Here is a 56,457-nt window from a genome sequence, read left to right as displayed (position 1 = left end):
GCTGACCTTGCCCGCCGACGTCCGCGACTACCCGGACGCGGTCGCCCAGGCCGTCACCGTGCTGCGCCTGGCGGGCGTGGACGGGGCCTACTCGCTGGTGCTGAGCGCGGACTCATACACCGCGGTGAGCGAGACCAGCGACCACGGCTACCCGCTGATCGAGCACCTGCGGCGCCTGCTGGAGGGCGACATCATTTGGGCGCCGGCGATCGACGGAGCGTTCCTGCTGGCCACCCGGGGCGGCGACTTCGAGCTGCGCATCGGGCAGGACCTCTCGATCGGCTACCTGAACCACGACGCCACGTCCGTGCAGCTCTACTTCCAGGAGACGCTGACGTTCCTGGTGCACACCTCGGAAGCCGCGGTCGCCCTCCGTCCCGGCGGCCAGTTGTAGGGATCGCGGACATCGACGCCGACTACGCGGGCGATGCTCCCTTCCCGTTTGTTGGCGGTGCGCGGTCAGCGGGTGGCGCGAAGGGGTCTGCCGGTAGTGAGTGCAGGGGGTCGTCCGGCGGCTGCCGGGCTGCTTGGCTCGATGAGCTGTGCCGCACGCCGTCGCGGCGTCGGACACGGGGCTTGGATCGCAAAGTCCCGTCGAGGGAGGTGCGGGTTGTCTGCCGCAGGTGAACACGCCGTCACTCGAACTTGAGTTGGTTCGGGGAGGGGGCGTTGCCGGATAGGGGGCTTCCGCGTCTGTTCATCGTGGTCGTGTGGCGTTCTAGCGTGTTCTGCGGATGGCGTCGGTGGCGGCTTTGGCGATGGCGGCGGTGGCGTTGGAGGGCTGGGGCAGGTGGAGTGGGGTGGTCCCGGGTAGGTGGCGGGAGTTCGGGGTGAGGGTGAGCTGGAGTACGGCGCAGCCGGCGGTGGTGAGGTGTTTGATGCGGGTGACGGCTCGTGCGGTTTCGTCGCGGGTGTACTGGGCGTCGGTGACGATGACGAGGAGGCGGCCGGTGCCGGGGCGGCTGAGGTCGAGGCCGTGGTCGAGTGCGTCGATGGCGTTGCCGAGGTTGTGGTTGCCGCCGTTGGCTTTGAACGTTGTCACGCGGTCTGGTGCGTGGTGGGTGGGTCGGGTCAGTGCGGTCAGGTTCATGTCGTAGGCGATGGTGGCGGTGCGGGAGTCGGGGTCGGTCAGGGTGGCTGCGCGGGCCACGATCCAGGCGGCGGATGCGACGGGTTTGCACGCGGCGCTCATGGAGCTGGAGACGTCGACGGCGATGCCTACGCGTAGTGGTGGGGTGGGGGAGTTGCGGCGGCGGGTGTGGGTGAAGGGCTGTGCTGTGGGGATCGAGCCGGCGGCGCGCTGGGCGTCGCGGGCGAGGGCTTGGCGCATGTTGAGGCGGCCGGGCGGGGTGGGGCTGGTGGTCCGTTCCTCGGTGCGTTCGCGGTAGGCGGCGGCGCGAAGGGCGCGGCTCAGGCGCGCGGCGGCGCTCTGCTCGGCGGTGGTGGGCTGGCGGTGGCCGGTGATCGGGTTGCTGGAGGGCGCCGGTGTGCCGTCGGGGCTGACGGTGGTGCCGTGTGGGTTGAAGACCGACGTGGCGGTGGCGGCGGCCTTGCGTCGCCGGTCGGCCTGTTGGGCGCGGTCTTGGGCCTTGGCCCGGGACCGCGCGGCCGCGGCGTCGCTGGCGGCGGTGTGTGCGGCGAGGTCGGCCGCGTCGTTGGCGGCCATGTTGTCCATGACGACCGCCACGGCGCCGGACAGCAGATCGGTGAGGTCTTGCGGCGCGGCGGGCAGTTTGGGGGCAGCCGCGTTGAGGGCGTCGCACCAGTCCTGTGCGTGCGCGAGCATGGTGGCGGCGTCGTGGTCGGCGCACCGGTGGGCCGCGGTCCAGATGCCGGTGAGGGTGGCCAACAGGTCGGTGCCCAGGATCCTTTCGCACAGATCGGCGACGGCTTTGGTCTCGCCGGCGTCCAGGATGCCGGCGTCCCGGCGTCCGAGTATCAGGGCCGCCACGCCGGCAGCGTGCTCGACGCCGTGGAAGGCGGGGTTCGCGATGTCGGGCATGATCAGGGTGCGGGCACTGGTGCGCAGGTAGGTGCGATCGGTGGGCCGTCTGGTCAGATGGGCGCTCTCGACACGGCTCTCCTCCAGCAGGAGCGCGGCCTCGACAACTTGGGGTTCCGCGCCTGCCGGTTGCTCCCACACGGAGTGGGCGGCATGTGCGGCCTCGTGGACGAGCACTCCCCAGGCGGCGGGATAGTGCTCCTCGTCGCCCACGATCCGGGGACGGACCTGCTGGGGTTGGAGAGGTGCGAACAGGCCGGCGTCGAACTCGATCTCCGCCGAGCCGGGGAGGTAGGCAGCTGGTGCGCGGCTGCGGGTGCCGGGGCGGCAGGTGACGAGCTGGTCCTGGCGGCCGGAGAGGGCGACGAGGCGGTCGCCGAGTTCGGCTCCTACGCGCAGCCATGCGGCCGGGGAGGAGCGGGACTGTGGGGGCGGGGCTCCGTCGTCGTCCCAGCGCGCGAGGTCGACGGCGTCCTCGCGCGCGGCGGCGGAGGACTGGACGTGGTGACGGGCGCTCATCGCGAGCTCCGGCGCCCAGCTCCGGCGCTGCCCGGGTGCTGCCGGGCGGCCGACGCGCTCGCAGCGGACAACTGCCGGCCCAGGGTCAGGGGCGCGACCTGGCCGACGCCGACAATCTTCCCGACCGCCTCGGCGACGGCGTCGCGGTCCTCCACAGGAGCGATGCCGATCAAGTTCGCGAGCGCGGCCCTGGTACCGAGGACGGCCTCGGTCTTCTGGTAACTGAGCAGCTCCCGCAGCTGCGGTGCCCAGCCCGTCTCGCCGAGTTCCACCTGCCTCGCGAGATGCCTGGCGACACGGACCACCCGGGCATCGATCCGCAGGGCCAAGGCGAGATCGTAGTCCGTGCCGACCTGGACCTGCACGCTGAACCGGCTCGCGAGCGCCTCGGTCAAAACGGCGCCGTGCACGCCCGGGTTGTGGCCTGCCACCACGTAGAAGCCCGGCTCGGCCTTGATGGTCTCGCCCTTGTGGGCCTTGACCTGGATCTGGCGGCGCCCGTCCATGGCCGGGTAGAGAGCGGCCAGCACCTTCGGCGAGATCAAGGTGGCGTCGTCGATCAGCAGGGCCCGGCCCTCGGTCATCGCGGCGACCAGCGGACCGTACTGGAACGTGTAGCCCCCGCTGTCTCCTTGCGTGTACTCGCCGATCAGGTCGCCGACCGTGGTGTCGCCGTCGCCGGCGACGGTGATCAGGTCGGGGAACGCGGCCTCCACCAGGGACGTCTGCCGGTTCCCGGGGGACCGTAGAGCAGCACAGGCACGTCGGCGTCGCGTAGACGGTTCAGCGCCTCGACGTCGGGCAGGTCGGCCAGTTCCCGGGGGTGGTAGAGCTGGCCGCCCGCGCGGCGGATCGGGCCGCCCTGCTGGGGCGTGTTCGCTGCGGTAGCGCGGGTGCGGGGCGTGGCCGTTTGGGCGCGGGGAGAGTGGGTTCCCGGTGGGCTGATCACTGCTGCTTGCGCGGCTGCGGCGGTCTTCGCGTTCGCGCGGAACTGCGGCTGTCCGGTGCCGTGCTGGTCGGCTTCGCCGCGTTTCGCCAGGGTCAGGGCGGCGTTGCGGACCGCACCGTGGGAGTGGCCCAGCTGCCTGGCCATGTCCCCGATGGTGAGTTTGTCCGCAGGCCGGTCGGCCAGTAGCCGGGCCACCTTGGCCCGAAGTTCGCCGCCTTTGGTGCGCGCTGGAGTGGCGGGCGGTACGGGTGTGGTCAGAACGAGCGTCCTTCAACGAGACGGCGTGCGGGCGGGATTGGCAATGCAGGCGCGGCGGGCGGCCTCGGCGGGGAGGTCTTGTCGCGGGTCTGTGGGGGCATGCCCAGAAGGGCCGTGCCGCCTGTGTTCACCGGCCGGCCGGGTGCCCGGCCCGCAGGCACGCGGTTGCCGGCAGCGAGCAGCTCGTCGGCTGCCGAGCAGGCCCGCGGCTGCGGTCCGTGCCGGTTTCCGTCGGCGGGCAGGCTCAGCCAGGAGTCTCCTCGAAGCCGGCCTGGAGCAGGATCCGCCGGGCGGCGGCGTTGTAGCCGGTAGTGGTGATCTCGCCGGTGCTGGCGTGCCGGATTGCCACGAATGGCTGGGCTGCGCGGTCTGCCGGCGACGCCGCCTCGTGGACAGCCGAGGGGACGACGAGGGTGCGGGTCGCCGACAGGGCTTCGAGCGCTTCCCTGCGGCAGTCGGTCAGGCCCTTCAGGTCCTCGTCGATCCTGGCCAGGGCGTGCATGAGCGTGTCCGCGGGGGCGGAGTCCTGGCCGGGGTCAGGCTCGTCGAGGCAGGGTCCGACCGCCGTGCGGGCACGGGCGACAAGCCGATGGGCGGCGTGGAGCAGGCCGCCGTCCTGCAGGAGGTGTTCCAGGAGTGGGGCGAGCTGATCGGTGCCGACTGTGGTGAGGTGGCCGGCGAGTTCGTGCACGGCCGCGGCGCTGGCCTTGACGTTGCTGACGGAGTCGAGGGGATGCGCGGTCAGGATTCCTCCGTGATGTTTCCTTCGGGACGTGGGGAGTTTGGGTGGCCGGTGCCGGCCGTGTCCTGGGGTGCGGGACTCGGCGGTGCGGGGCCCGGGAGTGCTCAGCGCGCGCGGCCGGGCGGACGTATGTCGGGGGCCTTCGGCACACCGGCCGGGCGGTTGACTGCCGCTGGGCGGACGGGCGGGAGGGGGCCGGCCCTGTCGGCGAGACGGTCGCGGCACCACTGGAGGGCTTCGTGCATCGTGTCGAAGCCGCCCTCGCGCAGGGTGTGCGTCCAGGTTTCGGCATCGATCTCGTGGACCAGAACGCGGAACGGCGACGGCGCCGGCTCGTCCAGGGCGCGCAGGGCCACAACGATCACCCGGTCGCCAGGGTTGTCGCTGGTGTAGGAGTAGCCCAGGGCGAAGTGGTCGCCGTCGCCGGCGAGGCGCTGCTCCAGCGACCGGGTGGCCTCGTCCGCCGGCGGCGGGCCCAGGCCGGGGTCGAGGCCGATGGCGTCGGGCGGGCAGCCCCGGTGGACGAGCCAGGATTGCGCCATCGCGGGCAGCGGCAGCCGCATGTACTCGAAGTCGAACGTCTTGTTGTCCCGGTCCCGGCGAAGATGCAGCGCGACGATCTCGGGCGTCCCTGGGCGATCGTAGGTGGCGGACTCGTCGCACAGAACGTAGTAGCTGTGCCCGTCCGCGGTGTGATGCTCGGCGAGGGCAACGAGGTAGTCCTGGTCGGCCGCAATGTGTTCGTCGAAGGCGTGGTTGACCTGGTCGTCTGGGCCGAAGTCGGCGAGGTGGAAATCGACTTCGGGAAACTGCGTGCTGGCCGGGCCCGGGCCGGGACGGTGGCCGCCGGCGGCTGCCGGAGCGGTGGGGGCCAGTAGGAGACCTTTCTGTGGAATTCGGCGCCGCCGCAGTGGGGTTACGGCGATACGCCGGGGCAGCGGGCCCCGGCGCGAGCGGGTGCACGTCACGACCTTCTCGGGCGCGGGGCTGCTTCTTCTCTCCCTCCGTCGGTCCGTCGGTCCGTTCGGCGGTGAGCGGTCATCGGGCGGTGCGGGAGGGCGTGCTGGTGGTCAGCGCTGGGGAACGCGGCACGGCAGCGGCGGCGGGCGGGGACGCGGTGGTGGGTGGGGGTGCGCGTCGGCGGGTGCGTATGCGGGTGAGGGGGGCGAGGGCGCGTCGGGCGGCGGGGATGAGGTGGTGGGGGGCGTGTGCGGGGTTGTGGGTGAGGGCGGTGATCTCGTGTGCGGCGGTGTGGGCGGTGGTGAGCAGGGCGCGGGTGTAGAGGTGTTCGGCCCAGTGCTCGGCGGAGCCTGCGGGGTGGCGGAGGAGGTTCAGGACGTGGGTGGGGTCGGTGCCGTTCAGGAGGGCGTGCTGCTGGGCTTTCCACAGCAGGGTGATGGGGTCGATGGGGTCGCCGTTTCGGACCATGGCGGTCAGGCACCGGTACAGGCCCTGGTGCAGGGGTACGCGGAAGTCCTCGGGGCGCAGCCAGTTCAGGTGGGCGAGGTCTTCGGGGTGGGCGGTTGCGGCGGCGAGTAGGAGGCGTTCGGCGTCGAGGTCCTCCTCGGCCGGCGCTTCGGTGGCTGCCGCCGGGACTGCTTTGGGGACGGGTCCGGGTTGTTCCACGAGGACAGCCGCCGCCTCCTCAACTACCCACCCGGACCCGGTCACTTGGGGCGCAGCGAGACCGCCGTCCTGCTGATGAGCAGCCTGATGCGCGCCGGCGGCCTCCACTGGTTCGAGCAGGGCGATGTGTGGGCCAAGGTCGCCGAGCTACGCCCCGGGACCGACCTCCTCGCGCCCGAGCGCTCCGCCGCGCTCGTTTCGGCGATGCGCACCTTGATGACCACCGAGGCCCGCAGCCTGTGCCGCGAGGGCGGTCCGCTCGACGGCCACGCCGAATGGATCGCCGCCTTCGAGCGCGCCGGAAGGACCCTCGCCTACCTCGCCGCCCATGGCGGCCTGACCCGCGGACTACGCGCCGTCATCGCGCACCACGTGATCTTCCACGCCAACCGTGCCGGTCTGCCATCCGAAGTCCAGCACGCCATGTCCCACATCGCACGAAAGGCAGTCATGGGATCGAGTGACATCACCGCGCCAGCAGCAGGACCGGGATCCGCGGCCGATAGCGTCAGCGCGGTGAACACCGACACACTCCAGGCCGACGCCGAACAGCTCCGCAACGCCCTGGTGGACCAGATCCGGGCCGGCGGCCACGCCCGCATCCCCGCCGTCGAAGCCGCCCTGCGCGCCGTCCCCCGCCACGCGTTCGTCCCCGACGCCTCACTGGCCGACGCCTACGCCAACAGCCCGGTCAACATCAAGTACGACACCGACGGCACGTCGATCTCCTGCGCCTCCCAACCCGGCGTCGTCGCCCTCATGCTGGACCAACTCGAAGCCCAGCCCGGCGAGCGCATCCTCGAACTCGGCGCCGGCACCGGCTACAACGCCGCCCTGATCGGCCACCTCGTCGGGCCGACCGGCCACGTCACCACCATCGACGTCGATGACGACCTGGTCGAAGGCACCCGCGCCCACCTCACCGCCGCCGGCGTCACCAACGTCACGGCCGTGACCCGCGACGGCGCCCTCGGCCACGCCGAAGGCGCCCCGTACGACAGGATCATCGCCACCGTCGGCGCGCACGGCATCCCCCACGCCTGGCTCGACCAACTCGCCGACGGCGGACGGCTCGTCACCCCGCAGCGCCTCACGGGCAGTGTCTCGCGCTCCATCGTCTACGAGAGGCGCGACGGCCGGTGGGTGTCCCTCGGCTCGGAGATGAACACGTTCATGCCGCTGCGCCGGGGCATCGCGGACGACGACCGCCGCGTCATCCCGCTCAGCGCGGACGGCGCCGTTCGACTCCAGGCCCCGGCCGGCCTGGCAATCGACGCCGACTCCCTGGCCGGCGTCCTGGACCAGCCGCGCGTCGAGGAGTGGACCGGGATGACGGTCCGCGCCATGGAGAGCCCCGAGTGGATGGAGCTGTTCGTCTCCTGCTCCCTGCCCAGCGGCCTGATCCGGATGCTCTTCCCCCAGACCGCCAAGGGCACGGTGCTCACCGACGACCCCTACCCCTCGGCCACGGCCGCCGTGGAGAAGGGCGCGGCCACCTACCTCGCCCGCCGCCTCTCCGACCGGACGACCCCCGAGGGAGGCAGGCTCTGGGAGTTCGGCGTCATCGGCCACGGCCCCGGCAGCGACGACCTGGCCGCCAAGGTCGCCAACGCCATCCGCACCTGGGACCGCGAGTACCGGGACCGCGAGGCGACGTTCGAGATCCTGCCGCTCGACGGCCCCGCGGTCGAGCGACGGCCCGGAACCTTCGTCCTCGACACACCGCTGAACCGCATCCTCGTCACCTGGCAGTAACCATCCGGCTGTGGGGTGCCCGCCGACCGGCCGGCACCCCACCCGGCCCCGCGCACTCCTCGCCTTCCTCACCTCCGAGGGGGACCTGATGGACCCGAACGGACCCATAGCCCGCTTCCCGCTCATCTCCCGGTTCCGGCCCGCATGCCTGCCCCTCCCACAGCGCGTGAACGCCCTGGCCGAACTCGCCGACGCCGCAGCCAGTAACGCTGACCAGGGCATGGCCTCCGCGGTCTACAACCAAGCCGCGCTCCTCGCCTCCGACCTCGCCATGCCCGACCTCGCGCGGAAGATGTGCCACCAGCACGCCGCCGCATACCTCCACGCCGCCCCCTTGCCCGCGATGACCGCGATCCGCGCCCTCGAACCCGTGGTGAACCTCGCCAGACTCCAGATCCGTGCGGGCCACCGGGACGACGGCCGCCACCGTCTGCTCAGGCTCTACGAGGCCGTCACCACCGGCACCAGCGCTCAGTTCGAGGGAGTCCACGTGCCGGCCGACCTCACCCTCAGCGACACCGACCGCCACGAGGTGCGTGCCTGGCTGTGGCGCGTCCTCCTCGCCGACGGGACCCGCACCCTGACCACCGCCGGCCGCTGGGCGGAGGCACTGGCCCACATCGAAGGGCACCGGGGCGTCGGGCAGCGGATGCTCGACGGCCGCCAAGTCGCCGTCCTCGCGACGCTCAACCGCAACCCTGCCGACGCCGCCGCGCTCGTCGCCGAGACGGCTCCCGGCGAGCCCTGGGAGAGCGCTGTCACCGGCTGCCTCGGCGTGATGTGCAACCGTGCCCTACTCCGCCCGGTCAGCCCGCTCCTCGACGCGCTGGTCGACGGCTACATCAAGCACCAACCCGAGCGCGGCACAACCGTGTTCGACACCCGGCTCGGCCTCACCATCCTCGACCTGCTCGACCCACACCAAGACGACGCGGCGCACCAGATGGCCGAAGAACTACACCGCAGGACCGTCACGGCGACCGACGGCTACGTCGCCCGCGAATGCCTGGCCGACCCCAGCTTCACCGCCCTCGTTACGCCCCATCAGGCCCAAGTGGCCCGCGAACTCGTCCGCGCGTGCGCACTGCGAAGCGGCACCCTCCCAGAGCCCCGCGCCACGCAGTTGACGAAGGCCCTGCGGATCGCCGACAAGGTGATCCGGGACAGCGTCGGACACCCCCACCCGCAGTCGGAAGGGACCGGCGCGCACGTGGAGGTGTAACGCCCGACCAGCTAGCGAGTCCTGACAGGGAGGGAGACCAGTCCGCGCACTAGGCGGGTGCGGCGCCACTCGAGTTGGTCGGTCGGCACGGCGAGTCTGAGCTGGGGGAAGCGGCTCAGGATCCCTCGCAGGGCGATGTCCGCTTCGGCTCTGGCGAGGGCGGCGCCGACGCAGCGGTGGATGCCGTGGCCGAAGGCGAGATGGCCGGCGGCGTCGCGCTCGAGGTCGAGCAGGTCCGGTGCCGGGAACCGCCGCGGGTCGCGGTTGGCGGCTCCGAGAGCGACCAGCACAGGGACATCCGCCGGGATCTCGGTGGCGCCGATCGTGAGGGCCTTGGTGGTGTACCGGAACGTGGCTGTGCTGACAGGTGAGTCGAAGCGCAGCAGCTCGTCGAGGGCGGCCGGGATGCGCTCCGGGTTGCTGCGCAGGCGTTCCAGCTCGGCGGGGTGCTGGAGGAGCGCCAGGGCGGCGTTGCCGAGGAAGTTGGTCGTGGTCTCGTGGCCGGCGACCAGCAACAGCACCGCCAGGGAGACCAACTCGTCCTCGCTGAGGTGGTCTTCGCCATCGCGTGCCGCGATGAGATGGTCGAGGAGCGAGTCGCCAGGCCGTGTGCGCTTGGCTGCGATGAGCCCGGTCATGTACTCGGCCAAGGAGTGCGAGGCCGCGTCGATGAGGTCGGGCTCTCCGGCGGCGAACAGCTCACCGGACCATTGCCGGATGTCGGGCCGATCGGACTCTGGGACGCCGAGCAGTTCGCAGATCACGATGACCGGCAGGGGGACGGCCAGGTCGGCGACGAGGTCGACTTGCTCGCCCACGGGCCACCGGTCCAGCAGGCCATCGGTCGTCTGGGCGATGAACGGGCGCAAGCGTGCGATGGCGCCGGTGGTGAACGCCTTGGTCACCAGCTTGCGGAGCCGGGTGTGCCGGGGCGGATCGGTGGCCAGCATGTTGTGTGCGACCGCCGGGTGGAGTCGCCGGCGTGAGCCTTTGTCGGCGAAGAAGGCGGCGGTGTCTTTCGACAGCTGCGGGTCTGCCAGGGCCTGACGGGCTTCCTCGTAGCCGAGAACCAGGTAGCTGGTGTGCCCGCCCGAGCCGGTGGGCACGGCCTGGACCGGGCACGCGGAGCGCATGGCCGCGTATGCGGCGTAGGGGTCGTGAGTGGGTTCGGGCATGTGCTCAGGCTCCAACGGGTGTCTGGTCGTCGTCGGCGACACGCGCAGAGTGGTGCGCGTAGGCGTCGGCTACCTGGAGGAGCCACTGGGTCTCCCCGCGCAGGTCCTTGCGGGAGGCGGCTTCCGCCGACGGCGGGGCGACGTTCTCGGCGAGGCGGCCGGCCATCCTCGCTGCCAGTGCTGCTTTCACCATGGCGGCCTCGACGATCGCGGCCTTCTCCTGCGGCCCAGCGCCGGTGGTTCGTTGGACGGTCTCAAGGACCTGCTGGGAGCGGTAGGGGCGAAGGGCGAGGATCCCGTCGCTGATCTCGACGACCCGCCGCTGGAGCAGGAAGTCCGCGTCGGCCGCCTTGTCCTGGAGGGGTGCGGCGGGCAGCACGATCTCCGGCATGGCGGCTGACAGGTCCTGCCAGAGCGGGCCGAGAGCGTCGAAGGAGCGCGTCTCCCAGCGGTGGCGGCGGGCCTGACTGATGGGGTAGACCACGGCGGGCAGCGTCAGGCCGATGCAGATCAACAGCACCGCCAGGGCGGGGGACGTCACGCTGAAGACGCAGGGCGTGGCGACCAGCGAGGAGCATTCGGTGTGGTCGTGGATGAGGTGGAAGCCGAGGCCCAGGGAGACCAGGACGGTCAGTTTGTACGCGGTGTACACCAGGGCGAAGGCGCAGCCGGCAGCTGCGAGGCGCAGGCCGATCCGGACGCTGCTGCGGCGGGCCGATTGCGACTGCCGCACAGCCTGCTGGGCGAAGTCGACGATGGCGAAGCCGAGGTAGGAGATGAACAGGAGCAGGTAGAGCGCGTACACCTGCGGTGAGCGGTGGGTCATCTGCTCGTAGGCGAACAGCACCGTCATCCCGAGAGCTGAGGCGGCGAAGAGGACCAGGCGCAGCCGGATGCGGCGCCGGGCCTCGGCGGGTTCGAGGTTGAGCTGGAAGGACACCGCCAGGACGGCGGTGGCCGCGGCCAGCGAGGCGCAGTTGCTCAGTAGCCGGGCCACGTGCGGCACGACCGTCTCGACGGCGTTCTCGACCAGCGGCGAGTAGGAGGCGAAGGCCAGGGCGAACGAGCCGAGGAGCGCGCCCGTGGCCCAGGTGCCTGTGGGCCGAGGCGTACCGCGGCCGAGGACCCAGTAGCCGGCAGCAGCCGCGAGCAGGCAGGCCATGCCAAGGAAAACGGCGTTCATCGTGAGCGGAACCGGCCTTTCTTGATGGGTTGGGAGAACAGTGCGTCCCAGCTGTCCGACCCTCTTCCGGGCTGGCGGGCAGGGGTTTCTCGTCCGCGGTAGATGCGCTGACGGATAATCGTCGCCATCGTTTCCGCTTCAAGTTCGTCGGCCGTCGAATAGCTCGTGCGTCCCGACATGCGCATCACCAGCGTGGGATTCACCCCGAGGGCACGCGCGGCTTCCGCGTCGACCTCCAGGCTGCCGGGATGGTCGCAGTACACGTGGCACAGCTCATGGGTGAGGATGTGCCGCTGGTGGTGGACAGACGTGCCCTCCTCGTAGAAGAGGAGGTCGACCGTCGGCGTCTCCAGCCGGATGCCGCATGGTGCGTCGACGGCGCCGAGCGTCTTCAAGGGTTTCAGCACGATGGGCTTGCCGCGAAGCGCTGTGATGGCATCACGCAATTCGCGCGTACTGAAGCGATGGGGAAGTCGCAGGCGGTCGACCTGTTCCTCACACCATTTGCGTATTCCACCCTCGTCGGATTCCGGCAAAGGCAAAGCAGTCCCCCCTCGGCCTGGGCTGTGCATCGACGTGCTCGTGGTGATGGCACGAGGATGCCAAGGGGTAGCTGGCACTCACGCTTCCTGGAACTCGCAGTTCCAGTTACGGAAGGTCATCAACCCACGAAGCGTGCCACCTGGGGTACTTGGGGCGTGTGGGGCGTTCATCGCGACGTCCCTTCGGCGATCTCTTGTGGGGACGGGGGGTTGCGGTGGCCGACACGTGCAGGTGGAGTGTCGACCCGCCGTCATGTCTGACTACGCCGAGCGATTGCTTCATGATCCTTTGACGGTTACTCAGGGCGCGTCGTGACCCAAATCACCTGGTCACGCGATCTAGTCTCACTTCATGGACTCCCGGGGCGGCCAGGGCGACAACGACGATCCCGGGGGTGAGTCCCTGCCTGAGCTGCTGCGTTCGTGGCGCAGGCGCGCCGACCCGCGGACTTTCCCCGGCCTTCCTCTGCACGGACGACGCGGCGAGGGCCTGACGCACAGTGACGTGGCGCGGCTGGCCGGAGTGAGTGCGCGTTGGTACGGCTCGCTGGAGCAGGGCAGGGAAGCCGGCTACTCTGCCGACTTCCTCGACCGTGTCGCGGCGGCGTTGCGGCTGAGCCGCGCGGAGCGACACGCGCTCTACGTGCGAGCTGTGGGGCGTCCGCCGGCGCTTGCCGCTGTGCCGGAGGCGGACGCGGCCGCGGAGATGGACGAGGTGCTCCAGCGGTTCATCGACAATCAGGCGCCCGACCCCGCTGTGGTGACTGACGTGGCCTGGAACATGGTCGGCCACAATGAGGCCGCACGACTGTGGTTCCCCGGGGCGGTGCGTGAGGCCAACCAGATGCGGTGGACGTTTCTCAGCCCCGAGGCCCACGAGCAACTCGTCGACTGGGAGCAGGACTGGGCGCGCCCCTACCTCGGGCAGCTCCGGTACGAGCGAGCCAACCACCCGGACAGCGAGGCTCTGCGGCGCCTGGAGCGGGACATCCTCGCGGGGTCCCCGGCCGCGCGGAGGATCTGGGACCGACGGGAAATGGTCGACCATGGTGACGGTGCCCTGCGTCGGCTCAAGCTGCCCTATCACCGAGGGCGCGAAGTCGCTGTCCGCACCGTCAGCCTGCGGCCCGCGCGAAGCGACCGGCTCCGCGTGATCGTGCTGATGGACGAGGGCCCAGGCTGGGCCGGCGCCTGATCGGCTAGTGCTCGACCAGCGGGTGAAGGGCTGGCCGATCTCAGCGTCGGCGGCCCTTGGGTGGCGGGTCCTCGCGGATGATGCGGCCGATGGCGTCCCAGTAGACGTCGGTCGGCTCGCCGCCGGGGTCCTTTACCGGGCGGATGCTGATGCGCGGGAGTCGACCAGGCAGGCTCCCAGACGCCCGCGCGGAGGACGAGCAGAAGAAGTCGTCGTTGTGGCGGCAGGGCCGGAGCCGATCAGGGGCGGCAGCCGGTTCTCAGTTCTCGTCGAGCAAGCCATGGTCGACGGAGTCCTCGGGGATTCCCTCCAGGCGTCGGGCTTGGTCGATCACGGTGGTCACCATCTGCAGGCTGCTGGTGCTCAGCCCATTTGCCCGTAGGGCGACCCTGCGCACGTCCGCGTCGCGCATCGCCGCGACGAGGCCGATCTCGGCCAGCGTCCGCTCGGCGGCCTCCTCCTCGAAGAAGTAGCTGGGGGTCACGCCGAAGAAGTCGGCCAGCGCGCGGACGGTGGCCATCTTCGGGTTCTCGTTCTTGCCCGTCCGGAGCTGCTGGATGGCGCTCGCGGTGATGGAGAAGCCCGTGGCCTCCCGGATCCCCTGGGACACCTCCGCGTAGGTGTAGGGCCCGCGTCCGGCCGGGTGCACCTCGCGGAAGAGGCGGTCGAGCAGGTCCGCCACGCTTCTCCGCTCCTGCTTCTCGGTCATCTTCGTCCCTCCGTCATGGCCCAGATTCTATCCACTCCGTTTGCGTGTGTGCGCCCGTCTGCCTCGAATGTCGACATCACAGTTGACGATGGGACGCAAATGCGGTGTACGTTTCCCTTGTTCGACGTCCAGAGCAGTGTTGCATGCCTGGTGAGAGCGGGTGCCAAGACGCTGGACTTGTGGCGAGGGCTCGCCCTATGGTTCTGGTCGCCGCGCAAGCGATCAAGGACCGACGAGGGAAGGGAGAGGAGGGGGAATGCGCGCAAAGGGGCTGTGACGGGCCGAAGACGAGACCGGCGCCCAGGAGGTACCAACTCCAAGGCGCCGGGCCGGCATCCAGAGGACACCGATTCACATCTCGCGGGCGGCGGGGCTTCTTGACACGAGACCGCCGCTCGCGCTCCTACGAACAACGGAGTATCGCATGCTCGCCACGCCGAGCGGAAGTCCGGCATGCCCGGACGCCGACCGTCCGCGCCGCCTCGCCGCCCAGCTCGCCGACATGATCCCCGGCGCGGCCGCCGTGCGCGTCAGCCTCACCAACCCGACGCAGACCTGGCCCGACCCGCACGCCGTCGCAAGGGATGCGGCGGGGAAGCCGGTGGAGCTGGGCCGGACGACCGCGAAGGTCGCGGCCCGCTGGATCCTGCGCGTCTGGCCGCAGGCCGACTGGACCAGGCCCCACACCTTCGACCTGGTCACCGCCACGCTCACCCGCAGCGACTTGGTCGCGGCAGGCCGGGGCCGCTGACGTGCCGCGAATCCGCTCCATCAAGCCCGAGACCTGGACGAGCGAGACGCTCGCCGAGGTCAGCATCCCCGCCATGGTCACCTTCCTGGCCATGACCAACATGGCCGACGATTGGGGTCGCCACCGCGACAACGCGGCCATCATCTTCGGCATCATCTGGCCTCTGCGCGCCGAGCACGGCGCGGTCCAGGTCGAGGACGACCTCACCCAACTCGAGAACGCCGGAGCGATCTGCCGGTACACCGGCTGCGACGGCAAGCGCTACTTCCACTACCCGACCTGGTTCAAGCACCAGAAGATCGACACCCCCTCCCAGTCCCGGCTTCCCGCGTGCCCGAAGTGCGAGCCGCAGCGGTGCGGGGTCTGCAAGGGCCCTTGCACTCAGCGAGCCGAGAACTCCCCGAAGGCTCCCGGAGACTTCCCGGAGGGTTCGGAGAACCTTCCCGGAACCCCCGAACCGCCCGAGCAGCCCACGCCGACCCGGCGGGCACCCGCCCGGACCGCCCCCGCGCCCGCCCAGGACACCGCCGGGACCGCCGACGGCACCCACCACAACGCAACCGAGAAAACCGCAGGTCAGACAGGATTCGCCGAAGCCTCCCGGAAGGCTCCCGGAAGGGTCGGGGAACCCTCGGGGTCTGGATCTAGGATCTCCGATCCTGGATCTTTCTTCCCTACGGGGCGCGATGCGCCCGACGAGGCCAGCGTCTCGGCGAAGGAGCTGATCGGCGAGTACGTCGCTTCGTGCCGGGAGCGCCCGCCCGGCGACGTGATCGGCCACCTCGGCGGCATCGCCAAGAAGCTCCTCGCCGAGGGCATCGCGGTGGAGCACGTACGGGCCGGGCTGCGGCGCTTCGCCGAGATCCAGGGCCACCCCTCGCGGCTGCCGAGCCTGGTCAACGACGCGATGAACGCTCCCGCCACCGGTTTGGCCCGTCTGGGATTCCGGCCTAACGTGCCCGCTCACACCGCGTGGACCAACCCCGTCGACGCCGCCACCGCCTACTCCGAGGAGCTGTGATGCGCACCCGAACCCGCGAACCGCAGACCCTCGCCGGGGCAGGCACCCTGGACCGCCTCGCCCGGATCCTGGCCGCCCGGAACATCGATCCGACCGCAGCCACAGCCGCCGCAGCCTCGGACGAGCCGGAGCCGTACGCGCCACTGGAGGCCCTGCGAGGCGCGATGGTGCCGCGCTACCGGGACGCGGTGGCCGACCACCCGCAGGTCCTGGCCTGGTGCCGGGAGGTCGCCGCACAGGCGGTCGCCCCGGGCCTGGGTGGGCGGCGGCAGGTGGCGACGGGGCCGTCGCTGCTGATGGCCGGAGTGGTCGGCGCGGGCAAGACGCACCAGGCATACGGGGCGGTGAAGACCCTGGTCGGGGCAGGAGTCGGGGTGCGGTGGCGGGCGACGACGGCGGCCGACTTGTACGCCGAACTGCGCCCCCGCACCGGGGTGGACACCGAGCGGGAGCTGGCGGCGGTGGCCCGGGTGCCGCTGCTGATCCTGGACGACCTCGGCGCGGCCAAAGCCAGCGAGTGGACCGAGGAGATCACCTACCGGCTGGTCAATCGCCGGTACAACCACATGCTGCCGACGTTGATCACCACCAACCTCGCGATCGGCGACCTGCGCGCGCACGTCGGCGACCGCGTCGCCAGCAGGCTCACCCAGATGACCACCCGGGTCGAGTTCGACCTGATCGACCGCAGACGCGCCCGCGCCGCCTGACCCCGCACCAGGCCGCTCCCGCCGGGCCCGCCCCCAGCGCGCCGCCCGCATGAAACCCGCCGACCAAGCACCTCCGCCGACGCCACCTGCGCGCGGAGGGCGATCGGAGCCCACGCACATGCCCAGCACGACGAACGGTCCCGCCCGCCACCGCTCGCGCGGCGACCAGACCTGGCGGTCCGAAGCCGTCTGCCAGCCCACCGACTACCACCGCGTCGACCCCGACCTCTTCTTCCCCGAGCCCGACGAGATGGACAAGATCCGCGCCGCCAAAGCCCTGTGCCACCAGTGCCCGGTCCGCCAGACCTGCCTGGACGCCGCCCTGGAGAACGCCGACACCCACGGCATCCGGGGCGGGCTCACCGAACAGGAGCGCGCCCCGATGCACACCCGGCTGCCACGCCGCCTGGACTACTCCCGCGTCAACGCCGCCGTCGCCGGCCGCGACATCCACCTCACCGCCGCCGAACGGCAGGCCGTCATCCACGCCGCCTACCGCCACGGCATACCCGCCCGCCGCCTGGCCTGGATCCTGAAGATCGACGAGGAGACCGCGCTGAAGCGCTACCGCGAAACCCGCCGAGCCCTCCGCCACCGCGACCTGGAACCCACCAACTCGGAGCCCGAGCCGGGCGAGAACGGCTTGGACCGCGACGACTTCGGGACGGCGGCGTGAACCCCGTCAACGCGCCGACGACGGCGCTCGTCACCGGCTGGGACCGCCTGGCCGTCATCGTCCTCGGCGGAGCCGGATGCGCCCTGTCCGCCAGCGCCCTGATGCAGATGGCTATCGCCATCCACATCCGACCCGCCCTGTGCTGGCTCTTCCCCCTGGTCGTCGACGGCTTCATCGCCTACGGCATCAGGGCCCTGCTGGTCCTGCGTAACGCCCCGCTGCGCGCCCGCCTCTACGTCTGGACGCTGGTCGGCACCGCCACCGGGGTCAGCGTGTGGGCCAACGCGCTGCATGCGGTCCGCCTCAACCAGGAGGGTGCCGCTGCCGGCGGGCTGCAGCTCGGCGACACGGTGGTCGCCTACCTGTCCACCGTCGCACCGCTGGCCCTGGCCGGAGCGGTACACCTCTACATCCTCATCGCCCGCGGCCCGGACAACCGCAGCGAACGCACCGACCGGGCTGACCGGCACGGTCACGATCAGGCCGGTCAGCGGTCACCACGCCCCCCTCGGGCTGGTGCCGGTCAGCCGGTCAGCGCGCTAACCGACCCGACCCGAGTGACCGGTGAGCCGCCTACCTCGCCGGTCCGGTCACTGACCGGGACGGATGACCCAGCGCACGACGGCCGCCCGGCGGCAGGCCATCGGGACACCGGCATCCGGGGAAAACAGGCCGCTGACCTGGGCGGTCAGCCGGACAGCGGCCCGGCGGTCAGTGACCGACCGGGCGCCACCGAGCCGGTCAGCACCCGCCCGGTCAGTCGCCCGACGGTCTCTGAACGGCAGGTCATTCCTGCTCCGGTCAGTGACCGCGAGCCCCGCAGAGCCGGTGACCGGCGCCCTGACCCGGACACCGAGGAGCTGCTGGCGATCGCCCGGTCAGCGGTCAAAGCGCAGGACAAGCTGACCCGGCAGGTCGTCGCGCAGGCCATCCGGGGCCAGCGGATCCCGCTGTCCAGCGACACGCTGACCGCGCTGATGGCCCAGCTCCGCGAGCAGCGCGACGAGCCGGTCACCACGTCCCGGGACTGACCCCGCACCACCGGATGGGGTGACCGGGCCGGACAACCCGGCCCGGTCACCCGCGCGGACAGCCACCTTCCGACTTCCCTCGACCGACTGGAGAGCACCATCATGCGCACCAACCCCGCCACCTCCGCCGAGGTGGAGACCTGGCTGGCCGTCCTGGTTCGGGAAGGCCACTTGTACCGCACCGAAGCAGTCGCGGACGCCATCTGGATCGTGCAGAAGGGCCGGCACAGCCGCCCGTGGACCCTGCACCACCCGGTCCTGGCGATGGACTTCATCGAGGACATCCTGCGCGAGGTCCACCAGCAGGAAGCGGAGCCGGGCCGGTGACCGCGAACGACCCGGCGGCCACCGCCCCGGGACAGGAGCGTGAGGTCAAAGCGGCCCGTGGGGCAGCAAGTTGTGGGGTAAGGAGTCCTTACCCCGCCTCCGCCCCGAAGGGGGCGGGGGCTTCTCGTTCGGCAGCAGGCCCGGGGGTGCCTGCTGCCGAACGGGAGGGCGGCCCAGGGGTGCCGGCGGGGGAGAAGCAACCGCCGTCACCATCGCCGTCGAGCGCTGCCGTCCGCGCAGCGCCGCGCCGCCGACTGCGCCAGAGCAGCCTGCGCCAGCACCGGATCTGCCCTCGCTTCAGCGACGACGAGTGGACGGCTGTCCAACAAGCCGCGCACGCCGCCGACCTCTCAGCCGGCGGCTACACCGCAGCCGCCGCCCTCGCCGCCGCATCCAGCGCCAATCCCACCGCCGCGGTTGCCGACTACCGGCGCGGCGTGCAGGAGCTGATGGAGTCCAACCGCCAGCTCGCCGCCGTCGGCAACAACCTCAACCAGGTGGCCCACTTCCTCAACGCCGGCGGGCAGCCCGCCACCGATCTGCGGAGGCTCCTGCACCGCATCGACACCGCGCTGAACGGCGTGGACGACGCGGTGGCCTGGCTGGTGCGACGGTGATCCCCAAAATCCGGTACGGCACCCGCAGCACATACGGGCTGGTCCGCTACCTGTTCGGTCCCGGCAAACGCGACGAGCACACCGACCAGCACCTGGTCGCGTCCTGGAACGACTATGCCCCCGACCCCGGCCGCAACCCCGACCACACCATTGCCCAGCTCGCCGCCCAGCTCGATCAACCAGTCAAGGCGATCGGTAACCGGGCGCCGGAGAAGACGTTCTGGCACTGCTCTGTCCGCGCCGACCCCGGCGACCGGCACCTCGACGACAACGACTGGGTGACCATCGCCCGCCGCATCGTGCGGGCTGTCGGTATCGCCCCCGAGGGAGACACCGCCGCCTGCCGGTGGGTCGCGGTCCGGCACGCCGATGACCACATCCACATCGCCGCCACCCTCGTACGGCAGGACGGCCGCCGCGCCGACCTGAAGTTCGACAAGCGCAAAGCCCAGGCCGAGGCCCGCCAGATAGAAAGGGACTACGGCCTGCGGCAGCTCAACCCGGGCGACAGCACCGCCGCCAAAGCCCCCACCAGCCAGGAACGCTTCAAGGCCGAACGCACCGGCCGGGACGAGACCCCGCGCGAGACGCTGCGCGAGGCCGTCCGCCAAGCCCTGGCCGGAGCCGCTGACGAGGCCGAGTTCTTCACCCGGCTGAAGGACAAGGGCCTGCGTGTCAAACCCACCCTCGGATCCTCCGGGGATGTCCTCGGCTACGCGGTCGCCCTGCCCGGCGACCGCAACGCCAAGGGGGAACCCATCTGGTTCGCGGGCTCCACCTTGGCCGCCGACCTCTCCCTGCCCCGCGTCCGACACCGCCTCGCCGGCGGCACCCCGGACCAGATCGTGTCGCAGCGAACCGGCGGCGCTCGGACCACCTGGTCGGCGCCCGCCCGGGGACGCCGAGCCGCGTCCGGAGTCGCCGAGCGTGCCATCGCTCCCCTGGGCAGCGACGACGACAGTGCGGCCGCAGCCCAGCTTGTCGGGATAGGGGAAGTCCTGGACGCCGTCGCCCAGACCTCCCCGGCCGCCACCCGCGCCGAGTTGGCCGCCGCCGCGCGCTCCTTCGAACGCGCCACCCGCAGCCACATCCGCGCCGAACAAGCCGACACCCGCGCCCTGCGCTCCGCAGCCCGCGGCATCATCCAGGCCGGCGGGGCGCTGGGCCGCGGGGAGGACGGCGGCGCCACCGCGATGCTGCTGTCCACCCTGGTCCTGGCCGCCATCGCCGCTGCCCGCTGGCACTCCGCCCGCGGACACGCTCAGCAAGCCGAAGCCTCCCGCCAGACCGCCGAGCACCTGCGCGCCGCCTACCGGAAGGCTGCCGCCGTGCCCCTGCAGGCCCTGCACACCCACGGCCGCACCCTGCCCGAAGACAAGCGCCGCAGCTACGAGATCACCATCCAGGCGGTACTGCCCCACCACCTCACCCGCACCGATAGTGAGACCCGGCACGACGCGCTGGCCGCCACCCTCGCCCAGGCAGAACAGGCTGGCTACGACCCCAAGGCCCTACTCCAACAGGCAGTTGACATGCGCGAACTCGACTCCGCGGAGAACGTGAACGATGTTCTGGTCTGGCGCCTGCGTCGCCTCGCCGACCTCCCGGCACAGCCTGGCCCCACCTCTCCACTCCCGAAGGGCAGCACCGGTCGCACTGTGCCTCCCGCTCGCCGACCGGGTGTCCACGGTGCGCCGCCCCCTGCGCCCCGTCCGGATACTCCGGACGCCCGAAACCGCCTGCCCCGCCGCTGATAATCCGGTCCGGCAGGCCCGTATTGGGCCTGCCGGACCGCCCGAATCCTCTGGACAACCGGTTCCACCTGCTGTTACGGATGAAAAGACAGGTGCAGAAACGGAGATGACGCTTGTGCTCAGAACCAACGACCACCGCGCAGAGGCACCGCCCGCTCCGCCTGCAGCTCCCGCCGGCAGCGACCCGCTGCTGCAACTCCAGCACGAACTCCAGGCTCCCACCGGCCCCCGCGCCTACCGCTACATTCGCCACCCACAGGAGCTGTCCCTGCGCGGCATCCCCGTGATGTGCACGGCCTGCCGAGCGCGACGAGACTGGCTCCTGATCAACCAGGGCCGCAACACCTGGATCCACTGCCGCTGCAACAACGAGTGGCACGAACCCGAGATCACCCGCGCCGCCTTCGAGGCGCTGACCCACCTCCCAGACACCACCACCTACGCCAGCGTGGAGGAGGGCGTGGCCGCCATGGGCTTCGACGGGAGCTTCACCGGCATCTACCTGGAGTAGCCGAGCAGGGTCGGCAACAGCGACGGAGCGCCACGGATCTTCCGGTGGGCGCTCCGTTGTCGTGGTCAGCCGCGGTCGCTGTTCTTGGGGAGTTGGCCCCGGTAGTCGCAGCCGGGGCAGGTCCGCGCCCTCAATGACAGCGGCGTGGAAAACTGCGTCCTTCCAGTCGGCCTCGCCGCTCTCCACGGAGGCGATGGCGTCGCCGACGATCACCCCCGGAGCAGCGGACTGTCCTCCGGCAGGACGGTCTAGCGGTGGTCGTCGATTTCGGTTCGATCCTCCGCAGCTTTCAGTCTACGTTGTGATGATGAATGAGGACGCTGACGGTTCGTTGCTCTCTTTGCCTGGAGACGTGGTTGAGCGGGTTGTCGCCGAGTTGTCGGATCAGGGCGAGAAGGCCGTGGCGGCGCTGCGGACTGCCGCTGTTCTGATCGCGCAGGCGTTGCATGATGAGACAGGTCTACGCTTCGCAGAGAGTGCCGCGTACAACCTGCGCGAGGCACTGGACGCGGTGGTCGTAGGTCGTACTCCCGTTCCCGGGGGGCTGCCCGTGGTCATCGAAGCTTGGGAACGGTTCGAGAGTGAGGTAGGTCAGCCAGACAACGACAACGCCGCGTCGCTGAACACCTTCGGCGCGGTGTTGCGCAGAGCGGCGGAGAGGCAGGACCGGAGTTCATACCACGAAGCGAAACTGTTGGGTTATCTTCGTGACAAGTCTGGTGTCGACCCCCTCCCCGGCGACCTCGATCCTATCCTGGAGTACAAGCGTCTTCGTAGGGCTACGAGCCAGGGATTGCATCGCAATACGGCGTTGGAATCAGTCACGGGATTCTATCAGCGGACTCTCGCCTGGTTCGTCCGTATGTTCACACCACCAGACACCATCGTGCTGACCCTTCGTGCTCTGGCCGTAGAACCATGGCGGGGACCTGAGCAGATCGTCCGTTTGCGGGAGTTGGCTTCGAACCCGCACCATCTTCGGTCGTTCTTTGCCCGTTTGCTTGACCCAGCCTGGCTTGATCCACTGTATGAGGCCGGCGCTGTACCGCTGCCTGAACCCGGGACGGCGTGGCCGGTGGAGGGCCTCCTGGTGGGGCTTGGTCGCACGAAGCCTGCAGCGGTGGCCGCGTTGGCACAGCGGCTGCTCGCGGACGCCAAACGGCTACCGGTCGAGCGGCAAGTAGATGTCCGTTTCCAGTTTCTCGTGCTGGCCGTAGGACTCGGGCCCGCTGGCAACAGGATCGTTGGCGATGTCATAACCGCGCACCCCGACAACAGGTCGGTACGATCCCTCGCGACCAGTGCCGTCGAGCGGTGCGACCCCACCGACCCGGTGGTCGAACGGGTGGGCAACGCCGTGCTCAGCAGCGGTCCTACGGACCGTGACGACTACTATTACCGGCGACTACTGGATAAGTTGGAATCCGGCATGACGCCGGACAACGCCGAGAAGCGAACCCGGATGGTCGCGGCCAAGCTGCGGAATTCCGCGCAGCAGCAAGGCGCCGAATGGATTTCCCTGGACATTGCCAGGCTGACCACGGGCCTGGCAGAGGACGACCGTTACTTCCTGGTTGTGGTTTCTCACTACCTCGCGCTGCTGGTGGCGCGAGCGCGTGAACTCGGTGTGCCGAGCCGGCGGCTGCTCGACTGGGTCACCGAGATACCCGGCAAGGCCGGCGAGCGACTCACGTGCCGCGTTCTGGCAGTGGCCGACGACATCCCAGTCGAAGACAAGATCGAGCACGTGACGCGCCGCCTTGTGCGCCAAACGCCCACCGGCGATGACCAGGATCTCGTTGACGCCGTCATCGCCGCCAACCCCGACCCAGCCCAGCTTGCCGTATGGGCCGACGCGCTCGGATCACCGTCGGATCCACCCGCCGATCCGGACCTGCTGCCTGAAGACTGGGGGCGAGCCTGGCGATGGTCGGCGATCCTGCCTAAGCAGGTGCTCACAGGGTGGGAGGGGCCGATCGCAGCGGTTTCTGCGCTGCATGGCCAGATCGACCCCGAGGCATTCGGCCGCAGGCTCGCGCCTCCACACGGGCCCTGGGGCCAATCGCCGCACAGCCAAGCAGAACTGGCGGCTCTGCCCGTACTCGACGCCGCCCGCCTGGTCGCCGGATGGCGTCCTGATGCTGACAGCAGCCGAAGAATGACCGGCGCTCGCGAACTTGCCACTGTCCTTGAAAGTGTCGTTGCTGCAGAGCCACAGGATTGGACGGAAGATGCGGCAACCGTGGTCGAGACGCTGCGTGAACCCCTCTATGTGCTGCACTACTTCACCGCACTCACCGGAAAGGCAGGGGCAATCCTCTCCCGGACCGGGAAGATCATCATGGCTGCCCGCTACGCCACGACGGAGAGATGGACACCGGCGGTTCTCGGCAACGACAGGTTCGATTGGGAGCCCGATTGGCTACAGGCCGACACGGCCGTGGTTGATTTGATCACCGCACTGGCCGATCAAAATGCGCCCTTCGCTGAGCACCTCGACACCGCATGGTCGTGGGCAATGGCCCCCATTGGTTCACCAGCAGGCGCCGGCGGCTCGACGGCCGAAGACCCTCTCCACCGGGCGATCAATTCTCCCCGCGGACACGGGCTGCAGGCCGCTCTTTCGCTCGCCCACTGGGAATACCGCAACCTCAACACGATTCGACCCCAGTTCTTCGAAGTCCTCGATAGCCTCCTCCGGATAACCGGCCCGGTCGGCATGGAGCACCGGGCGATCCTGGCCTGGCAGCGCTCACGTCTGGAACTCATCGCCCAAGACTGGCTTGACCGAAAAGCCGACGCACTGTTCCGTGACGACGACCTCGGGCCAGCAACCGTAGACCTCACACTCAAATACGGTCGACCCTTCACACCGTGGCTGCATCTGAATCTGCGCGACGACATCATTGCTGCGGCACTCCGGGGCACCGAGAACGCAGTGCCGAGCCTGCTCACAGGGACCCTTAACGGCGAACCAGGCTATGACATCCACTCAATCATCACAGCCTTGCGCAATGATGTCGCCGTCCTGAGCAGCGCCGCCGAGGAGATGGCATTCCTGGTGCAGAACAGCTCCGCTGATACACCTCAGCTTGACCTGGCGGTCGAGTTCTGGCGGTCCCTACTCGACGCTAACCGCGCCGTAGTACCCATACAGGTACTCCGCAGCACCGGGCGATGGGCCTTCGTCTCGGGCCTCACCGACAGTACCTGGTCGTCCCTCACTGTCCGCACGCTCATTCTCACTGAGGGGACGATCGACTATGCCATCGAGGTCGCAGACCGCTGCGCGACCGTCCCGATCCCTGGAGACAGCACTCGAATTCTCCTGCTGCTTCAAGGTCGTGGGGAGCCCTGGGAACAGCACCATATCCGAGGCGTGGCTATTAATGCATTGCGAACCCTTAGCGCAAGTCGCGCCGATCAAAACTTTCTGGCACTGCGCACCCGACTGATCGAATTGGGTCATGACGAAGCGGCCGATCTTAAACCGTACGGAAGCTGACGAGGCAGCTTCCGGCAGCACTCGTACTTTGCGGGTTTGGATCGCGCTGAGCGGCGAGACCGCCCCTTGCTGGTGGGCACGGGGCGGCCTTCTGAGGTGCTGGTCGGAGAGTCCGTCAGGTGTCGGCCAACCGGTTGGACAGGTCGAGGGCGGCGGTTGCGTCCGCGAGGGCCTGGCACAGGCCGGTGACCTCGTAGAGGGTGGGGCGGACCAGGTCGGGCCAGTCGTCGTCGGCGGCGGGCCAGCGGGCGAGCAGTACCTCGGCGGTGGCAAGGCTTAGGTGGGCGTGGACGGTCCAGCCCGCTCGGGGGGCGGGTTCCCAGATCAGGCGGATGCGGCCGAGGGGGAGTCTGGTGGCGGGCATCGGGAGCCAGACCACGTCGAGGGGTCCGCCGGGGTAGCCGGAGATGCGGCGGACGAGTGCGCCGCCGGTGCCGGTCGGCATCGGCCGGAGGGCGAGGGTGCGCAGCGGCAGGCTGCCGGAACGGTCGGGTGGGATGGGGATGTGTTCCTCCGGGGCGGTCGGGGGTCAGGCCCAGGACAGGAGGTTGCTGACTCCGGTGGGGAGGTAGCCCTCCTGCCCGTCCTCGGCGAGGTACACCAGTCCGTCGCTGACGACGACGTTTGTGCCGAGGAAGTGAGCGAAGGGGAAGTCGGGGTTGACGGCGATGCGGATCTTGAGAGTGGGGTCGAGATCCTGGAGTTGGCTGAGCAGGTAGCCGACGGTCAGGTCGTGGGGCACGAGAACCTCCGAGAAGCGGGATGCAAGCGGGGGTCGAAGTGGCGTGGTGGAACGTCAGCGCATGTTGGAGGGGAGAACGTCGCGCAGCAGCGGGCCCGCCGCTGTCCGGTGGGTGGTGAGGTGTCGGCGGCGGGACTCGTTTCCTTTGCCGGATTCCCGGATCTGCCATTGCCCGCAGGAGCAGACCGCCTGGCTGTAGGCGCGGCCGGGGCACTCGGGGTGAGGCGGCTTGCCGGAGCTGGTGCGCCTGCGCTCGGACGGGCACAAGGTGTCGTTGGTGTGGTGGTTGGTCAGCGGTGAGCAGGCGCGGTCCGGTCAGGGCCGGACCGGTGGTGGATCAGCGGTCGACGTGGCTGGTCAGTGCTTCGAGGAATCCGGCGACGGCCCGGCTCGGCACGTCCGGGCCGAACTCCTGCGCTCAGGGCTGCGCGTCGGCCTCGGCGGGGGTGGCCCGGACGGTCCAGACGGTGCCGCGCCGCCACGCAGCGGGGTCCTCCGGTAGCCAGCCGACGTAGACGCGCCCGTCCGGGCTGCTGCAGTGCACGTTGGCCTCCGGGGTGTCCACCAGCGCCCAGCCGCGCTTGCTGATCAGGCTGAGGACCGGTTCCGCGCTGCCGTCGCCGGCCAGGGAGGGGTGTTGCGCGACGGCGGGGCGGGAGAGGGCGGGCGGGTTGCTGCTGGTGGTGTTCAAAACGGGATTGTCCCTTCGTTGACCTGCGGGTTTTCCCGACATCGGTACGTTGACATGCGGTGTGCCGAAGTACGTAGTGCTTCGCGGAGGGATCGCGTCTGCCGTGGGCGAACTGCACCCGGTCCAGGGGGAACCGGCTGCCGGGAATGGGTCGGGGTCGCCGGTTGTCCCAACTGGGTTGCGGCGCACGGCCGTACGAGGCCGGAGGGGGAAGCGCATGGTGGAGCAGGGCAGTAGACGCGGGCACGGGGCCGGGCTGGAGCGCAAGATCCGCAGCAGCGGGCGGGCGTGGACGGTCGGCGACGTCGTGATGGTCGCCGACGGGCAGTGGGCTGTGGGCCTTTCCGCCCCGGCGGATCGGGAAGAGGACATGGTGGCGGAGCGCCGTGCGGCTGACGGGCGGCGCGTGGAGATGACGGTGGAGGAGCTGGCCCGCGTGATCGGCGCCCGGTTCGGGGACGCCGACCGCGACGACACAACCGACTGAGTCTCAGGTCTCCTTGGCGGACGTGGCGGCGGTGCGGGCCGCTGCGTTCTGGTCTGCGATGTCCGCGGCGAGCCGGAGCACGGCGCCTGCGGCGGGGTGTCCGAGCGGAGCCGCGGTGATGACCTGGCGGATGAGCCGGAAGGCAGCGTGCGGGCTCCATCCGAGCTGGCTGTCGGGTTAGGGCTGGTGCCCGTCGTCCATCCGGACGAGGTCGCGGCGGAGGCGGCGCAGCGCGGTGATGTCCGTGGTGGGGCGCGGAGTGGTGCGGACGGCCTCGATGGCGGCGTCGAGGAGCTGGCGCAGCGCGGGGTAGGCGGGAGCCCATGAGGCGGGGCGTTCGATGGGCACGGGGAAGTCCTCCTGGTGGTCGTGGTCTTCGGACGGTGCGGGTCGACGCCGTGGTGTGTGGCGGCTGGGCGGACCGCCGGGGCGTTGATCGTCGGGCAGTGCTTCTCCACCGCGTGCTGAGGCGGTGGACCATCGCTGGCGGGGTCCGGCTCTCGGCCTGGCGGCAGCCGGCCGCAGCGCGGCGAACGTGTGCGCGACCGTGATACCCGGCGTCTGCGCTGGGCCTCCTTCCGGCGATGTCTCTGAGCCGTGCAGGGGTTACCGGCGGGGCTTGTCGGCGGCCACCACCGGTCCGACAGGAGCCGAAGCGGAGGGCTGGCCGGGCGACGAGCCCGGCGTGCGGGGTGCCTGCACGGAGCGGGCGACAGCGGCCTGGGCCAGGCGGATTGCCGGAGTGCGATCTGCGGGCCGGGCGGCTTCGCGGGCGTCGATGATGGAGCTGATGGCCTGCAGGCGGGCTTGGCTTTCGGCTTGGGCGACTCGCAGATCCGCCGCCGCCCTGGTGATCCGTTCCAGGTCGTAGAAGGCCGGCACCTGGCCGGGCCCGGTCATGGCGTGCAGGCGGTCCTGATGCACGACGACCGCGTTGGAGGAGACGACGAGTGCCGAGCGGATATGCATTGCTGCGCGCAGCATCGGGTCCTGGACCGGGCGTTGGAGCGCGAGGGCCTCCAGGTCCTCGATGGGGCGTCCCCAAGCTTTTTCGATCATCGCGGTGGCCTGGTCGAAGACTGCGGGGTCGGACACGGATGAACTCCTCTTATCTGAAGGGGTTTGGGTCAGCGGCCCGACCTTGGCGCTTGCAGGTGCTGCGGAGTGGGGGCCTGGCCGGGTGGTTCCGGTGGCCAGGGTGAGGGCGGAGCAGTGGCGCGGGTACTCGCGGCACTGCTCTTCGGCGGGCTGATCGGCCGTGGCTTCCGCCCGTGTCAGCGGCGGTGAGCCGGGCTCTGCAGGGTGGCCGGCGGGCTGACCCGGGAAGTGTGCTGGGAGTTGTCCGTGGGGCTGGTCGGGATGCCGGTGCGGCTGCGGGCGGCGCGGACGCGGAGGTCGGCTGCTGTCTGCGGGTTGCGGGTGGCGCGCTGCAGGGCCTGGGTGACCGCGGTGCGGCGTACGTCCAGTGGTGTGGGAGTGCGCGGGGCTGCGGGTGCGGGCGGGTGGAGGGGGGTGAGCGTGATCAGGTGCTCCATGCTCCGGTTGATCGTGTGGCCTTCGCGGATCACCGGGGTGGGGTCGGTCATGGCGGCTGCGGTGGCGGCGATCAGGTGGGAGGGGGTGCGTGAGCTGAAGATTGCCTCGGCGCGCGTGCCCCAGCCGGGGGGCCCGGCCCACAGCGTCACGGCCTCGTCGTCGCTGCGGTAGCGGCTGTTGTCGATGAATGCGCCGGCCTGCCCGTCGGGGGCGACGATTTCGACGGTGCCGCGTTCGGCCGCCTCGCGGGTCCAGCCGGCCTCGGTCAGCGGCTGGATGTCGTCGCCCCAGTACATGGATCGGTGGGCCAGGAACCGGCCCTCGCTCCGGGTGGCTTCGGCCTGGGCGTAGCCATTGGCCAGGGCGCTGGTGAGGCCGGCGACGATCTCGGCCGGGGTGACGTGGTTGAACGTCGCGGTCCAGCGGGGTGCGGAGACGGCGTCTGGGGATGCGGTGATCTTCCACAGTTCGTAGTCGTCGCCGAACCAGCCGATGCGGATGCGTCCGTCGGGCGAGGTGACCAGGAGTTGGCAGGGGCCGTCCTCGAAGTGGTGGTGCGGCCAGTGCGCGACGGGAGCGAAGCCGGCGTCGCCGGTCCCGTCGGATCCGGCGAGGTAGCGGGGGCTGACGAGGTAGCCAGCCCACGGATCGAAGGGGGTGTGCGGCATGGGGGTGCTCCTCGGACGGGTCAGCGGCGCCTGACGGCCGCGTGCGTCTCCAGACGAGGGCTGGTGAAGCACAGCCCGCCGTCGGTGATGGCTTTGCCCCAGCCGCGGGTGTCATCGAGGGGGTCGTCGATGGTCGCGGATGGTCGCGGTGTCGCCGGCCCCTGCCAGGTGGACGGGGCTGACCAGGAGTGGCTGGTCGTCGGGCTGCTGCGTGCTCATCAAGACGTGCGCCAGGGTGGGGTGGGGCCCGCGCGCCGTCTGCAGCGACGCGCGGGACAGGGCTCGGCGGGAGGGCGGTTCTGGTTCTGGGATCCATGGGCGTCACCTGTTGCGGGAGGGGGAGGACTGCGCGGTGATGGTGGCCGGCACCCGCGGTTGCGGGACGTGGGCGTGGCTGAACAGGCCGCTCGGCGCGACAGGGCTGCGGCGCAGGGCGGCTGCGGTGCGTATGCCGTCGGGGCCGGGCGGGTCCGTGCGGTGGGTGCGGGTGGCTGTAACCACAGGAACCACGGGAGCGGTGGGCCGGGTTGAGGCGGTGGGGTCGATCCAGTGCTCGATGGCGGCGTAGACGGGGCCCAGGGCGCGGCCGGCGGCGGTGAGCATGTAGGGGTCGCCGTGCCGGGGACCGGTGCGGGTGACCAGGCCGTCGTCGGTGAGACGGACCAGGCGCTGGCGGGTGTAGGGGTCATCCAGGCCGACCGCTTCGGACAGGTGCACGAACCGCATGGGCCCGGCGTCCAGGGCCTGGATCACAGCGGTCGTGTGACGCAGGTGTAGCCGGCGCATCGCGTCCTCGACGCGCTCGGCACCGGCCACACCGCCTGGCGAGAAGTGGAAGTGGTCGTGGGACCAGAGGGACAGGGCCTGGTGGACCGGGGTCAGCGATGTGCCGAATCCGCTGAGCTGGAAGGGGGCGCGGAAGCCTGCGCCGCGGGTCACGAGGCCGTCGGAGTGCATCTGGGCCAACCGCTTGCCCACGAGCTGCTCGCTGACGAAGGGCAGTTGACGGGCGATCTCCCGTACCCGCATCGGCTGGTGCTGCTGGGCCAGGGCCTGCACGACCCAGTTGGTCCACTTCGGTGAGATCAGGGACAGCGCGTCCTCGACGCGCTGGGCGCGGGCGGCGCCGGTCTGCGAGGTGCCGACATGGGCGAGGGTGGACATGGCGTACTCCGGAAGGTCGAAAGAAGGAGGTGGCTGGTCAGCGGGCGCGCTCGGCGCGGAGCTGCTGGAGAACGGCACCGAGGCGGCGGTTGCTGATGTGGATGGCGCGCTCGCGCAAGGCCAGGCGCAGAGCGTCGCGGGTCAGGCGCGGCAGGCAAGCGGCAGCCTGACGGGCGACGTCCATCACGTCCCGGTCTTCGACGGCGCGACCGGGCCGCTGTGACGGTGGGAGGCGGCATGCAGCGGGCTCGTCGAGCAGCAGCCGGACGTCGAGGAGGTCCCACAGCGCTTCGGCCTGGGACTGCTCCTGCTGTTCCAGGCGCATGAGTTCGGCGATGTGGGGGCGCAGGTGGTCATCCGGGGAACTGCCGTCGGCGACGGCCCTCTGCACGGTGCTGTGCAAGGCGCGGCGGGTTGCGCGGCCTTGCTCGCTGGTCTGCTCCAGTTCGGTCAGGCGGCGCAGCACGATCGGCAGGAGGGGATCGGCGCAGCGGTGCTGGGCGACCTCGCCCTGCAGGTGCTCCAGCGCGCGGCCGTAGCGGTGTTCGACCAAGCGGCGGGCGTGGAGGGCGGTGGTGGGCATGGGTGTTTCCTTCGTTCTGGTCAGCGGGAACGGGTCGGGTTCGTGTGACCGGCAGGGCCGGCAGCAGGGGGTTGTGCCGGGGGCGAGGGGAGGACGTTCGGGGTGCTGCGGCTGAGGGCGGCGGTGGTGCGCGGGTCCTGGGCGCTTGCGGCACGGAAGGCCGTCTCCCCGGAGCCGGTAAGGGAGAGCTGCTGGCCGAAGTTCAGCGAGGTGCTCTCGTCCCGCTCGATCCAGCCCCGCTCCTGCATCGCCTCCACCGTCGCGATGGCGATCCGCGCACCCGAGCCGGTCTCCACGCGCAGCCCCGACCGGAAGGCGAGCTCTTTCAGCAGCACTCGGCCGTGCTTGATCTCCTCCAGCGCGAGCAGCTCTTCGTGGCTGGGGAGGGGATCGACAGCGTGGCTCGAACTGTCCGCTGTCGCTGTGGGGATGGCGACGTCATGTGTGGCGGGCCCGGGGGCGGCGGCGACATCGTCGACACGCTGCAGAGCTGCTTGGCCCCGCGCGGTCAGCGACAGCAGCTGCCCTTGCGTGGGCGTCGTGGTGGTGTCGAGGTCGAGCAGGCCGTCGGCGAGCATCCGCTCGACAGTCTGCGCCCAGATGGGGACCAGGACGCCGGTGCCGTCGGAGAGATACCGGTCCTGCTCGGACAACGCGCTTTGCTTCAACCGCAGCCCGCCGCGGTCAACCGCGCGTAGGGCCTGAATCTGTCGATCGCCGGCGATGGCCCAGTCGTCGCTGCCGCCCGGTGCGTCTTCCGCCGTTCGCTCCAGTTCAGGGCCGAGCCCCTGGGCTGCTGTGCCGGCGGCTTCGGGAAGCAGCAGCCGGTAGCCGGCTACTGCTCGGGCCAGCTGCTGGTAGGCGGTATCCCTGCGGGCCGCCAGGAGTTCGAGCTGCGGGCCGGCGGAGCCCAGAAGCGCGTAGGAACCGCGTATCTGCGTGGCCTTGCCCTGGGCGATCGGTTCGAGTTTCTCGATTGCTGCCTGGGCGGCGTGGGTGAGGTCGGCGTGCAGGTCGTCGGTCTCGTGCGCGGCAGTGGCTACCAGCCTGCCCACGATGTCCAAGGGACTGCGCAGCGGGTGGCGGTCGCTGAGTTCCCAGGGGTCTTCGACACCGAGTTCGGCTGCGACCAGGTGCGCGCCGGGGCGGACGGAGGGGTCGTGGGGGTTCACCGGGCCGCCTCCATCCGGGTCAGCAACGTGCGCACCAGCGTCGGCAGGCTGTCCGGCCCTTCGCCGATCCGCAGGTGGCCGCCTGCTTCAGCCAGCACGTATGCCGCGTCCTCGGCCAGGCCGCTGGCGATCTCCATGCAGGCATCGGTGATCCGGGCCGCGGCCAGCAGCGACTGCGACAGCACATCCACGTATTCGCTGGATGTCAGCCCGGCGGACTCGGCGGCGGCGCGGATAGCCGCCAGCTCCAGCACGCTGAAACCGAAGCCCGATTGCGCCGTTTCCGCCGTGCCGTCCTCCGGGGGCAGCAGCGGGGCGAGGGCCGGATCGGGCGACGCGTCGGGGATGCCGACCTGGGTGCAGATCCGGTCGACGGTGTCGGTCAGCTCCGCCAGGGATTCGGTCAGCCATCCCAGGGCGGAGGCGTAGGAGGCCAGCGTGAACAGCCCGGCCGGGGTGCTGGGCAGCGGCTCTTCCAGGAACCCTTCGAGTCGGCCGGTCAGCTCGTCGACCACGACGGGGCCGGCGGCCAGTGCACCGAGCACAGGGTGCAGATAGGAGCGGGCGGCCGGAGTCGGGTACTCGGCGGTCAGGACCCCGGCGATGCTGTGGGCGGCGCCCGTGAGCAGGTCGGCCAGCTCGGGACGGGACAGCTCGGTGCGGTCGGTGGTCATCGGACGGCCTTTCGGCTAGTGGCGGTTGTGCTGGTGCTGTAGGCGACCGAGGCGGCCGGCGAGCTGGGGGTGAGGCTGGCGGCGTGGGGGGAGCGGGAGTTGGCGGCGCGGATGCGGGCCGCGGTCGCCGGGTCGGGCGGCGGGGCCTGGGTGCGGCCGGTGCGGTGCTGGGCGGTGCGGTAGACCGCGTAGTCGGCGCGGGGGCCGGCGGCGACCAGGTACACCTCGCGTTCGTGCCGGGAGGTGTCTGGTGCGGGCCGGAACTGGACGACGAGGCGGTGGCTGGCCCAGTCGGTGCCCATGCCGAGGACGACCTTGTGGAAGCCTTCGAGCCGGCCCTCCAGGCGCTTGGCGACGCGTTCGCCGTTGACGAGGGCCTGCAGGTGCAGCAGGGCCTGGTCGCGGATGGGTTCGGGCAGGTTGCGCAGGTCGGCGAGGGCGTCGGGGTGGGCGGCGAAGGCGCGGCGGGGCAGGCTCACAGCGACCGCCCCCGGTTCACCGGCTGAATGCTGGGCGGCGGCACGGCGTGGGGGCTGCGGCTGCCGGGTGCTGCGGGCGCGCTGCGGGCGCGGGCTGCCGAGACACGCTGGACCGGCGGGCCTTCCGGCGCGGGCGGGAGGGGTTCGGTTCGGTCTGCCAGCCACGCGAGAGCCGGTTCCGTGTCGGGGAAGGCTCCTTCGCGGAGCGTGTACGTGCGCATCTCCAGATCGCCCTGTTGGAGAAATACCCGCACCGGTGCGTGGGTGGCGGCGGTGTCGCGGACCAGCGTCCAGGCGTCGCAGGCGTCGTCGAGGTCTTCGTGGAAGACCTGGATGAGGTCGTACCGCCCCGAGTCGGCGCGGATCTTGTCCTCGACGAGCCCCGTGGCGGCGTCCGCGGGCCGGGCGCGGTCGTTGCCGATGACGCCGACCGCTTCGAGCGGGGCGCCGCGGTCGGCGAGCCACCGCTGGGCGAAGGCGATCCCGGTGTGGGAAGCGGTCTCCATGGCGAACGTCCCGTGGTCCGGGAACCGGTGGACCGCAGCGGTGCGTATCTGCGGTTTGGGGTCGTACCAGGTCGCCGTTGTGTCGTACATCAGCAGATAGCTGGCGGTGTCGGTGTGGTGGTCGACCACGGTGCTCAGCTCGGCCGCCAACAGGTCGGCGAGGATCTGCTCGGTAGACGGGTCGGCAGCCGTGTGGCCGGCGACACGGAAGTCGGGGGCGCTCATCGTGACCGCCCCGGCCCCGGCTGCCGTACTGGGCTGGTGGACTGCGACGGGAGGGTGTCGAGGCCGCAGACCGTGGCGCGGGGGGCGCTGGTGGAGCGGGCGTGCGCGACGCGTGTGCGCAGGGCGGCGGTGTGCTCTTCGGGCGGGGGTGGCAGTGGGCCGTCGCGGTTGCCCAGCCACGTCCAGGCGGCGCCGTGGTCGGCGAAGGCGCCTTCACGCAGGGTGTAGGTGAACGTCTCCCGGTCGGACTGTTCGAGGAAGACCCGGACCGGCTTGTCGGCCGCGTGGGTGTCGCGGACGATGGTCCAGGTCTCCCACGGGCCGTCGTAGTCCAGGGTGTGGGTCTCCAGGACCTCGTAGCGCTGTCGGCCTTCGCGGATCTTCTGCTCGAGGCGGCGGGTGGGCTCGTCGGCGGGTGCCATGAAGTCGTCGGGCAGGGCGATCTGTTCGGGCGGGCAGCCGTGCTCGATCAGCCATGCCTGCGCGAACGGCACCTGGGCGTGGCGGGTCTGCTCCAGGGTGAAGGTGGCCGAGTCGAGGTCGCGGACGGCCCTGATTGCGATGAGCTGGGGTTCTCCGGGCGGGCCCCAGGTCGTGGTGCGGTCGTGTGCGAGGACGTAGCTGTGCGACCCGTCGGGTGTGGTGCGGTAGTGGGCCAGGACGTCGAAGTCGTCGGGCCACAAGATCTCCTGGGCTTGCGCGGATGCGCGGTCGGCGGGCTTGAGGCCGTCCAGGGCGAGGTCGAGCCGCTCGTCGCCTGCCGCGGTCACAGGGCACCACCGGGTGCTGCGGGGGCGGGGGTGGCGAGGACGCGGTGGGTGGGCCGGGCCGGGGTGGTGGTGCAGGCGGCGAAGGGGCCGTCGGGGGCGCGGAGTTGGGCCAGGGCGTGGTCGAGGTGGTCGCGGTGCCAGACCGAGGGCCCGGCAAGGCCGGCCTCGGCGTCGGTGAGCTGCTGCCAGGCGAGCCAGAGGGCGTGCAGGCGGGCGACGGCTTCGGGGTGCTCGTGCCACTGTTCGCACCACGGGCGGGTGGTGCTGATCTCGCGGCCGTAGACGGGCAGGAGCAAGTAGTGGACCCAGTCGGTGAGGGCGGCCAGCTCGGTGGCGTACTTCTCGCCGCCCAGGGCGAGGATGAACACGCTGGCCGGACCGCTGTCCGGGGTTGCTTCGGCGGCCGCGGCGTCGGGATCGGTGCTGTCGCCCGGTTCGGCATCGGGAGGGGTGTCGGGTTCGGAGCCGAGGCGGTCGAGGATGACGCCGTGCTGGCGGACCTCGGCCATGGTCGCGGCCAACGTGCTGGCCAGATCGCCGAGATCCTCGTCGGCGATGCGGAAGGGCTCGGGATCGGGTTCGGGGGTGGTCGTGGTGGGTTCGGACATTGCGCTTCCAGGGGGAGGGGTGAGCAGGGTGGAGGCGGTGTGCGCGGGGACGGGGTTCTTCTGGAAGCCATGGCGGTGCTCCTGGGGGAGGAAGTGAACGTGGGGAAGAAAATGCGGAGGATCGGCGATTTGGCCGGTCCGGGAAATGGCGGTAGTGCGGCTAGAGCCACGTGCAGCGGGGGCAGCGCGGGAACGGCGGAGCCAGCAACTGCACTGCTCGGGCCGCCTGTTGGGGGATGACGCCGTTGCCGAGCGCGGTGAGCTGAGCGGGCCGGCCGAGTCCGGGTGTCGCGGTCACCCAGCCCGCGGGCAGGCCCTGCATCCACTCCACGAACTCCGCCCGCAGCCGCCCGGCCGCGTCGGTGGGTGGCGGCGCGGGGCGGGTGAGGGTCTCCCATCGGGTGATGGCGGCGCCGTATGGTCCCCAGCGTCCGTTGGGCGCTCGTCGTTCGGGGCGGTGTCCGCCCACAGGGGCAGGACCACTGCCAGCAGTGGCGGTCGCCGGCTCTTGCCCGGATGTCGTCCCGGGGTGCCGGTGTCGTCGGCCCTGGGGGTGGGCAGCAGCGAGGCCGCTGCCGAGGGGAGGGTGAGGTCGCCGTTGCCGTGCCGCTGGTTCGGTGAGCCCTTGATCCCGTCCGACGCCTTCGGCGTCGGCAGCAGCCACTCCACTTCGTCGGCCAGGTTGGGGCCGTGGCCGCCGCTCTTCCTCTTCGCCGGATGCTGGGAGCCGCCGTTCGAGCCGATGTTGGATGTCGGGGTCTTGAGCAGTGGGTCCGGTGGGCCAGGCGGTGAGGAAGGTGCGCTCGCGCCTGTGTGGGGCTCCGATGTCGGAGGCGCGTAGCACGAGCCAGCGTGCGTCGTACCCGATGTCGGCCAGGGAGCCGAGTACGGCACCAAGTGCCCGCAGAGCAGGCTGGGCTGGGTCGTCTCCCAGACACCACGGGCAGGGTTCCACGTCGCCAGGGGAACCGGCGGGGGAGGTGAGGAGTCCTCGGACATTCTCGATCACCACCAGGCAGGGCCGGAGGGCTTCGACCGCACGGGCCACGTGCAGCCAGAGCCCCGAGCGGGTTGCGGGGTTGAGTCCGGCGCGGCGGCCGGCGACCGAGACGTCTTTGACACGGGAAGCCCGCGGTCAGCACGCACACCCGGGGCACGCCGGTCCAGTCGACCGCGGTGATGTCGCCGTAGTTGGGGACGCGTGGCCAGTGGCGGGCCAGGATCCGCGCGGCGTCGGGGCTGGTCTCGGCGTGCCAGGCCACGCTGCCGCCGAGGGCGGCTTGGACGCCGAGGTCCAGGCCGCCGTATCCGGAGCAGAGACTGCCGATCGCAGGCCCGGTGGACAAGCGGGCGGACATGTCAGCGGCCCTTCGCGCCGGCCGTTGCGGCGGGGAGCGCCGAGGCGGCCGCAACGGCGGGAGCGGTGGCGCTCTGCCCAGGACCGGGGATGTGCGGGGATCGGGCGAGGGCAGTGGCCTGCGCACGAGTGGGCGGTGGCGCCAGTTCGGTGGCTGCCAGGCGCAGTTCCCCGGTCACCGTGTCCAGGATTTCGTCGGCGGCCTCGCAGCAGCCCGTGATGATCTCATTGGCTTGTTGGCCTGCGGCGGCAAGAACCACTGCGTTGTCGCTTGCGGCGGGGTGGGTGGTGAAGTTGAAGAACGCGATCTCGGCTTGTATGCGCCCGAGTTCGGTCATGGTCTCGCCCAGCGGCGCGAGGGCGTCGCTGTATGCCTGGACGGCCTTCGCCGATCCCACGGACAACGGAAGGTTCGCCAGGCGGCGGTTGACCTCGTCGCCGACGGCGGTGGTGATCTCGGCCAGGGTGCGGACGTGAGCGCAGATGCGCGTCAGGTGCGGGATGGCAGGGGCAGGAAGCAGGTCGCGCAACTGGAACTGAAGGCGCTCGACCTGGCTGGCCGTGTCGAACAGGGCCAGGGCCTCGGTGATGCTGGGCATGATCAGGATCCTCCAACGGGGGTTCGTGGTGGGTTATGGCGCGCGGTTGGCGAGCCCGGGGTCCGGGCTGCGGGTGACGCGTCAGCGGCTGCGCATCGCGGTGGGCAGGGTGAGGTGCTGGTTCACGGGCGGCTCCGGGCGGGCGTGCGTGCGGCCCTTGCGACTGAACTCCCCGCTGGTGCGGGTTGGTGCGAAGGGGAGGACGGGGTGCTGCGGGCGCGGGCGGCCCGGATCTGTGCGGCAGGCGGGCCAGCGGCAGGTTCGCCACCGGCCGGGGCTGGTGCCGGGGCGTGGGTGCCGGTGGCCCAGCGCTGTCGTACGTCGTCAAGCACGCCGAGGGCGGCCAGGGCCTGGTTGATGAGCTGGCCGGGGGCCACCGCGTCGCTGGCGGCCAGGTCGCGGATGGTGTGGGCGGTGGCGGCGGCGGTTCGCAGCACAGAGGAGCGGGCGATCTCTTCGCCCAGCCACTGCGCGCTGCCGGGGCCGATGCCGTCGCAGATGGCGGTGATCTGCTCGCCGGTGACGGTGCCGTCGGTGAGCAGGCCGCGCCGTTGGGCTTCCCAGAGCAGGGTGATCTGGTCGATCGGTTCGCCGCGGTGGTGGAGTGCGCCCAAGCACCTGTACAGCTCGCCGTGCGCGCGGTCGGCGAAGTCCTGGGGCCGCAGCCAGCCGACGACCTCCTCCATGCCCGTCGGCCGTTCGGTCAAGGCGGCCAGGAGGAGCTGCTCGTTGTCCGCGACCGTCCCGGCCTCGGCCGGAGCCGGGCTCGCCGGAACAAGGAGGGTCGGCGCGGGGCTGGCGGGGCGGGGCCCGGTGCCCCAGCGCCGGGCGAGGTCCTCGAGTACCGCGGCGAGCACGTCCGCGTGGTGGAGGGTGTTGTCGGCCTCGCCGCGGACCGCGTCGGCGCGGGCGATCTGGTGCAGGCGCACCGCGTGCTCGGTCACCGTGCGGTGGATCGCGCCCTCCAGCACCATCCGTCCGTAGACGGGGGCGTGTTCGGGACGGGGGCAGGCCGAGACCAGGACGTGTGCGTAGACCATGGTCAGGCCGCGGGTGTGCTGTCCGGCTTCGGCGACGGCGTCGCTCACCCACTCCGGCGGCACCGTGCCGTCGGCGGCCAGCGCCGGCTGTCCCTGGGCGCGCATGTGGCGCAGGGCGGCGAACAGCGCCTGGTGGGCGGGCCGGTAGAAGTGCTCAGGCTCGAGCCAGTCGAGATGGTCGAGCTGGCCGGGGTCGAGCAGGACCGCGCCGAGCAGGGCCTGCTCGGCGTGCAGCAGCGGCCTCATCGCCGCCCCCAGGGATGCGACGGAAGCGGGGGTAGGGCGGCGACGGCATGGTCGGCGGCGGCCATCGCCACGGCGAAGCGGTCCAGCTCGGCGGCGAGCGCCCGGTCGGCGGGCGCGGTGCCGCTGCCGGCGGTCAGCAGCCACCGGCCGCCGCGCCGCTGGACCGGCAGATCACCGAACGGCCGGGCGAGGCAGGAAACGGAGGAGGACATGGGCGCTCCAGCAGGCAGGAAAGGGGAAGGGGTGGTCATGCGGTGATGTCGAACTCGTCCTGAACTGGAGCACCCGAGCGGCACGACCAGGGTGAGCAGCCGTCCGGCTCTCCCAGCTCCAGCTCGGCCTCGGCTTCAGCCAACGTGTCGGAGAGGTTGTTCTGAGCGGCTGCGCGTTCGTGCGCGGTGACGTGGTCAATGGGAGCCTCGGACAGGGGCACCCGGCTGCGGTGGAGGAACGCGGTGCCCAGCAGCGGCTTGCCGTCGGCGTTCGCTCGCGCGTTGCCGGCCCGGATCGCGGCATCGAACTCCACCACGTCCGCCCACTCCTCCGGGCTGCCGTCTCGCAGGGCCCGCCACTGGGCGTTGCCGTGGTACGGGCACCCCAAGCACGCCGACTTCGGCGTCTGGCCGAAGCCACGCTCGCGCAGGAAGCGCTGGCAGTCGGCGCGGGACAGGCCGAGGTCGATCAGCGGGAACCGGTTGTGCATGTACGCGACGTCGGCGTCCTTGGCCCGGTGGAACTCATCGGTGCTGATGCCGATCCACTGCTCGACAAAGACACTCTTCGGAATCCGCCGGGGATAGGGGTAGCCGAGGAGTTCGCGGACCTGGATCTTGATCGGCCGGACCTTGTACTGGCCCGTGCACTGGCGCCGTGACATGCCTTTCCCGCCATCGGCGTTGAGAATGTGCAAGGGCATGGACGCGAACCGCGTGCCGGGGTCCAAGGCGTCGTTGCGGATGTTGCCGGAGGAGACCCGCAGGATCGGGATCCCCGCGGGCCGGGCGACTTCGCGCTCGATCCGGTCGAGGTGCTCGTAGACCGCGCGGGGCTCCCAGCCGGTGTCGGCGAAGATCGCCGCGTCCAGTGCCGGCAGGCGGCCTTCGGCGGCTAGCAACAGGAGGCTGGTCGACTGGACGCCGGCGCCCAGGCTCAGTACCCGCAGGGTCGGGACCGTCATGACGCCGCCTCGAAGTCGTCGCGGCCGAGCTTCTTGGCCAGGGCCCGTCGGGTGATGGCCGCAGTGGTTGCGGCCGACGCGGGGGCGATCTGCTTCGCGGAGGGTTCCTTGTACCAGGGACGCAGGTTGAGCATCGCGGCGCGGATGCCGGTGGCGAACAGCAGTGCCTTGCCCTTGGGCAGGGCTCGGATCGCGTCGGGGGGCAGGATCCGCTCGGTGCGCATCGACACCGAGGTGGACTTGCCCGACTCCGAGGTGCTGACCGAGGTGGTCTGGACGTCGTGGTCGCCGATCATGCGGGAGAGCCGGTCGGCGAAGTCGGCGTCGTCGATGCCGCTACCGATGATCTTGATGGTGGCGGCGGACCACAGGGCGTCCATGCCGGCCTCGCCCCAGCACTTCTGACCCTGCCGGTAGGACTGCAGGATGGTCATCGGGATGACCCCGCGCGAGCCCAGGTGGGAGTAGAGGTCGGGGAGGTCGGAGATCCGGCAGACGTTGGCGGCTTCGTCCAGGACGCACAGAGCGGGTGGGTCGAGTCGGCCTCCGGAGCGTTCCGCGACGACGACGGCGGCGCGCATGACGGCGTCGGCGGCAGCGGCGATAATTGCGCTGGCGGAGCCGCCGCCGTCCTTGCTGAGCAGGTACAGCGTGTCGCGGGAGGTGGCGAACTCGGCCGGCTTGAACTGCGGCAACCCCCTGGCGGGGGTGACCCAGGCGGCGACGTCGGGGTCGAGGAGGCAGCTCGCGTACTGCCGCGCGGTCTCGTAGATACCGTCACGGGTCTCGGTCGCGCCGGAGACGGTCCCCTGGAGTTGGGCGGCGACCGCGTCGTGGCCGGCGTCGATGAGCAGATCCACCGGGGTGCGGTCTGCAGGGGAGGCGAGCCAGGCCAGGGCATCGGTGATGGGGCGGCGGTGGGAGGCAGCGGCGAGGAACAGCGCCGCGAGGGTATTGGACGCGGCGGTGGACCAGAAGTCGGAGCCAGCGGACTCGTCCACGGAGGCGGCGACGAAGTGCCCGGCCAGGCGTTTGGCGCCGGCGAGGTCGCGGGCGTCGGCGAGGATGTCCCACCACATGCGGCGGGGGTGGTGGGCGATCTGCTGCGGGTCCAGCGTCCAGATCCTGCCCACCGCCGCGCGGGCGTCGACCGTGGCGGTGAAGGCGTCGTTTGCGGCCTTGTTGGAGGTCAGCAGGACGGGTCCGGGGGCGGCGAGGATCGCGGGGATCGCGAGGCCGCTGGTCTTGCCGGAGCGGGGGGCCATGATGGCGAGGAGGACGTCCTCCCAGGACGCGCGGACCTCGGCTCGGCCGGGGGCGAGGGTGCCGAGGAGGATGCCGCGGTCAGCAGGCGTGACCTCTTTTACGCTCCCGGTCGGCGAGGCTCGGCCGCAGGCTGCGGGCCTTGGCGGTGATCTCCTTGCCCATCAGGGGCGCGAGGTCGGCTTTGCGCGCCAGGCCGTCGGCGGCGCCGTGTATCCGCAGCCAGAGGACACCGCTGGCTGTCAGGAGGCTGAGGGTGAGCATGCCGGGGGCGATCCGTGCGCCGAGAAGCAGGGCTGTCGGGCTCAGGTGGGGCCACAGGGCCTGCGGGTGGAGCAGGGCGTCGGAGGGCCGGTAGGAGGCCCAAGCGCCCGTGCCGGCAAGGGCGTTGGTGAGGTTGCCGGTGAGCCAGGCCAGGGTGCCGAAGGCGAGGGCGGCGACTATGCCGAACAGGAGGTAGAGGAGTGCGTCGGTGCCAGTGGTGGTCGAGGGCGCGCGGGTACGCGGTGAAGGCATTGCCGAGTCCAGGGGGTCAGGGGGCGAGGGGCGATCGATCGGGCGGTATTGCGGCGGGCTCTTCTCCAGGTCATCGGGGCTGCTCCTAGCGGGTGCGGCGTGGGCCATTCGAGGCGGGAAGGGCTGGCCCGGTAGGTGTGGGGGAAGCAGGGTCAGCGGTTTGCGTGCCGGCGGCGGGTGAGGTCCGCGTTGCCGCGGCCTGTTGGCGCCTCAGACGCTCGGCGTGATCGGTGTCCAGGGCCTGGCGTGACAGGAGCATCGGGTCCAGCGAGACGTCGAACCCGGCGCGCAGCAGTGCCTCGGCCGCCCGGGTGGCCCGTGCGGTGCTCTCCTCCCACGAGAAGTGGCCGCTCAGAACGAGACGGGTGGGGCCGGGGACGAAACCGTGCGCGTGCAGGATCTGGTGCGCGTTCTCCGTGAGTGCTCGCGGGGCCGCGGCGAAGATCCCGTCGTCGTAGCCGATGTCGATGTCCGAGGTCGAGGCGGCATTCGGGTGCGGCGCACGGCGGGCCTCCCGTACTGGCGCGGCGGCGGCCGGTCGGCGCCAGGCGGCGAGGCGGATGTTATGGGCCATCGCGGCGCCGATCGCCTCGCCGATGCTGCCGTAGTGCTCCTCCATGGCTCCTCCGTATTCACCAAATTCACCAAGTGCGGGGCTTAGCGTGGGCGGGTTCGGGAAGCGGCGTGAGCTGGGCCGTCGTTGCGGCTCAGGGGGCGACGTAACGCGTCCGGCTCACGCCGCAACCTCCAAGGTGAGACTGTCGGCGAGGCCAGCGAGTCGGCCGTGTGCTGCAGAGGCGCTGTCGGCGGTGACGATGGCGAAGCCGACGCGTGCGGTGGCCAGGTTGCCCTCCGGCGGCAGGGCCACCTGTTCGCCGACCTCGCGCAGCCAAGTGACCTGGTGCAGCCACGGGTTCGCCGGCCCCGGCTCGGTGGCGAGGGCGCGTGCGGTGAGGGTGCCGGTGGCCGGCGGGTAGAAGATGCTGATCGCGGCGGTGCGGCGGGCCGTGGGGGTGAGCGAGGGGGCGCGTCCGGCGGCGATGTCGGCGGCGATACGGGGCAGGTCAAGGCCGGTGGCGAGGTGGACGAGCTTGCCGATCAGGTCGCCGCCGATGCGGGCGTTGACCTCGATGATCCGCGGCCCCGTCGGGGTGAGGCGCATCTCGACGTGCTGGACGCCGTCGGTGATGCCCAGCGCCCGTACTGCTTGGGCGGCGATCGGCCCCACCTGGTGCAGGAGGGGGTCGTCGGCGGTGACGGTGTGGCCGGTCTCCTCGAAGTAGGGGGCGAAGCCGACCTGCTTGCGGGTGACGGCCAGCGCGGTCGTGCGCCCGCGGGCGGTGGCGCATTCGACGCTGATCTCGGGGCCGTCGAGGTACTCCTCGACCAGGACGCCGTGGCCCTCGGGCCCCTGCTTGCTCGCGCCACCCGCGGCGAAGTCCCAGGCGGCGGCGAGGTCTTCGGGCCGGTCGACGCGGATGACGCCGATGCTCCCGCCGTGGCTGGCGGGCTTGAGGACGACCGGGAAACCGGTCTGTGACGCCGCAACTGTCGCCTCTTCGAGGGTGTCCACGCGGGTGGAGGTCGCCGAGGGCACGCCGTGCTCGGTGAACAGGCGGCGGCCGGCGGCCTTGTTGCGGGCGGCGAGGGTCGCGGCCGGTGCGGTTCCGGGCAGGTCGAGCAGGGCGGCGAGCGTCGCGGCGGACAGCAGGCTGTACTCGTCCCAGGTCAGCACGCCGGCCACGGGGTGGCGCGCGGCCAGGGCCTGCCCGGCGGCGACGACCGCGGCGGGGTCGTGGGGGTCGGCGACCTCGTGGTCGACGACCAGGTGCTGCTGCCGGCTCGGCGGCTTGGCGTCGATGAGCGCGACGTCGTATCCGGCGGCGACGTGCTCCAGGCAGTAGCCCCGGTACACGGGGTCGGATCCACCGACGACGACGAGCAGCGGGCTGGTGGTGCGGGCCATGGGAATGCCTCCAGAGGGCGGGAGACGGACGGCGGGAAGAGAGAGCGGAAGGGGCGCAGCGGTCGGGAGGACGCCGGTCAAGGTGCGTCCACCGGCTGGACCGGCTCCCTGCGGTGCGCAGCGAGGACGCGTGAGGGCGGCGGTTCGCAAGCGGCGCGGTGGCGGCGCAGTCCGCGGAAGCAGGCGGTGAGCACCACGCCCTGGCCGGCGGCGCAGGCCAGCAGCAGGTGCGGAAGCCCGCTCGCGGGAACGACTGCGACCAGGGCTCCGGCCACCGGCAGCGGCAGCAGCACCACGATGATCGTCACTGCCAGGGTTGATCCGAACGCCGTCGCCGGGATGAGCCGGGCGCGCAGGGTCCGCAGCACCACGGTCAGCGCGCCCTCGGCCGCCATGAGGACCGCGACGGCAGCGGTGTAGGCGGCGAAGCCGGGAGCCAGGGCGACACCGAAGCAGGCGAGGGTGGATACCGCGGCGGCCACGGCGCCGACCGGCCACACCGACCAGCGGTCGATGGCCTTCCGGGCGGCGATCACGGTGAGCAGGGAAGCGACGGCCGCCGCGCTCCACACCGCGCCGACGGAGGCGGTGGAGTAGCCGAAGCGGTGGATGACGGTGATCGGGGCGGCGGCCTGGAGCACTCCGCTGGCCAGGTTGGAGGCGGCGAGCCCGCCGATCAGCCAGGCCAGAGCCGGAGTTCGGCGCAGGGTCCGCCATCCCGTCAGGAGGCTGCTCGGCGCATGCTGTGCGTCCGCGGGGACGCTGTCGCCTGGCGTTGCGGCGGCTGCGGTCATCGCCAGCAGCGCGACCACGGCCAGCAGCACGCTCGGCCCGGCGAGTAGCAGCACACCGCCCAGCAGCGGGCCGACGAGCACGGCGCCCTGGTCGATCCCGGTCTGCGCGGCCTGCACACGGTGCGCCTGGTCGCCCAGATGCCGGCCGGCTTCTGCGGCGAGGGTCTCCACCGCGACGAACGAGACCTCGGCCAGCAGCCCGGACACCGCGCCGAAAGCGAGGACAACCGTCGTTGTCGCGGTTCCTGCGCCGGGGAGGACGGTCAGCAGGCCGGCAGCCAGGGCGACCATGGTGGCGCGGACGAAATTGGTGTAACGGAAGACGTGGCCGGCGCCGAAGCGGTCGGCCAGCGACCCGGCGAAGGTGAAGGCCGCCAACCGCGGCGTCCACTCCAGCAGGAAGGCGATCCCGGTCAGAGCGGTGGAGCCGGTGGTGAGCAGGACCAGCAGCGGGATCGCGTAGGTGGCGGTGGTGCTGGCCAGCGCGTCGGCGGCCCTCGCCAGGTAGAGGGGCGCCAGGCCGCCGGAGCAGCGTGGGTCGGGCGTGAGGCGCATCGCCGCTCACCGGGTCCGGGGAGCGGAGTTGCGCGCCGGGCCGGCGGCGGGCGCCTCGCCCGGCGCCGGGGAGGAATGGCTCCTTACGGCGGGCGCCTGGGTGGCGGCGGGCGAGGTGGCCAACGCGGCGCTGCGGGCGTCGTGCACGGCAGCCGACCGCGCCGCTGCCTGCTCGTGCGCGGGAACAGCGACCCGGCGCAGTTCTTCGTCTGCGCCGAGGAGTTCGTCCTGCGCGGCGGTGAGGAACTCGGAGGCGAACCCGAACCGGTCGGCGAGCTGGTACGCCTCGTCGTCCAGATCGGTGATCTGCTCCCCGGCCGCCTCCAGCGCCTCCCGCACCCGCTCCACGACCCCGTGCTCGGCGTGCAGCAGCGGGGCCAGCGCGTCCGCCAGCTCCGCACCGCTTTCCGCGCCCCGGATCCGGTCAGTGACCGCCAGGAGCTGGCCGCCGAGGGACTGCGGGTCGCCGGGAGCGGTGTCGAGAACGGGGTCCAACTCGACGGTGTACCGGGCGGCGCGGAGCATCTGCGCGGCATGGGAGGCGACAGCCGCCTGCTCTTCACGTCCCATGGAGGTGGGCAGTCGGTGGCGGGGGCCGTGCCAGCCGTTCGCGTAGGCGAATCCGGCGTGGGTGAGGAGGGATTCGGCAAGGCTGTCGCCGCCGCGGGCCACGACGGCTCCGCTCGGCTCTGCGGCGATGGTGACGGTGCGCGGCATTGACTTCTCCGGTAGAGGGAGCGTGAGAGTGGGGGAGGCCGGCAGGTGGCCGAGTTCTGCGGCGATGCGTCGGCATTCGGTCTGCAGGTGGAAGGCGTCGCGGTAGGCGTTGTGCAGGCTGCCGTCCTCGCGGGCGAGGGTCGCCACGATGTGCACTTGGCGGGGCTGGTTGCGCAGGGCGATCCAGCGGCAGGCGTCGGGGTCGCCACCGGGCGCGACGGTGACCCCCACGACCCGGCGGGCGACATCGGCCCACTGGGCGTCGCTCAGATCGCGTTGGCGGGGATCGGAGCGGACCGAGCAGACCCACACCGGCCGCGCCGACGCGCCGGTGCCGAGGCGCTCGACGGGCGCGTCCAGGGCGTGGGCGAGGTAGGGCAGGTTGTCGGAGTAGGTGAGCAGGTCGACCGGGGCGCCATGGCAGTCACCGCCCACCAGACGGGGGTTGCTCTGGTCGCCGCGCTCGCCCGGCCCGTAGAGGTAGGCGAGTAGGCCGGCGGTGTTGCTGGCGCGCTGGAGGTGGGCGATCACGGCTTGACCTCGGGTAGGGAGCGAAGGGTGGGACCCGTGGTGGGGCTTCCGGGTGATGAGGATCCGCAGATTCCGCGATTTGGACCCTCCGGAGAGCGGTGGTAGAAGCCCGCGCCTTCGTCATGCCGACGAGTGGAGTCCGTGGTCGTGGGCGATATTCACGCAGGCCGAGCGGGCGAAGCCGGAGTCGCCGTGCAGCCCGGCCCAGCGGCCGTCCTGGCGGATGACGGTGGCGACGATGTCGAGCCCGTCGGCCTGGTGCGCAGCGCCACCCAGCGGCAGGCGGCCGGGTCGTGTCCGGTTCGATGCCGATACCGTCCAGGACCTCGCGCGTCAGCTCGAACCAGTCGTCGTCCAGCTCGACCGTGGTGGTGGTGCGGATCGCGCAGTGCCATGTCAGCCGCCGGCCGGAGGGTGTCCGGTACGTGGTGTGCATGGCCTCTGGCTCGTCGAGCACGGCTGCGAGCAACGGCGGGAGATGTCGTCCTGGGCGGTCAGTTCGGGCGACCAGGCGGTGAGCAGGTGCGGCTGGAAGTCGGGCTCGCCGCCGGGAAGTTGGGCGAGCAGCTCAGTGGTGCTCGGTGCGCCACACGTTGCAGCGCAGGGGCACTGGGGCATGACGGATCCGCATCCGCGGCCAGGGGCCAAGGGGTCAGCCGGTGCCCCGCCCGGGGCGGGGCACCGGGCTCAGAAATACGGGTTCTCCGTTGGCCGATCGGCGTCGGTAGCCGCGTCGAGCAGCTCGGCCAGATCGCCGGGCTCGGAGGACCGCTGATCGATCCACCACCCCGCTCGGGTGATGGTCCTGGCCTTGTCCTCCATCGCCTCCCATTCGGTTTCGGTGGTATCGCCCTCCGAGACGAGGGCGGTGTAGGCGGCGGCCAGGATCTGGTGCCGGCAGCGGATACCCCGGGGGACCGCGCGGTCGGTGCCCTCCAGGGGAGGCATCGCGTACTGGGCTGACCAGGCTTCGGACTCCGCCTGCTCCTTGGCGCGCTTGTTCTTCAGCCACTCCCGCGTGCTTGCGGCGTCGCTCTGGTGGGCGTCTTTCCAGCAGTCGGTGCACGGACGCTCGGTCAGCCAGCGGGCGAGCCCTGCGCGCTCGTCGGCACGCCGGTCCCCGAGGTCCTGCTCGGCAATGTGCCCGCAGGAGTGGGTGATCTGGTACATCGTCTTCACGGCCATGAGGGCTCTTCCTTCGCAGGGGCTGGGGCGTCAGCGGGTGCGGGAGAACGCCACGCGCGGGTCCACCGGCCGGGAGACCGAGGCCGGGGTGGCGGGCGGGGGGACCGGGGGTGTGCCGGGCAGGCCGGCGCGAGCGGGACTGGCAGCCAGCGCGGCAGCGCTCAGGGAGGGCAACCGGCGCGCGGGAGCGTCCGGGCTGCGCTCCCGGGGAGCCGGCCTGGTCGGTGCGGGCGGACGCCGCGCGGTGACATCCCGGGCGAGGGCGGGCTGCGCGGCCACCTGGAGGTCGGCACGGTGCATCGCCGCGGTGGCCTGGGCGACCTGGCCGAGAGCCTTGTCGCGCCCGGTGGCGGGTGGCAGCACGTAGATGTCAAGGCCGGGGTAGGGCTGCCAGCCGTGTTCTTCCAGGAGCTGCTTGCCGGCGACTGCGCCGTCGGTGGTGGCGGCGATGATGCCGAGCTGGGGGTGGTCGGCGAACGCGATGTCGGGCTCGACGCGCTGGGACAAGGTGGCGGTGGGAACCGGCTCTGGGGCTGCGGGAAAGGTGTCGAACTCGGCGTCGACCTGGACTCGGTAGTTGGCCCGGCGCAGGAGGTCGACGGCGCGGGTGGCACGGCCCGGTCCGTCGCGCTGCTGATCGGCCAGTGCGTACAGGTCGGGGTGGCCGGGGACAGGGTGGAAGTCGAACCCGCGGAGCATCCAGGCGCTCGCAGAGAGGTGTTTGGGGTTGGCGGCGACTATGCCGAAATCGGGGTGGCGGCCGACCGCGATGTCGGGGAGCGGGTCTTCGAAAGGAGGCATGGCGAATCTGTTCGGGGCAGGTAGCTACAGCGGGACCAGTGAGGGCGGAGGGTCTGCGGGTGCTGATCATGAGGAGGCATTTCTCCAGGTCGAAGACGGTGGCGACAGTTGGATGAGTCGGTTCAGTGCGTACGTTCGGGCCGGGGCGCAGACGGGGCGGGTGTGGCGGCAGGACAAGCGGGGGTTGATGCTGGACGGCTTCGCTGCGCGGTCGGCGAGAACGCCAGCGCGGCAGCGACGCGGGGCTCCTGCGCGGGTACCGGGTCGGCCTGGTCGCCCCAGGTGGCACGGTGTGACGCCGCGCCGAGTGGAATGCCTGGGGGGGATGGTGCGAAGCCGAGGATCCGGGGGATCGACGGTTTGGCCCGTCCGGGATCCGGTGGTAGGGCCGTCAGCGGGTGCGGCGCTCGGCAGCGGGAAGTTGCGGCGCCGGGGCTGGCGCGGGGCGGCCGTCGCTCCCTGTGCCTTGGTCGAGGACCAGTTCAGCGCGGCCCGCACGCGATCGGTGTCCGTCAGCATTCGGGTGCGATCCGGTTGGCGGAGTGCGGGTCGGGGACGGGCATGGTGGTGTCGGGGTTGCTGATGTAGTCGGCGGCGACAGCGTTGGGCACGTAGCCCAGTACCGCGGTGGCGAACTCGCTGCGGGAGCCCAGCCGACTGCGGCCGACGTCGACCAGGCGGCGCAGGGTCCGCAGGATGGTCGCGGTGGAGACGTCGACGGTCGCGACCGTCCGGCGGGCGGCGGTGCAGGGCGTCAGGGGTTGAGGGAGGGAAGCGTGTCGACCGTGATCCACCGGCGCCACCGGCCGGCGACGTGGAGTTCGCCGAGGGAGAGACGGTGGAGGTAGGGGCAGAAGGCGGCGATCGAGGCGTTCGAGCTGGGCCACGGCTACAACATCACTCAGCGCCGCCCATGGTACGAAGACGGTCCGCCGACTCCGTCGGCGGACCGTCACGAAACGTCGAGGCTGATCAATCAACCCTGGCCTCGGAGGAAAACAGATTTCGCGCCGAGGGGCGGGAGTAATTTCAGATTGGCGAGCACTTGGTTACTTACGGTGCAAAGGGGTTTCCTCCGAACTCGCGGTCGTACGTGGAAAATACGCCGACCGGTGTCTCGATAGTCATGCGCCAGGGGCTAAGGAACGGAATCCTACGAGCAATTGAACAGCCGCCCGCCAGGAAGGAGGAGAGCAGCGGCCCGAGAGTCTCGATGGTTACCGAACCGAAGATCCATCCATCCAGCCGCACCTCTACCTGGTGGGGTTCGCCGTAGCCGAAGACCGTGAAGTAACGGTTCCGATCCCGGCCGGACTCCTCCCATTCCAGCCAACCTCCAAGGCTGGTAGTCCTGGTCTCGCAGACTTCAGGCTGGACATGCGCCTTTCCTAGAGAATCGTTGACAAGGTTCTCCCATGAGGCGGCTGCACTGCTATTCACAGCAAGCGCCCATGCCAAGAGACCCCATCATGTGCCCGCCCCCAATGGCCGTTGAGATCGATCAGTACATGGCGCCGGCGGTGCAGTAGGCGTTGGCATTGCCGATGGCGACGAGGCCGTATCCCGACGGGTCGTCCCGGAGTCGAAGCCGAGTTCCGGCGGCAAGTGCTCCCAGGCGATCCCGGCATGCGGCACGAACAGGACGCCCTGGAAGGCCAGCGGGCCCGGATGACGTCTACGTCGCGGGGGCCACTTCTGGCGCTCGACGTCGGACAACAGCACCGTGCCCCCGAACGATCGGTCCTGGAGCGATCTCACCATCTCGAAGATCATTTCGTCCGGAGTCTGAGGCCGTGGCGTTCGGATCGGGGTCGCCTTCGGCGGGAATTCCTGCCCATCGCCCACCCCTGTCGCCTTCTCTCCGTCGTCGCCGACGCCCAGAGAGGGCGGTCACCATCAAAATTGTACCGAGCACAACGCCGTACACCAGAGCACCAGAAGCTCCGACTGCGCCAAATTCCATCAGAAAGATCGTTGCGCCTCCGACCGCCCCTGCCGCCACCGGGTGCTCGGTCGCCCACTTGCGTGTCCGTATCCGCGGAGCTGGCCGCTCTCGCGGAAGCCCGCCGGGACCTCGTTCGCCAGGAGACTGACGTCGCCTACCACCTGGGGCGCCTGCACCAGCTCACCGATGGCCGCACTCCCTCCGACGCCGCGCTACTGGAACGCCTGGAACGAGCTGTGCGCCACCTCGCCGAAGCCGTTGTCCGGCGCAACTGGAACCAGGTCGCAGCGTCCTCCCTGCTGGAGCGGCTGGAGAAGGCGGCGCCCCCATCTTCCGAGGTGGAGGTGCCGGACCTTTCGGCACCGGGCGTCGCCCACTGCTGGCCGTAGCGCGCGGCGCAAAACTCCATCAGAACTTGGTCATCCAGCGGCTGTCGGTGGTGACCGCCTCCGGAGCATGGCTGCCCTTCTCGGCCGTGCAGCGGTTGGAGAAGGCCGGCCTCATCGAGATCGACCGGGCGCATCCGCTGCACGCCGGCCAGCCGGTCGCGCTGACCGCTCTCGGCCGCCACGCCCTCAGGCCGATCGCCCGCCCCGGCCGCCTCACCGCGCGGCGGCGCGCCGTTCCCGACCGCCTTCCGCCGCTGACCGGAGACGCGATTCACCCCCTCACCAACCACCAGGACCACTGGGCCCCCGGGCAGCCGTCGTTCCGACAACTCCTGCGCCAAGCCGCCGAACTCGTAGAGATGCTGAGGCCCCAGGACCACGACCACGCGCCCCCCGGGCTTGGAGAGCCGACGGAAGCGCGCCTTCGGCCCGTACACCGCCGTCCTGCAAGCGGCACAAGAGGTGGCGGTGACGCGGGCCAGACTGACCTCCCTACCCCCCACGTGCCGACCCTGGGCGCCGAGCTTCGAGGACTGCTTTCCCGGCAGACCGAACGCGGCAACGCAACATATCGGGCACTGTCGATGCTGCTGGGCGCGCAGCTTGCCGGCAGGCTCCATGCACCCGCTTGCCAAGGAATGCGTCCCTTTCTTCTGCTTCCAGGACATAGGGGGTGATACCGGCTATCGGGTGGCGCCACTGAGCACTGCGAGCAGGCTCTGGGCGAGCAGTGTCCCCAGCCTGTAGTTGCCGCCTCGCCCCCGGCGCGGATCAGGGAGTCGGTTCGGTCCGGCGCTTGCGGCTGCATCGCGAGTTCAGACTGCCTGGCAGGCAGCTGTAGCCGTTCGGCGTCCGCCTGGTGGCGCTGGAGAATATCGATCAGGGAGGATGGCACGCGGACGACCCCGTTCTTGAACAAAGGCGTAGAGAACCTTGATCATCGGAGGCCCCGTTCGTCTCGTCCAGACGTGGACAAGCAACCATCAGGGTGTGTTCGTAGACGAGTTGCTCGTCTCGCCGCGCGGGAACGCACGCGCCCCGGAGCCTCGCCCGGCGCCACAGTCAGGCCGCGGGCCCACCGGCAAACAGCCACGAACCCAGAATCCTCCGTCGATTCCCCCCGACGGACCGTCCCGAAAGATCGAGGCTATCCTCTTCGTATGAGACACAGGGGTAGTCCGAGAGAGCGCTTCGCCCGTTGGAAGAAGGATCTACCGCTTCCAGAGCTACTTGCGACAAATCGGACGCGGCACCCGGATCCCGTGCGTGACACCCTAGCCTTGGGTATATGGCCTGTTTCGCTGCTCGTGGTAGCGGTGGGGCCTTTTGGCTGGTTGTGGTGGCAGCGCCTTCTTGCTTTTTTGGGAGCAGTGGTACTGGGGGTTTATCCGACGCTGATTTTCATCGGCTACTGGAGGATTAGCCGCCGTCGAAAATCCGGTTGAGTCGCCCGTGGGAAAGCTGGCTGAGGTTTTCTCGGAGAAATGATCTGCGCGAGCCAGTGTAAGGCGCTCGTGAGCGGTCGGATCAACCAGTGGGACCTCGGATGCGGGTAGACGCAAAGCCTGCGGAGGGCGGTTCTGTCGCACAAGATCGTCCGTTCCGACACCGGAGGCTTCACGTTGCTCACCTATGCTGCCACGCTCGATGTCCCGCGTACGCCGTCGAGTTCCGTGCCCGGCTGCTGGCGGACCATCGGCGGCGGGTGTTCGTCGGGACACTCAGGACCCACAGGGGATTCCCGTACCCGATGCGAAAGCGCTCGACTGGATGGGCCCAGTCGAGCGCTTTACCTATGCAACAGTTGAAACCATTAGGGTCTATATGATTCGCCCTCGGGACGACCTGTACCCATATCGATATCCTGGGGCCCAATTGGTGTGACTGTAACGTACGTGAGAGTACGTGCGGAGATAGTCAAGGCCGGTGGCTGCGAGGCTTACTTCCCAGCCAAAAGTGTGGGCTTGAAGCCTACCAAATCTTGACCACCAGCTTGGGCGTGCGTGCCTAGCTGTCGTTCGGCACCATCGATTGCAAAATCGACCGAATGCTTTACCGGTTGTCCAGCCTCTGCCGTAGCCACCCCAGGCATCTTCGACCGCTCTTTTATACCTCTTGTGCCTGAGGTCATTGGGGACGGAGGCAGTCGAACGGTAGCTGAAGAACCCGACAGTCCCCCAGAATGCCTTGTGCCAGCCCCATTGGCCGTTGAGGTCGTAGCAGTTGATGGGGTCGGCGGTGCAGTAGTCGTAGGCGTTGGCGCTGCCGCCGGGGACGGGGTCGGTCTGGAGGAAGCGGCCGGTGGTGGGGTCGTAGAGGCGTGCGCCCATGAGGGTGGCGCCGGTGACGGTTTCCGAGGAGCGTTGTTTGCCGCCGAGCCAGCCGTAGCGGGTGGTGGCTGTGCCGGGTTCGGGGTTGCCGAACTCGTCGTAGGCCAGGGCTGTGGGCGCCACGGTGGTGTCGAGCGGGAGTTGGACGGTGACGTCGCCGTGGATGTCGGTCAGTTGCAGGACGGTTCCGCCCGTGGCGGTGGTGGTGGCGTCGAGGTCGCCGTCGATGCCTTGGACGTCGCGGGTGATGGTGCCGTTGGTGTCCTCGGCGGTCCAGTCGGGGTCGTCGGAGTCGGAGCCGTAGTGGTTGGTCTTGGTGCCGGTCTGGGTCCAGGTGCCGGCGGTGTTGGTCTCGGTGGTCCAGGAGGCGAGGCGTTGGGCGGGGTCGAGGGTCCAGGTCTGGCGGTTGGTGCCGGCGGTGTTGGTCTGCTGGTGGACGAGGTCGTTGGTGTAGTAGCCGATGGTGGCGCCGGTGGCCTGGGTGGTGGTGCGGCCGAAGGCGTCGTAGACGGTACCGGTGGCTTCCAGGCGGTCGGCGCTGTCGTAGGCGGTCGTGGTGGTGGTCGCGCCGGTGGAGGTGCAGCCGGCGGCGGGGTCGCTCACGGAGGTGGCCAGGCTGGTGCGGTTGCTGTTGGCGTCGAATCCGTAGGTGCGGCGGGCGCAGGTGGAGTCGGGGGCGGTGTCGTCGGCCTGGGTCAGCCGGCTTGCCGCGTCGTAGGTGTAGGCGCGGGTGCGGGTCTGGCCGGCGGTGTCGGTGTCGGTGACGACCTGGCCCTGGACGGACTGGTCGGTGGTGTCGGAGGCGACGACAGTGCTGTCGCTGTCGCGGGTGTAGACCTTCGAGGTGGTGGCCCCGGTCTCGTCCTGAGCTGTGGTCAGGGTGTAGCCGCCGGGCAGGGCCTCGGTGGTGAGGTTGCCGTCGGAGTCGTAGGTGGCGGCGAAGGTCCCGGCGACGGAGTCCGTTCGGGAGGTTTCCAGGCCGCGGGGGTCCTTGGCGGTGTCGTAGGTGTAGGTGGTGGTCGACGGCGCGGAGTCGGTGGTGCTGGTCGGCCGGTCGAGGGCGTCGTAGGCGGTGGTGGCGGTGTTGCCGCTGCCGTCGCTGTAGGAGATCTCGCGGCCGAGGGCGTCGTAGGTCTCGGTGATGGTCCGGCCGCCGGCACTGGTGGTGGCCGTCCGCCCGGTGGCGGGGTCGTAGGTGGTGGACTGGTCAGGGACCGCGGTGCCCAGTCCGCCGGTGACCGAAGTCGTCAGCAGACGCCCGGCCGCGTCATAGGTGCTGGTCGTGGTGCGGCTGGTGCTGCCCGAGGTGTCGGTGGTGGTGGCGGTGTTGCCCCACCGGTCGTACGTGGTAGTGGTGGTGGGCAGCTGACCTGGGTTGGTGCCACCGCCGGTGATGGCGCCCGCGGGGCCGACCGAGCAGACCAGGTCGGCCCATTCGGGATGGCCGTTGCAGGCGCCGGTGCCGGTGGCCGACCAGTACGTGGTCACGGTGGCGCCGGCGTCAGTTCCGTTGGACTTGGGCAGGGTGGTCTTGGTGACGCGTCCTTGGGAGTCGTAGGACGTGGTCTTGGTCAGGTCCAGCCCCGCGGGGTCGGTGACCGTGGTGGTGGGCAGGCCCTTGACCCAGTCGTAGCCGGTTGTGGTGGTGCGGGTGTCGGCGTCGGCCGGGTAGCCGGTCACAAAGGCGCCGACGGTGGTGGCAGTGATCTGGTTCTCCACCGTGGCGGTGCCGTCGGTGGGGCGGCCCTGGTCGTAGGTGTTGGCGGTGTGCTGCCGGGCCGGGACGGTGGTGCCGGCCGGCAGGTCGGTGCCGCCTGCGGGCGCGGCCAGCGTAGAGGTCAGGGTGACCTGGTGCAGGGGGCCGTACTCGTCGGTCTCGCGCAGCCCGTCCGCGGAGTACACCGACGTGGTGGACAGCTGCTCGGCCCGGTCGGCGGTCGTGAGCCCGTCGATGTCGAGCATCTTCAACTCGTCCAGGCCCGATCCGCCCGTCGCCAGAGCCAGTTCACGGTTGGCGGCGGTCAGTTCCCGGACGGTGTTGCCGTACTGGTCGTACTCGGTGGTGGTGATGTGGCCGCCGGGTGTGGCCTCGTTGACGTCGCGGCCGGAGGCGTCGGTGTAGGTGATCGACGCGCGGGTGTAGTCCCCGGCGGACAGGTCCGTGCCCTCGTGGGAGGACGGGACGGAGTCGGCGGGGAAGATCGCGGTGGCGTCGGCGGGGACGTCGCTCTGACCCCACGCGGCCACGTCCGCCGGGCCCATGGCGTTCGGCGCCGTGCTGCCGGTGAGCGGCACGTCGTAGACGACGCTGGTGGTGGCGGTGCCCCCGTCCTGGGTGTTCTGCGTGCCGGCCTGCAGGGTCGGGCGGGAGGCCGACAGCAGCATCCCGTCCGTGGCCGCATTGCCGTCGTTGCGGTACGTCATCGTCCACGGCAGCTCACCCGGCGGCGTGAGGGTGGTGATCCGGCCCGCGCTGTCGTAGGCGTATGCCGTCTTCAGTGCGGGGCTGATCCGCGGGTCCCACTCCTGCCGCAACTGGCCGGCGGTGTCGTACGCGTACTGGGCCACCACGGAAGACGTCGCTGTGGTGGCGCTCGGGCTGGTGGCCCACTCCTTGATCTGCGCCACCCGGCCGGCGTAGTCGCCGAACGTGGACGACGTGGCGGTGGTGGAGGTGGCGTAGACGAACTGCAGCATCCGGCAGCCGGCCGTCGACGGGGCGGTCTGGCACGTCGCCGCGGACACGGCGCTGGTCGGCGCGATGACGTACGTCGGCCGGGCCAGGGTGGCGCCGTTCACGGTCACCGCCTCGGACACCACCGTGGTGGTGGAGTTCGCCGTCGGCAGGAACGACGCGGACACCTGCCAGGTCGAGGCCGACGAACCGACCTTGGTGAACGTCGTCGTCGTACCGTCCTCGTCCTTCAACGTGAACGAACCGGTCAGGGACCCGGTCAACGTCAGGTCTTCCGCGCCGGGTTCGGGCTTCCACCCGCCGCCCGATGTGGCGGTGAAGCCGGTCTCGTCACCGTCCACGTCCACCACGCCCACCGAGGTGGAGGAGGTCTCGTGGAGGTAGGACCAGTCGGAATCGGTGAGTTCGGCCGTGGTGCCGGAGGTCCACTGGGGGCCGAAGATCGGGTCCTGGCCCTCGGCGTCCGATCCCGCGGTCGGTCGCCGGGAGGAGGCGGTGCGGGTGACGTCCATCCCGAAGCCGGAGGCGTCGGTCGCCGACAGCTCGAAGTCACCGGTCAGGTCGTTCACTTCACCCGGGCCGACGGTGTCGGTCGGAGCCGTGCCCGCGTTGCGGTCCACCGTGACGGTGTGGGGCTGGGTGTAGGCGGTGGTGGTGCCGTCGGTGAACTCCGCCCGGATGTCGACAGGGCTGTCCTCGGGGATCGTGCTGGTGATGTTCCACGTCAGCGCCGCAGGCGAACCGCCGGACACGGCCACGGGCCAGGACGCCACGGCAGAGCCGTCGGAGGACTTGGTCACGTCGCCCACCGGCACATCGTGCCAAGTGTCCATCTCGCCCTGCCGGTACTGGTAGGTCACGCCCGTGTAGGTGTCCTTGCCCGTCGAGGTGAGGCTCACCCGGCGGGCCGGGCGGTCACCGTCCGCGGGCGAGGTCAGCCCGACCGTACCGACCCCGAAGTCGTACTCGGTGGCGGCAGCCGATATGTTGCCCGCCGAGTCGATCGTCCGCGCGTACAACTTGTGCCAGCCCTCAGCCGGGTTGACCGTGACGGTCTCGGGGTCACCCCCGTTGCCGTCCACGGTGTCCCACACCCTGCTGGTCGCGTTCGGATCGTCCAGCCCCCACGCGTAACCCATACCGTCCGTACTGGTCGTACTGAACGTGCACTGCGCCCCACCGGACGCAGCGGTCGTCCACGTGCTCTGCGTGTACGGATCACACGAGATCGACGGAGCGGCCGGCAGACCGGTGTTCATCGCGAAC

Annotated in this window: 51 protein-coding genes and 5 pseudogenes (1 of these 56 only partly in view); 16 read left to right on the top strand and 40 right to left on the bottom strand. The window is 70.8% G+C overall.

Features of this window, described 5'->3' with window-relative positions; translation table 11 throughout:
• Positions 1 to 394, top strand: partial view of a family 1 encapsulin nanocompartment shell protein gene (locus tag BLR33_RS33700; protein WP_093788751.1) — the 3' portion only. It extends 416 nt beyond the left edge of the window; the window shows 394 of its 810 coding nt (coding positions 417–810); its start codon lies beyond the left edge, outside the window; its stop codon occupies positions 392 to 394.
• 324 nt (positions 395 to 718) lie between these two features.
• Here the strand turns inward: BLR33_RS33700 and BLR33_RS33695 are convergent, their stop codons facing one another.
• From BLR33_RS33695 to BLR33_RS33675, 5 genes and pseudogenes are all read right to left on the bottom strand, one after another.
• The gene (locus BLR33_RS33695) at positions 719 to 2,521 is read right to left on the bottom strand and encodes a vWA domain-containing protein (protein ID WP_093788749.1); all 1,803 of its coding nucleotides are present in this window, start codon (positions 2,519 to 2,521) and stop codon (positions 719 to 721) included.
• Positions 2,518 to 3,665: pseudogene (locus tag BLR33_RS33690) on the bottom strand (AAA family ATPase). The gene BLR33_RS33695 and the pseudogene BLR33_RS33690 overlap by 4 nt, the downstream one beginning before the upstream one ends.
• 190 nt (positions 3,666 to 3,855) lie before the next feature.
• Positions 3,856 to 4,077, bottom strand: a pseudogene (locus BLR33_RS33685) (hypothetical protein).
• A 497-nt stretch (positions 4,078 to 4,574) separates the two neighbouring features.
• Positions 4,575 to 5,345 (bottom strand): hypothetical protein, encoded by a 771-nt coding sequence (locus BLR33_RS33680; protein ID WP_093788777.1) that lies wholly within the window; start codon positions 5,343 to 5,345, stop codon positions 4,575 to 4,577.
• Positions 5,346 to 5,508: 163 nt separating this feature from the next.
• Entirely contained in the window at positions 5,509 to 6,096 is a 588-nt protein-coding gene (locus BLR33_RS33675; RefSeq protein WP_176930771.1) for a DnaB-like helicase N-terminal domain-containing protein, read from the bottom strand.
• Between the two features lie 45 nt (positions 6,097 to 6,141).
• On the opposite strand from BLR33_RS33675, the gene fxlM reads away from it, so the two are divergent.
• Both fxlM and BLR33_RS33665 read left to right on the top strand, forming a co-directional pair.
• Positions 6,142 to 7,851: a methyltransferase, FxLD system gene (fxlM, locus tag BLR33_RS33670; protein WP_245771849.1), complete on the top strand. Its 1,710-nt coding sequence runs from the start codon at positions 6,142 to 6,144 to the stop codon at positions 7,849 to 7,851.
• An 88-nt stretch (positions 7,852 to 7,939) separates the two neighbouring features.
• Complete coding sequence (locus BLR33_RS33665; protein WP_093788775.1) at positions 7,940 to 9,073, top strand: hypothetical protein; 1,134 nt, start codon at positions 7,940 to 7,942, stop codon at positions 9,071 to 9,073.
• Positions 9,074 to 9,084: 11 nt separating this feature from the next.
• Here the strand turns inward: BLR33_RS33665 and BLR33_RS33660 are convergent, their stop codons facing one another.
• The 3 genes from BLR33_RS33660 to BLR33_RS35520 are packed head-to-tail and all read right to left on the bottom strand — an operon-like array spanning position 9,085 to position 11,967.
• Complete coding sequence (locus BLR33_RS33660; protein ID WP_093788745.1) at positions 9,085 to 10,248, bottom strand: cytochrome P450 family protein; 1,164 nt, start codon at positions 10,246 to 10,248, stop codon at positions 9,085 to 9,087.
• 4 nt (positions 10,249 to 10,252) lie between these two features.
• Complete coding sequence (locus BLR33_RS33655; RefSeq protein ID WP_093788743.1) at positions 10,253 to 11,431, bottom strand: MAB_1171c family putative transporter; 1,179 nt, start codon at positions 11,429 to 11,431, stop codon at positions 10,253 to 10,255.
• The gene (locus BLR33_RS35520; RefSeq protein WP_245771848.1) at positions 11,428 to 11,967 is read right to left on the bottom strand and encodes a regulator component; all 540 of its coding nucleotides are present in this window, start codon (positions 11,965 to 11,967) and stop codon (positions 11,428 to 11,430) included. Before BLR33_RS35520 ends, BLR33_RS33655 begins: the two co-directional genes overlap by 4 nt.
• 358 nt (positions 11,968 to 12,325) lie before the next feature.
• Between BLR33_RS35520 and BLR33_RS33645 the strand changes: the two genes are divergently transcribed.
• Positions 12,326 to 13,168: a helix-turn-helix transcriptional regulator gene (locus tag BLR33_RS33645; RefSeq protein ID WP_093788741.1), complete on the top strand. Its 843-nt coding sequence runs from the start codon at positions 12,326 to 12,328 to the stop codon at positions 13,166 to 13,168.
• Positions 13,169 to 13,427: 259 nt separating this feature from the next.
• On the opposite strand, the gene BLR33_RS33640 is transcribed toward BLR33_RS33645, so the two are convergent.
• On the bottom strand, positions 13,428 to 13,877 hold the full coding sequence (locus tag BLR33_RS33640; RefSeq protein ID WP_093788739.1) for a helix-turn-helix domain-containing protein: 450 nt from the start codon (positions 13,875 to 13,877) through the stop codon (positions 13,428 to 13,430).
• A 424-nt stretch (positions 13,878 to 14,301) separates the two neighbouring features.
• Between BLR33_RS33640 and BLR33_RS33635 the strand changes: the two genes are divergently transcribed.
• The 10 genes from BLR33_RS33635 (at position 14,302) to BLR33_RS33590 (ending at position 24,780) form a co-directional block, all read left to right on the top strand.
• Complete coding sequence (locus tag BLR33_RS33635; protein WP_093788737.1) at positions 14,302 to 14,628, top strand: transcriptional regulator; 327 nt, start codon at positions 14,302 to 14,304, stop codon at positions 14,626 to 14,628.
• Position 14,629: 1 nt separating this feature from the next.
• Positions 14,630 to 15,649, top strand: coding sequence for a hypothetical protein (locus BLR33_RS33630; protein ID WP_093788735.1), 1,020 nt, complete (start codon positions 14,630 to 14,632; stop codon positions 15,647 to 15,649).
• Entirely contained in the window at positions 15,649 to 16,359 is a 711-nt protein-coding gene (locus tag BLR33_RS33625; protein ID WP_093788733.1) for an ATP-binding protein, read from the top strand. The genes BLR33_RS33630 and BLR33_RS33625 overlap by 1 nt, the downstream gene beginning before the upstream one ends.
• A 118-nt stretch (positions 16,360 to 16,477) precedes the next feature.
• The gene (locus BLR33_RS33620; protein WP_093788731.1) at positions 16,478 to 17,035 is read left to right on the top strand and encodes a WhiB family transcriptional regulator; all 558 of its coding nucleotides are present in this window, start codon (positions 16,478 to 16,480) and stop codon (positions 17,033 to 17,035) included.
• Positions 17,032 to 18,066, top strand: coding sequence for a DUF2637 domain-containing protein (locus BLR33_RS33615; protein ID WP_093788729.1), 1,035 nt, complete (start codon positions 17,032 to 17,034; stop codon positions 18,064 to 18,066). Before BLR33_RS33620 ends, BLR33_RS33615 begins: the two co-directional genes overlap by 4 nt.
• A 102-nt stretch (positions 18,067 to 18,168) precedes the next feature.
• Positions 18,169 to 18,393 (top strand): hypothetical protein, encoded by a 225-nt coding sequence (locus tag BLR33_RS33610; protein ID WP_093788727.1) that lies wholly within the window; start codon positions 18,169 to 18,171, stop codon positions 18,391 to 18,393.
• Positions 18,394 to 18,539: 146 nt separating this feature from the next.
• Positions 18,540 to 19,010, top strand: a complete 471-nt coding sequence (locus tag BLR33_RS33605; protein WP_245771847.1) for a MobC family plasmid mobilization relaxosome protein — start codon at positions 18,540 to 18,542, stop codon at positions 19,008 to 19,010.
• Positions 19,007 to 20,764, top strand: coding sequence for a relaxase/mobilization nuclease domain-containing protein (locus tag BLR33_RS33600; protein WP_093788723.1), 1,758 nt, complete (start codon positions 19,007 to 19,009; stop codon positions 20,762 to 20,764). Before BLR33_RS33605 ends, BLR33_RS33600 begins: the two co-directional genes overlap by 4 nt.
• A 106-nt stretch (positions 20,765 to 20,870) precedes the next feature.
• The gene (locus tag BLR33_RS33595) at positions 20,871 to 21,275 is read left to right on the top strand and encodes a hypothetical protein (RefSeq protein WP_093788722.1); all 405 of its coding nucleotides are present in this window, start codon (positions 20,871 to 20,873) and stop codon (positions 21,273 to 21,275) included.
• Between the two features lie 307 nt (positions 21,276 to 21,582).
• Positions 21,583 to 24,780 (top strand): hypothetical protein, encoded by a 3,198-nt coding sequence (locus BLR33_RS33590; protein ID WP_218136759.1) that lies wholly within the window; start codon positions 21,583 to 21,585, stop codon positions 24,778 to 24,780.
• A gap of 115 nt (positions 24,781 to 24,895) precedes the next feature.
• Here the strand turns inward: BLR33_RS33590 and BLR33_RS33585 are convergent, their stop codons facing one another.
• The 3 genes from BLR33_RS33585 to BLR33_RS33570 form a co-directional block, all read right to left on the bottom strand.
• Entirely contained in the window at positions 24,896 to 25,225 is a 330-nt protein-coding gene (locus tag BLR33_RS33585) for an esterase (RefSeq protein WP_093788720.1), read from the bottom strand.
• A gap of 84 nt (positions 25,226 to 25,309) precedes the next feature.
• Complete coding sequence (locus BLR33_RS33580) at positions 25,310 to 25,522, bottom strand: hypothetical protein (RefSeq protein ID WP_093788718.1); 213 nt, start codon at positions 25,520 to 25,522, stop codon at positions 25,310 to 25,312.
• Positions 25,523 to 25,940: 418 nt separating this feature from the next.
• Positions 25,941 to 26,213, bottom strand: coding sequence for a DUF317 domain-containing protein (locus tag BLR33_RS33570; RefSeq protein WP_245771846.1), 273 nt, complete (start codon positions 26,211 to 26,213; stop codon positions 25,941 to 25,943).
• A gap of 217 nt (positions 26,214 to 26,430) precedes the next feature.
• On the opposite strand from BLR33_RS33570, the gene BLR33_RS33565 reads away from it, so the two are divergent.
• Positions 26,431 to 26,700, top strand: a complete 270-nt coding sequence (locus BLR33_RS33565; protein ID WP_093788711.1) for a hypothetical protein — start codon at positions 26,431 to 26,433, stop codon at positions 26,698 to 26,700.
• A gap of 177 nt (positions 26,701 to 26,877) precedes the next feature.
• On the opposite strand, the gene BLR33_RS35515 is transcribed toward BLR33_RS33565, so the two are convergent.
• The 27 genes and pseudogenes from BLR33_RS35515 to BLR33_RS34905 all read right to left on the bottom strand — a co-directional run bounded on the left by BLR33_RS35515 (position 26,878) and on the right by BLR33_RS34905 (position 49,290).
• A complete protein-coding gene (locus BLR33_RS35515) occupies positions 26,878 to 27,048 on the bottom strand; it encodes a hypothetical protein (RefSeq protein ID WP_176930767.1) in 171 nt (56 codons plus the stop codon).
• A gap of 258 nt (positions 27,049 to 27,306) precedes the next feature.
• Entirely contained in the window at positions 27,307 to 27,795 is a 489-nt protein-coding gene (locus BLR33_RS33560) for a hypothetical protein (RefSeq protein ID WP_245771845.1), read from the bottom strand.
• Between the two features lie 179 nt (positions 27,796 to 27,974).
• The gene (locus tag BLR33_RS33555; protein ID WP_093788709.1) at positions 27,975 to 28,904 is read right to left on the bottom strand and encodes a DUF317 domain-containing protein; all 930 of its coding nucleotides are present in this window, start codon (positions 28,902 to 28,904) and stop codon (positions 27,975 to 27,977) included.
• 321 nt (positions 28,905 to 29,225) lie between these two features.
• Positions 29,226 to 30,068: a winged helix-turn-helix transcriptional regulator gene (locus BLR33_RS33550; protein WP_093788707.1), complete on the bottom strand. Its 843-nt coding sequence runs from the start codon at positions 30,066 to 30,068 to the stop codon at positions 29,226 to 29,228.
• Between the two features lie 37 nt (positions 30,069 to 30,105).
• On the bottom strand, positions 30,106 to 30,651 hold the full coding sequence (locus BLR33_RS33545) for a hypothetical protein (RefSeq protein ID WP_093788705.1): 546 nt from the start codon (positions 30,649 to 30,651) through the stop codon (positions 30,106 to 30,108).
• A gap of 20 nt (positions 30,652 to 30,671) precedes the next feature.
• Complete coding sequence (locus tag BLR33_RS33540) at positions 30,672 to 31,823, bottom strand: hypothetical protein (protein WP_093788703.1); 1,152 nt, start codon at positions 31,821 to 31,823, stop codon at positions 30,672 to 30,674.
• Positions 31,820 to 32,497, bottom strand: a complete 678-nt coding sequence (locus BLR33_RS33535; protein ID WP_093788701.1) for a hypothetical protein — start codon at positions 32,495 to 32,497, stop codon at positions 31,820 to 31,822. Before BLR33_RS33535 ends, BLR33_RS33540 begins: the two co-directional genes overlap by 4 nt.
• Positions 32,494 to 32,976, bottom strand: coding sequence for a hypothetical protein (locus BLR33_RS33530; RefSeq protein ID WP_107408946.1), 483 nt, complete (start codon positions 32,974 to 32,976; stop codon positions 32,494 to 32,496). The genes BLR33_RS33535 and BLR33_RS33530 overlap by 4 nt, the downstream gene beginning before the upstream one ends.
• Positions 32,973 to 33,707, bottom strand: a complete 735-nt coding sequence (locus BLR33_RS33525) for a hypothetical protein (protein ID WP_093788699.1) — start codon at positions 33,705 to 33,707, stop codon at positions 32,973 to 32,975. Before BLR33_RS33525 ends, BLR33_RS33530 begins: the two co-directional genes overlap by 4 nt.
• Complete coding sequence (locus BLR33_RS33520) at positions 33,704 to 34,477, bottom strand: hypothetical protein (protein WP_093788697.1); 774 nt, start codon at positions 34,475 to 34,477, stop codon at positions 33,704 to 33,706. The genes BLR33_RS33525 and BLR33_RS33520 overlap by 4 nt, the downstream gene beginning before the upstream one ends.
• Positions 34,474 to 35,085: a DUF4913 domain-containing protein gene (locus BLR33_RS33515; protein ID WP_093788695.1), complete on the bottom strand. Its 612-nt coding sequence runs from the start codon at positions 35,083 to 35,085 to the stop codon at positions 34,474 to 34,476. The genes BLR33_RS33520 and BLR33_RS33515 overlap by 4 nt, the downstream gene beginning before the upstream one ends.
• Before the next feature lie 160 nt (positions 35,086 to 35,245).
• Positions 35,246 to 35,416 (bottom strand): hypothetical protein, encoded by a 171-nt coding sequence (locus BLR33_RS36615; RefSeq protein ID WP_245771853.1) that lies wholly within the window; start codon positions 35,414 to 35,416, stop codon positions 35,246 to 35,248.
• Between the two features lie 504 nt (positions 35,417 to 35,920).
• Positions 35,921 to 36,139, bottom strand: a pseudogene (locus tag BLR33_RS36860) (DNA cytosine methyltransferase); the annotation flags it as partial.
• Positions 36,140 to 36,260: 121 nt separating this feature from the next.
• A pseudogene (locus tag BLR33_RS36855) lies at positions 36,261 to 36,443 on the bottom strand (DNA cytosine methyltransferase); the annotation flags it as partial.
• 1 nt (position 36,444) lies between these two features.
• A complete protein-coding gene (locus BLR33_RS33505; protein ID WP_093788693.1) occupies positions 36,445 to 37,041 on the bottom strand; it encodes a hypothetical protein in 597 nt (198 codons plus the stop codon).
• A 122-nt stretch (positions 37,042 to 37,163) separates the two neighbouring features.
• Positions 37,164 to 38,327 (bottom strand): DnaB-like helicase N-terminal domain-containing protein, encoded by a 1,164-nt coding sequence (locus BLR33_RS33500; RefSeq protein WP_176930765.1) that lies wholly within the window; start codon positions 38,325 to 38,327, stop codon positions 37,164 to 37,166.
• Complete coding sequence (locus tag BLR33_RS35510) at positions 38,324 to 38,539, bottom strand: hypothetical protein (protein WP_176930763.1); 216 nt, start codon at positions 38,537 to 38,539, stop codon at positions 38,324 to 38,326. Before BLR33_RS35510 ends, BLR33_RS33500 begins: the two co-directional genes overlap by 4 nt.
• A 35-nt stretch (positions 38,540 to 38,574) precedes the next feature.
• Positions 38,575 to 39,504 carry an adenine nucleotide alpha hydrolase family protein gene (locus BLR33_RS33495; protein WP_093788689.1) on the bottom strand — a complete coding sequence of 310 codons (930 nt, stop codon included), beginning with the start codon at positions 39,502 to 39,504 and terminating at the stop codon, positions 38,575 to 38,577.
• Positions 39,501 to 41,283 (bottom strand): annotated as a pseudogene (locus tag BLR33_RS33490) (type IV secretory system conjugative DNA transfer family protein). Before BLR33_RS33490 ends, BLR33_RS33495 begins: the two are co-directional and overlap by 4 nt.
• 85 nt (positions 41,284 to 41,368) lie before the next feature.
• Complete coding sequence (locus BLR33_RS33480; RefSeq protein ID WP_093788683.1) at positions 41,369 to 41,902, bottom strand: hypothetical protein; 534 nt, start codon at positions 41,900 to 41,902, stop codon at positions 41,369 to 41,371.
• 114 nt (positions 41,903 to 42,016) lie between these two features.
• Positions 42,017 to 43,249, bottom strand: a complete 1,233-nt coding sequence (locus BLR33_RS33475; protein WP_093788681.1) for an ATP-grasp domain-containing protein — start codon at positions 43,247 to 43,249, stop codon at positions 42,017 to 42,019.
• 77 nt (positions 43,250 to 43,326) lie between these two features.
• Positions 43,327 to 44,598: an MFS transporter gene (locus BLR33_RS33470; RefSeq protein WP_093788679.1), complete on the bottom strand. Its 1,272-nt coding sequence runs from the start codon at positions 44,596 to 44,598 to the stop codon at positions 43,327 to 43,329.
• A gap of 6 nt (positions 44,599 to 44,604) precedes the next feature.
• Positions 44,605 to 45,846 (bottom strand): hypothetical protein, encoded by a 1,242-nt coding sequence (locus BLR33_RS36605; protein ID WP_245771844.1) that lies wholly within the window; start codon positions 45,844 to 45,846, stop codon positions 44,605 to 44,607.
• 687 nt (positions 45,847 to 46,533) lie between these two features.
• Positions 46,534 to 47,031 carry a hypothetical protein gene (locus tag BLR33_RS33460; protein ID WP_093788677.1) on the bottom strand — a complete coding sequence of 166 codons (498 nt, stop codon included), beginning with the start codon at positions 47,029 to 47,031 and terminating at the stop codon, positions 46,534 to 46,536.
• A 30-nt stretch (positions 47,032 to 47,061) separates the two neighbouring features.
• Complete coding sequence (locus BLR33_RS33455; RefSeq protein ID WP_093788675.1) at positions 47,062 to 47,832, bottom strand: hypothetical protein; 771 nt, start codon at positions 47,830 to 47,832, stop codon at positions 47,062 to 47,064.
• Positions 47,833 to 48,344: 512 nt separating this feature from the next.
• Complete coding sequence (locus tag BLR33_RS33450; protein ID WP_093788673.1) at positions 48,345 to 48,626, bottom strand: hypothetical protein; 282 nt, start codon at positions 48,624 to 48,626, stop codon at positions 48,345 to 48,347.
• A gap of 259 nt (positions 48,627 to 48,885) precedes the next feature.
• Entirely contained in the window at positions 48,886 to 49,290 is a 405-nt protein-coding gene (locus BLR33_RS34905; RefSeq protein WP_143031810.1) for a hypothetical protein, read from the bottom strand.
• A gap of 567 nt (positions 49,291 to 49,857) precedes the next feature.
• Here BLR33_RS34905 and BLR33_RS33445 point away from each other — a divergent pair.
• Positions 49,858 to 50,166 (top strand): hypothetical protein, encoded by a 309-nt coding sequence (locus tag BLR33_RS33445; RefSeq protein ID WP_093788671.1) that lies wholly within the window; start codon positions 49,858 to 49,860, stop codon positions 50,164 to 50,166.
• A gap of 1,820 nt (positions 50,167 to 51,986) precedes the next feature.
• On the opposite strand, the gene BLR33_RS36850 is transcribed toward BLR33_RS33445, so the two are convergent.
• The gene (locus BLR33_RS36850) at positions 51,987 to 56,330 is read right to left on the bottom strand and encodes an RHS repeat-associated core domain-containing protein (RefSeq protein ID WP_265737065.1); all 4,344 of its coding nucleotides are present in this window, start codon (positions 56,328 to 56,330) and stop codon (positions 51,987 to 51,989) included.
• Positions 56,331 to 56,457 lie beyond the last annotated feature (127 nt).

Origin of the sequence: Actinacidiphila guanduensis, from assembly GCF_900103985.1 — a bacterium.
Taxonomy (GTDB): domain Bacteria; phylum Actinomycetota; class Actinomycetes; order Streptomycetales; family Streptomycetaceae; genus Actinacidiphila; species Actinacidiphila guanduensis.
Note: the sequence above shows the minus strand (reverse complement) of the source record. Positions and strands in the feature narration are given on the sequence as shown.

Bases quoted from the DNA above. Each gene is read 5' to 3' on its own strand.
- BLR33_RS33640 (WP_093788739.1), bottom strand. From the start codon at position 13,877: ATGACCGAGAAGCAGGAGCGGAGAAGCGTGGCGGACCTGCTCGACCGC.
- BLR33_RS35510 (WP_176930763.1), bottom strand. From the start codon at position 38,539: ATGTCCTCCTCCGTTTCCTGCCTCGCCCGGCCGTTCGGTGATCTGCCG.
- BLR33_RS33515 (WP_093788695.1), bottom strand. From the start codon at position 35,085: ATGTCCGAACCCACCACGACCACCCCCGAACCCGATCCCGAGCCCTTC.
- BLR33_RS33590 (WP_218136759.1), top strand. From the start codon at position 21,583: ATGAATGAGGACGCTGACGGTTCGTTGCTCTCTTTGCCTGGAGACGTG.
- BLR33_RS33495 (WP_093788689.1), bottom strand. From the start codon at position 39,504: ATGACGGTCCCGACCCTGCGGGTACTGAGCCTGGGCGCCGGCGTCCAG.
- BLR33_RS33695 (WP_093788749.1), bottom strand. From the start codon at position 2,521: ATGAGCGCCCGTCACCACGTCCAGTCCTCCGCCGCCGCGCGCGAGGAC.
- BLR33_RS33665 (WP_093788775.1), top strand. From the start codon at position 7,940: ATGGACCCGAACGGACCCATAGCCCGCTTCCCGCTCATCTCCCGGTTC.
- BLR33_RS36850 (WP_265737065.1), bottom strand. From the start codon at position 56,330: ATGGGTTACGCGTGGGGGCTGGACGATCCGAACGCGACCAGCAGGGTG.
- BLR33_RS33470 (WP_093788679.1), bottom strand. From the start codon at position 44,598: ATGCGCCTCACGCCCGACCCACGCTGCTCCGGCGGCCTGGCGCCCCTC.
- BLR33_RS33620 (WP_093788731.1), top strand. From the start codon at position 16,478: ATGCCCAGCACGACGAACGGTCCCGCCCGCCACCGCTCGCGCGGCGAC.
- BLR33_RS33500 (WP_176930765.1), bottom strand. From the start codon at position 38,327: ATGAGGCCGCTGCTGCACGCCGAGCAGGCCCTGCTCGGCGCGGTCCTG.
- BLR33_RS33625 (WP_093788733.1), top strand. From the start codon at position 15,649: ATGCGCACCCGAACCCGCGAACCGCAGACCCTCGCCGGGGCAGGCACC.
- BLR33_RS33505 (WP_093788693.1), bottom strand. From the start codon at position 37,041: ATGCCCAGCATCACCGAGGCCCTGGCCCTGTTCGACACGGCCAGCCAG.
- BLR33_RS33545 (WP_093788705.1), bottom strand. From the start codon at position 30,651: ATGCCCACCACCGCCCTCCACGCCCGCCGCTTGGTCGAACACCGCTAC.
- BLR33_RS33460 (WP_093788677.1), bottom strand. From the start codon at position 47,031: ATGGCCGTGAAGACGATGTACCAGATCACCCACTCCTGCGGGCACATT.
- BLR33_RS33585 (WP_093788720.1), bottom strand. From the start codon at position 25,225: ATGCCGACCGGCACCGGCGGCGCACTCGTCCGCCGCATCTCCGGCTAC.
- BLR33_RS33655 (WP_093788743.1), bottom strand. From the start codon at position 11,431: ATGAACGCCGTTTTCCTTGGCATGGCCTGCCTGCTCGCGGCTGCTGCC.
- BLR33_RS33610 (WP_093788727.1), top strand. From the start codon at position 18,169: ATGCGCACCAACCCCGCCACCTCCGCCGAGGTGGAGACCTGGCTGGCC.
- BLR33_RS33595 (WP_093788722.1), top strand. From the start codon at position 20,871: ATGACGCTTGTGCTCAGAACCAACGACCACCGCGCAGAGGCACCGCCC.
- BLR33_RS33525 (WP_093788699.1), bottom strand. From the start codon at position 33,707: ATGAGCGCCCCCGACTTCCGTGTCGCCGGCCACACGGCTGCCGACCCG.
- BLR33_RS33645 (WP_093788741.1), top strand. From the start codon at position 12,326: ATGGACTCCCGGGGCGGCCAGGGCGACAACGACGATCCCGGGGGTGAG.
- BLR33_RS33480 (WP_093788683.1), bottom strand. From the start codon at position 41,902: ATGGAGGAGCACTACGGCAGCATCGGCGAGGCGATCGGCGCCGCGATG.
- BLR33_RS33535 (WP_093788701.1), bottom strand. From the start codon at position 32,497: ATGACCACCGACCGCACCGAGCTGTCCCGTCCCGAGCTGGCCGACCTG.
- BLR33_RS33550 (WP_093788707.1), bottom strand. From the start codon at position 30,068: ATGTCCACCCTCGCCCATGTCGGCACCTCGCAGACCGGCGCCGCCCGC.
- BLR33_RS33660 (WP_093788745.1), bottom strand. From the start codon at position 10,248: ATGCCCGAACCCACTCACGACCCCTACGCCGCATACGCGGCCATGCGC.
- BLR33_RS33455 (WP_093788675.1), bottom strand. From the start codon at position 47,832: ATGCCTCCTTTCGAAGACCCGCTCCCCGACATCGCGGTCGGCCGCCAC.
- BLR33_RS33565 (WP_093788711.1), top strand. From the start codon at position 26,431: ATGGTGGAGCAGGGCAGTAGACGCGGGCACGGGGCCGGGCTGGAGCGC.
- BLR33_RS33635 (WP_093788737.1), top strand. From the start codon at position 14,302: ATGCTCGCCACGCCGAGCGGAAGTCCGGCATGCCCGGACGCCGACCGT.
- BLR33_RS33555 (WP_093788709.1), bottom strand. From the start codon at position 28,904: ATGCCGCACACCCCCTTCGATCCGTGGGCTGGCTACCTCGTCAGCCCC.
- BLR33_RS33475 (WP_093788681.1), bottom strand. From the start codon at position 43,249: ATGGCCCGCACCACCAGCCCGCTGCTCGTCGTCGTCGGTGGATCCGAC.